The organism is Sphingobium bisphenolivorans, from assembly GCF_000412635.1.
GTDB classification, from domain to species: Bacteria; Pseudomonadota; Alphaproteobacteria; order Sphingomonadales; family Sphingomonadaceae; genus Sphingobium; species Sphingobium bisphenolivorans.
Genome location: NZ_ASTG01000007.1, coordinates 110620 through 168290, shown reverse-complemented (window position 1 = coordinate 168290; position 57671 = coordinate 110620). Strand labels below are relative to the sequence as shown.

The following is a 57671-nucleotide window of genomic DNA, read 5'->3' as shown; positions in this document are numbered from 1 at the left end:
TGCGGCGGAAAATGCCTCACGGAGTATCGATGGAGTAACCTTCTCTTCGGCCATCCAGTTTTTCACATTTTCCTTAGCCAGGATGGCAGGCAATTTTGCTTTCGGACTGACGGACAAAATAGACTTAACAAACTCTTCGGCTGATACCCGTGGAGCAGCAAGAGCTTCGCGGTCAGAAAGCAATTCCCGCGCAATCTCTTCGCCAAATTTCGAGGATTTTGTCACCATTAACTTCCCTTCTGCGTCGAAGCACCATCACTTCGACGAGATTTTGAATAGCGACCTGATCTGAGGCGGTCGTGGGGGACGATACGGCTTTTAATCTCATGTTTAGGTCGAACCGCCAAAAGCGCGACAAGCTGGAGGACGTTGAGAGTGGACGATTTTTTTGGGGGGATTCGCACAGGCAGCGATTTTAGCTCTGATGGCCTTGCGGAGGCTGTCGAAGAAAACATACGCCGAATTTTGTACGGAAACCTATCACGACCTGAATTCGAAGCTCGGGCCCTTTTCGAGGAAAACCTCCCTGACCTGCCTGTCGGTCATCTCATGGATCACCGTGTCCGAATGCCAGAGGATATTGCGCTTGAACTGGCAGGCGATGAGAGCAAGTTAGGCGCCTTTCTCGAACGTCTATTGTGCGCCAGCCCTCACACCGAAGGTCGCGACATGATCGCAAAAGCGCTATCGATTAAACCAACCGTCCTTCGGGAAAATCTCATCGAACTCCGCGACCTTGATCTCGATCTCTTTTCAAGCGTGGTCAGCGGACGCCTGGATCAATCGTTCGCTGCGATGTCCAAGCGGAAGCTTCCGGCCGAATTAATCAAGCTGGCGCAATCCTGTGCAGGAAACATGCTCATCCTCTATTGCGTGTTCGAGATACAGCTGATCGCCGCCCGTGCGGCCAAGCTCAATGCCGGCGGACCGTGGTTACCGAGTTATCATTCACCGGTTCTTGCATCAGATTATCCGGGAGGAATGAGCGCAATCACCCAGGCTGCACAATATCGGTTCTGCGGATTAGACTATTCTCCCCTACCCAAAGGTCGCCCGCCGATCATTGCAAGCCTGACAAATGAAAAATTCGCCAGGGATCGGCTCAGGGCTACGGGTCGGACAGAGGCGGAGATTGCACCGGAGATTGAGAGCCTCCTACCATTGTTACAGGAGAAAATCGGCTTGGCGGAGAAACGGCTCAGCAAGCTGAAATCAGCAAGTGACACCAAGGAGGACCCATCAAAGCGCGAACATGCATCCACGGCAATTGAAGGTGGGATTCGGGCTGGCGTTCAACTGGCCTTTGCCGCGCTGAGGCTCGTCAACCTACTCGAGCGGAAAGAAGCATTGACCGACCTTTCGCTCGCCCATCGCCGATTGGCGTTTCGATCCTGGCGAAAGGCCAAGCTACCCGCAAAGAGGGATTCCGTTGCAGAGGTGGTCCTATTTGTGACACGATGCGCCATCCTAATGGACGCTCAAGCGGGCCAGGCTTTCAAACCAGACGGAAAGCAAACGCAACTGGAACCCCAGATGGATGGCTTCCACGCGGGAGGATCCGTCGCGGGTGAGGATCTATTCAAAACGGCGAAGGAGGACATCCTTTACAAGCAGACGGATGCTCGCCCCATGGCTTCTCTAAATCTTGACCACGAGTTGCGCAAAATCCAGAGGTTCGACATCTTGCCCGACTATAGGCTCGGATTAACTTCCCTATCGTCCCCCACGCCAACATCCACGCCGCAACGTACTATGGGGCATGAGCAACCCAATCGCACCAAGTTCAAAATCATCCCACGCTCGCGCAGCAACCCGGTCAAACCAGGGTACCGCCGATAAACTGAGCAGCCTGATTTCTAGCCTCATCCTGAATTTGGAGGATTTACATCCTGTAGAGCGAAGGAAGATCGTTGATGCGTTGCGTAGAGTGGGCGATTTTCGTCGGGAGGACTCCATCGGAGAACATCCTCCCTACAAATATCTTCGTCTCAAAGACGTATTACTACGCACGGGGTTGAAGCGTTCAACACTTTATAACAAAATTTCGTCTGGTTCGTTTCCTTCTCAAATACGACTTTCTAAGAACTGCGTTGGATGGCGAGAATGCGAAATAGATAAATGGTGCGCTAATCCAATATGAGGTTATTTGGTCTGGATAACTTAAAGTTGTTTAGAAGATATGTCGTCTCGCAACGCATTGCCGGTGATCTTTCTATGCCCTACCCCTAAACCGAGGGGCATTCTAATGGCTCATGATGCAAGAGCATTCGCACGGGGTTTAGAAAAGGCAGCAGGGCCAAGTCCAGCTCACATATCATCCAGCGGGCGCCGGGCTGCCGTTGGTTGACGAGGGCCTAAGCCTCGATCATAACGTTGCGGCGCAGGCGGCGCCGACCGAACCATCGACAAGGTCCAGCGCATGGCAGCCCCTCTGCGGCCGCCCTGCCCCGTGACAGGCTGTGCGCCTACCGAATGACCTTGTCTACGAAACGAAGCGTTACCGCATTCTCCATCAGAGTTCGAACTTTCGATCGATCCAGGCCGCTTGCAACCTCGGCATCAATCTCAAGCTTCAGTGACACCTCACTGCCTGGGATGGTCGTAAGTTGTTCGACGATGGCTTCGATGATTTGATGGATATCGCGCGCCGGTCGATCTGGGGAAATCATGACCGTTCCGATGAAACGCGTCGGGAGTTTTTCTTTCTCGACGGGCTCAGTCTTCGCTGTCTGATCTCCATCGTCCGTGGTGGAGCTACCTTCACCGCCAGGAATGCCAGCCTCCGTTTTCGTCTCGCCGGACTTCGCTGGAACGGGCCGATGAGCCTCCGCAACGTCCGGTTTGATAATGACGCTGTCGCGATCCACGACGATGTGTGGGCCCACAGCCTTATCAATCAGGAGGCCGAGATAGCTCCCAGTGCTTTCGTCCCACTTCTCAGCGTAGGCAAACGGACCAGGGAGCATCCCCGAGACAGCCGCTTGGACGGCTTTGACGAGAACGGATTGGTCCTTGAGCCTTGGAAGGTAGGTGTACCGGTTCAGATACTCCCACAAGTCCCTTAGGGGGAGGTGCGATTTGCCGTTCCAGATATAGCGCTGCAGATCGCGATCGAGCCTTGTAGGACCCAAATCAGGCAAGAGTCCTTCATCGCTCGCGAGTTTCTTGCTGGCTCTGGACAAGAGCCCATCTTGAGCCGGAATCTTGCTCGAAGACCATTCAACGTCCGACTGCGCATCTTGCTGATGTGGGTAGATCAGGTAGCACCAGCATTCGCGAAGCCTGGTCTTCATCGTGTCCTTGACTTCGGAAAGCTTCGCTTCCGCGAGCGCGATGTCGCTCTTTTTTAGGTCGAGGCGTTTGTCGTCCTTGACGATGGACTCCCATGCAAGTGCCGACCGGACTGCGTCCTTAAGCCCGTCGAGTTGCCGCGCTTCCGCACTCAGAAACACTAAGGTGTTACGATAAACGCGCGGTGTCGAACCGCGCTGCATCAAGATGTCCTTGGCTTCTATCTGGGCATCGGACCCTTCGCGCCCGTTGTGAGCATGAGACACACCTAGCACGACTGCCCGAACGCCGCCCGCTTCGTCGGGCACTTCGGCAGATGATGCTGGTGCGACCTGGACAGCATCGAAGTGCCCCCGGTCCGCGATGCCATTGACGTACTTGGTGAGTTCCTGATCGATCGTGACCAAGATCAGCGCGTCTTCCAGCTGGCCGGCGCGATCAGCTGCGAGGCGGTTGAGGCTTGCGGACATCGAATACCAGTAACGACCGAGATCGCTGTGCATGAATTTGGCCTGGTTCGTCAGTCGCCGCAGCGCATCACCGAAGATTGCTGGTCGCTCCCCCGGCTGAACAACGCCGAGGTTGATCTGCTTGTCGTCGAGACCTCGGTTCTCTTCCCGATAAGTAGGCGCAGAGCCCATGAAGACAGCTCGCGCCACGCGCCGAGTTGCCGAGTACCGGTTGAGGTTGGGTGCGGATTGATCGATCTTGTACGGTGTCGAGCTGGCACCATCGACGTCGCCAGCGATGATCGACTGCCAGTTGACGTCGAGGTAGTGCAAAAGCTCGGGTTCGACCCGCGACGAACTTATGGCCACGTTGCCTGGCATGATCATGACCGAAGGATCGCTGCTCATCCAAAGTTCGTGGATGACCTGTGCCATCAGCCGCAGCACGCCGCGCGTGCGTTGGAATTTTTCGAGCGCACCCCAGCTTGTATAAAGTAGGTCGAACAGTTCGGGGTGGATGGGGTAAGCCTTCTCGAGCTTGCGGCGATAGTCCTCATCCGAGCATCCCTGAGGGAAGTCGTTCGAATTCTCCCGATACAGCTTCGCAAATTGCTTGAGGGTGTTGTCCTTGTGATGATGCCTATCGCCGGGGATCTCCTTGAAAAGCCGGCGACGCACAATTTCGTAGCTCTCCTCTTGCGAGGCTGGCCGCCACGAGGATTCGACGCGCGAAAACGTTTGCTTGAGGCGCGCCAGTGCTTCTTGACCGCCTTCGCCCCCAACTTCGATTTGAGATGCGGGAAGCGAAGCCACAAGGAGCGTACCAGGGCTCGCCTTCACCGCTTCTGTCAGAGACTGGACGAAGGAGAGGTTTGCGTCGAATGAACCCGAGGGCAAGCCCTCAACCTTGTATATCTGGCGGAGGTAGGCGACCCATTCATCGATCAGGATCAGACACGGGGCGCATTTCTTGAAGATCGCCTCGAGCAAGTTCGATCCCGGCGCAATGCCGTTCGCGTCGTTGTCGGCGACCATATCGAAAGCTTCGGCACCGCCCAATTGCCAGGCAAGCTCGCCCCAGGTGGTGCGAATTTCACGACCGCCTTCGACCTTCAAAACATCCTGAGGGCCACGAGACGTTCCAACTAGGACCGCACGATTGACCTTCGTAGGTACGGTGAGCTCGCTATTAGACAGAAGCTGATCCAGACCAGGCAAATCTTGAGCAGGGGTTTCGCCGGCCATGTGGTAAAGCGCGAGCATCGAGTGCGTCTTGCCACCGCCGAAGTTCGTCTGCAGTTCGACGACCGGATCGCCACCGTTTTGGGATAGTCGCTTGGCTGCGCCGGCCAAGAGGGTGCTCAATCCTTCCGTCAAATATGTGCGGCTGAAAAATTCCTTCGGATTGCTATATTCCGAAGGTGCACTGCCTGCGTGCACCTTGCCGAGATCGGCGGCGAACTCGGCTTGCAGGAATTCGCCGGTCGCTACGTCCTGGTGGGGTTCGACGACTTCACGCCAAGGGAGCAAGCCTGCGACCGTCTCAACAGAGATATTGAGACGCTGCGTTTTCCGCCGCTCCTCATTGCGCTGCAGCTCGGCATATTTGGTGCGCAGGATTGTCTCCCGCATCTTCGAGATCTCTGCTGCGGTCTCTCCGGCGCTGATCGCTTCCATTAGCCGCCGCATTGTGTCGAGTGCGCGTTCGGCATCGTCGTAAGTAAAGGTCTCGTTATGCGACAGCTTGTTCCGCACATCGAGCAGCTCCGAGACATAAGAACGCTCAGGATGGCCAAGGACTGTGGCGAAAGCGTCCTTCCACATAAACATCATGGTCTTGAGCAAAGAAGCTTGATCCCAGGCCACATCGCCCTTTGAATTCGGCTTCAGACCGTTGACGCGGTCGACGACTTCAAGCTGCCAATGCCCTTTCAGCGAACTTTCGAGGCGCTTTTCAACGAAGGGAATGAGGGCCTCTGGGAGAAGCTCCATGCCTTCAAATACATACTGACGGGTGCTTTTTGCCATTGTCGCTTACCTTAAAGATCGAATGCTGCTTGGCCGTCGCGGCGAGTATCGTGGATTTTCGCGGCTTCGCGACTCAGCTCGGTCCAGTCGGCAATGATCGCGTTGTAAGCGGTCGCCTCTTTGGCATCCTTCCGCTTGTTCGCGCTGATGTCGTAGAGGCAATAGGCGAGGTCCTTCGCCGCCTCTGCTTTTTCGCCAATCATGCGCATAAGGCGAATGGTTTCCCAGGAGAGCCCATCCTTTTCGTGAAAGCGGACGAGGTGCTGGAGACATTCCCAAATGGTGAGATGATCATCGTTGGACGGTTCCCATTCTTCATCCAGTTCCTCGCGCGAAAGCAAACGCACCTTGCCTGCTGCGCTCTCGACGATTCCGGCATGCTTCACGCTATCGACGGATATTCCGCGGGCACGGGCCAAATTGTCTGCAGAGCCGTATTCGCCGGCTTTCATTCCATGTTGCTCAAACCAAGTGATGGCGAATCTAGTGTCAGGATCAAACTCACCCTGGATGCCACCAAGATATTCGTCGAGTTCAGCGTTGATCAGTTGCAGCGCGGTCTTAACAGCCATCGGACTGTCATCTGCCTCGAGCACATTCTTGTAACGGGAAAACACACCCATACCGGGGCCAATAGCAGATTGCGGCATGTCTGCTGGGGCGATATTAACTGCCTGGAGCTCGGCAATTGCAGATGGGAGTTCGCGTTTCAGTGCACGGATAAATTCCGCACGCGTTACGGTTTCAGCAGAGGCTCCCTTTTTTCGGCAAACTAGTACGACAGAATTTGCCAAGGCATTGGTGCCCGAGGCGATCATACGGTTCGCCATTTCCGTACGCATTGGCCAAGTCCCCACAACCGCATAACCGGCCTCAACTACTGCTTGCAGAAATGTAGCCCAACCAGTTGAGCTGATACCTTCCTTGTCAATTTCACTCTGCTTAAACGCATAGTAGATCGTAGCAGGAAAATCGCCGGTGGTTTGACGCGCCATGTTGGCAATGGCTTTTGTCATGCCATTAAGGAAGAAGGTCTCTGCAGCTTCCTTGCCCCCGTGCCGGTATGGTGTGGCAACAAGTTCCTCTGCCTTCGGCGTGGCCAAGACGCCGAATAGATCGGGATAAACTGGGCGAATGGCTGGCTTCATCCAGCAGAAAAAGAAATCTGAGAGATCTGCATATCCGATATTATCATAGTATGGGGGATCACAAGATATCACGGAATTTTCTGGTAGTACCACTGTCTGGGCATCGTGATTAATTTCAAATCCTTCACCTTTAGGGCAAAATCGATCAATTACCTTAACGATACTTCCAAGGCTTGTCCGAAAATCTCCTGCAGCATCTCCGAATACATTATTTTCCCCAAAGTCATACATCATCGGTATTGACTGGCGTCCGAAGAGGTTTCGAACTTGAGTTTTCGAAGATTCCCATCGGCAAAGTGAGTTCTGGATGTCTGAGAGTCTGCTTACTCCAAACCCCAGATAGACGCTTACTGCCTCAGCATAAGCTTTCGCTCCCCTTCCACCGTCGCGTAGGAAAGTGGGCTCGGGAAGAAGGCCTGACGCGAGCGCATCGATCTCAATCTGAGCACGCGCTTCATGCACAAGTTCGCTGAACGTGTTTAGCGCTACGAGCTGTCGGTCAGTAAACAAATCGCCGAAAGTTGTAAGCCCATAGTCCACGGTCCAAAAATTCCGGGGATCATTTGGCAGGCTGGTTTCCGGCTCCCAGTCGGGTGTGACCGAGAGAGCTAGGCGTTCATGTTCAATTGTCGGTGCAATGAACGCCCTAGAGCGCTTACCATCGGCAACGATCGCGATCAGCCTCTGACCCATCTTGCCTTCGCGGCCCATCCGCTTGACATAGTCAGGTGTGATAGCGGTTTGTGAAATCAGACAACGAAAATTCGCGCCGCGACCCGCCTTTGTGCCTTCTTTCGCATCAGCGAGTTCGGCCTTTGTGCCGCCATGGCGGATTACATATCTAATGATCTTAGCTTGTCGATCGATCAGCGGTTCAATCCATGCCTCCTGACCTGCTTTCGAACTAAGCAAGAAACTCGACGCAATCGGAACCTGGACATCAGAGTACGCAGGGTCTGGGCTCGGCACTGTCCGAGACCAAATCCATGCGATTACAGTTGTTTTGCCACCGCCATATTCCTGCGGCAGGTCCACCTGAGGATACAGGTGCCCAATTCGCTGCTGCGCCCTTTCGCGCATCCACTCACCGTAGTATTGCACATCCTCAGCCAGCCCTTCGGCGTTGCGATAAAATTGTCGCTCCTTCGGGCCGGGGTGGATGGGCTGCTTATCCTTAAATCTGGGCGGGATCTCGATCATCGCTTTGCCGATCATCACCGCGACGGGATTTAGGTCGGAGCCATAAGCGGGCAACCCCAGCCTTTGGGCCTCCAGAGGGATGGAACCGCCACCGGAGAAAGGGTCGTAGACGGGGGGAAGTTCGCCACCGCAGCTCTTACGTATCTCTGTCCGTGCTTTTTCGAGGACCTCTTCGTTCGTCGAATTCTCCCACTTCACAAGTTCCTCGATGATGCCGAACAGTCGCTTGCGCTCAGCTTCCTGGGCCTCGTGCGTCGGAAATTCGTCGGGGTTGCTCGACGGATCATCTACCAATTGAGCGAACAAGACAGCTCGACACGCAGCTAACGGGCGGCGCGCCCACCAAAGGTGCAGTGTCGACGGGTGTCCGTGGCGGATCGATTTCTCGCGCACCGAAGCCTCGTTGATAGCCTCGAGCGGGATCGCGACTTCTATGAGCTTCTTTTTATAGGTCTTTGTCATGTTCGATAACCAGTCGGTAGGTGGCGGGATGAAGTGCAAGCACGTCACGCTCCCGGAGTTGAATTAGGTGGTCGCCGGAGACTTCGATTGGGTCTCCGTCAGGATTGTTGAGAACGAGCACATAGTTTTCGCCGCGCTCGAGCATGCCCCAGATAACCGCATCGAGTTCGAGCGGCTCCCGCTCCAGGCAATGATCCTTTGGCCAATAGCGCTTGATTAGGTCGCCATCTTGCGACCTTTGCTCCCAGGGAAAAGAAGCGCCATTGGCTTTTCCGATCATGCAGCCCTTATCATTGAAGAATGAGCCGTCACCGTCCTTGCGGAACCCGTGTGACAGAGCGAAACGCTCCATGATGTGCGGCTTCACATCGCGCGGTTTCCGAGGATGAACGATTGCCGGCTCGACAGTGTTTGAAATTTCACCTGTGTCATCGATCTCGGCAACGTCTTCATTTACCCCTTGAGTATGCGTGTGCTCTGAATTGGCGCCTGGAGGTGTCTTGTCAGTTTCATTCTCGTCAAAGGGCTGATCTGTTTGGATGGAGGGGGAAGGTTCGCGAGCAGGAACTGCTTCGGTGACAGCCTTATCGATGGGCACCGGATTTTGAATCTTGGGCACTTCAGCTTCGGGGAGAAGCTCGAAATTCTCCTCCATGTAGCTGCGCACGAATGCCGCATCCCTATCGAAGCACAGCTTTATGGCATCGACGATGTCAGCGCGCCGGAAAGCCTTGCCAATTTCCTGCGCTACGCTCTTCGCCAGTTTGGCGAGCGGTTTGCGCTCTGCGTAGAGGCACTCACCGATCCACAGAACGTCAGCTCTCCGCGCAGTCCCGGCGGGCTTGCCATCAATGTATGGAAGCGTCTCCAGTTCGGCGCAGCCATACCAGAGCGTCTCACTGAGTTGAGCGGTAAGGGCGCGGAGCTTATCGGTCTCCTCGCCATCGTCTAGCTTGATGCGCATAAGCATGAGCCCGAGCTCTCGCAGCCAAGGTCGTGACTCGCCCTTGCCATTCTCAACCTGATCGAGTTTCAGACGTTCATCGATTTGCGCCGAGAGCGGTGGCAACTGCGAGAACGGCATGGCCTCGACCACTTCCACCGGAAGCAGCCGAAGATCGGCCGTCTGCTTCTTCACCCATGGATGCAAATGGGCGAATGCGGTCAGAGTCTGCATCGAAAGGCTAAACTTCAGATCTGAGACAGGAGCCCATTCGCCAGCAAGATTGAGCCAGTGGGCACACTCGTTCCAAATTCGAACCGGAAACCTTGGGAGCAGTCCGCGCACTCGGCGAACATCTTCCGGAGACAACACCGAGCCCGACTCAAGCTTGCTCAACCACCGCATGATAAGGTCGGCGGTCGGACGATCTCCTACACCGATTTTGCGCCAGAGAGTGAGGTCACGGACGGAAGCCCTGATGACAGGAGCATCGGGGATCTCTTCGTCTCCGGCGTTGAGGAATATGCCTTCAGAGCCTTCCCATTTTCCGGCCTCCGTCAGGATCAGTCGTTCAACCCGGAACGCCGCGCAGATCGATTTGAAGATATCGGTCGAGCACCCATCGATCAGTTGATCCAATCGCCGATACCACTTCTCGACCTCGTGCGCGGGAGCTGTCTTCGAACTTGCGAGCGCGCTCAGGCGCGCCAACAGCTTTTCGGGCCCGGTCGGCTGGTCGGAGACGCCGATCAGCTTGAGCAATGGTTTTGTCGCTTCGCTATCGAGCGACTTGTGGACGAAGGGCTCGACATCCATAAGCGCTTCTGTTTCAGGCGCGCGCATCAGGAGTTCGGTGGGCTTCCTATTGGTGCCATGCGTATCGCGAAGACATGGCTTGTCAGCCAGTCTCATCGCCCAGGCAGGGGTAAGTCCCCGCGTGATGACGCGCCGCGTGTGGCCGTTCGACGCTCGCTCGGTCAGTACGCCGGTCTGATGAGCTGACAGTTGGCGCGGTGCAGCAAGTAGCCGCTCGGCGACCTGCGCCCAAACCGTCGGCATTTCTTCCGAAATCTCTTCCCAATGGCTCCAGACCTCATCCTCGAAATCCCAATCATCAAGGTAAAAGTCCGGATTGGAATATCGGGGTTCGAAACGTCCGGCGAAGCGCCTCGTGTTAAGCGCCGATTTCGCATCGCGTGTAGACCAGAACCACTTCCGCTTCTCATCGAACGGAACAAAGTTGCCGAGCCCAGAGCGGCCATTGGCTACCCAGGTTCGCCATTCCTCAGCGGTGCAAGACGCAAAGGTTTTGGAATAGTCGCCGTGAAGGAGGTGCTCCTCGGCCCATTCTTCGGGCAGCAGCAGATCGAGTGACCCATCCTCGTCGTACAAGACAATATCATCGACCGAACGGAAATGCCGATCCTGGCTGACGAACCTGAAATTGTCGTCGATCTGTGCGCCGAGCTTGGCAGCAATCTGCGCCAGTCGAACGGAGTCGCTGAGCGACACTCCTTTCCGGTTGAAGAAGGAAGCCGCGACGGTGTCGATGACCTTGCCGGTGTCGCTCGGCTCATCGAGATCGATTTCTTCGAAAACGTGCGAGGCTCGTTCGACCTGCCGCTTGAGGGCGTTGTCCTTGTTCGTATCGGCAGCCCGCTTCTGAGTGGTGAGGTAGCGCGGCCAATTCTGGTTCAAGACGGACAGATGGTCACCGAGGAACTGCCAATCATCTTCAGACGGAACGATCTTCTGCTCACCAAGGCGCACGACTTCTGAAGAACTGAAGAGCACCGACTTGCCTTGCGCGGGCACAATCTTGAGGGCCGAGCGATCGGCAAAGTAGCGATAGCTCTGCAGCAGCCCGCCGACATACGCCCACAAAGCGAGAAGGTTCTGCCAAGCTTTTGGCTGAGGAAGATGGCGCTCCTGTAGGCACCTCAGGATGACCTGAGGTTCAATCTCGCCGATCACATTCCAGTGCTTCAGCTTCTCGAGATTATCTGCCGAAACAGCCATCGCTATAGCCGGTCGCGAGCCCTCATCGAAAAAGCCGATGGCCTGCTTCTGCGGCCAGACATCGTAGATTTCGTGCGGAAGAAGCACTGCGTTCTGCGATTCCACACAGCGTCCGTCTTCGGTCAGCGCGATCGCCGCTTCTGCAATTTCGTTTTCGAAGGCTTCCTCGACAAGAGTTCCGCAGGCGCTGTCGAGTGACGACTTCTTGCGATCCACGTCCGGCATCGCGTCATAGGCCCTGGCGCGTTCAGCGAGCGGGAGGTCGGCTCGCTGAAGCCAGTTCTTGAGCACGTCGGCCGCCAGCTTGCCGGCCCTCTCGAGCAACCAGCGATTGGTTGGTGACGTGGACGGGCTCTTGATCTTGAAGCGCGTCGGGTCTTGGATAAACGGAGCGTTGACCGCGAAGGGCAGGTCAGTCTCGACACCTGTCGGCAAGACGACGAACAGGCGGCCCTCGACCCCAATGACGATCTCAATCTGGCAGGGTGGAAACTCCATCTCCTGCTCGGTGCTCAGCAATCGCTCCTGACGAATCTCGTCCAGCGCCTCAGCCGGAAAGTTTTCCGGTTCGGATCGTGCGAGCAGAAACTTCTCATCAAGGTTGTCGTGCTGCGCGAGCCACTGCGATCCTTTGACGGGGCCTTCGCCGCACGAAACCCAATGGATCAATTCGTCGCCTATCCGGATCTTCCGAATGTTCTTGAAGAACAGTAGCGAAACAGGGCTCTTCGTCCAATCTTGGAGGTTCTTCTGAACTTCGTTCTTGCGGTGCCGGTCGAGAATTTCGACACGCACAGTGGTCCCGCTTTTCGTGGCCTTCTTTCGATCGATCCAGAAGGGCTCGGTGAAGCGAGTCCGATCAAAACCCACCGAGAGGGTCGGAGTATAGAGCTCTACCTTGTCGCCTAAGCTGAACGTGCTTTTGAAGCCGATGCCACGGAAGCCGATCGTGTGCAGGGCGCGTTTGTTAGAATAACCGAACCGGCACAGCGAGGCGAAGTGCTCTTCGGTGAAATCCTCGCCATTGTGCTCGAAGACGAAGGCATCGCCATCGATCCGGGCATGCGCTTCCGTCGCCCCGGCATCGTCAGCATTCTGCAGGAGCTCCGAGAGAATATGCCGCGGGCTCTGCACCTGCTTGAAAAGCTGGTGCCAAGGACCGGCAAGCTCGGGATCAGCTTCGAGCTGCTCCCAGCGCTTCTGGGAGCGATGCCTCACGACCTCAAAATAGGCAGGCTGCTTGCTCACCGCGGGGCTTCCGCCTTGCTCAGTAAGTGCCTCAGTTCAAACTGCTGCGCAGTCACTCCAAAAGGCGGTTCCACCTCGAATGGCTGCCAGACATAAGCCGGGTCGCGGGCATCACCATCGGCCACAAGTACGACCGCCAGAATGTAGTTCTCCGGCTTGTTTAGGGAGGTGATGATCTCGTTGCGCGTGACCATCACAGTGGTCGCTCCGTCAACTCGGCCTTTCACTTCAATGAAGCGAAGGTGCTGCGTTTCGGGATCGAGAGAGACGATATCGTAGCCGATCTTTTGGGCAGAGACGTCCGTTGGCTCGTTCCCCAATGCCTTTTCGGTCGCGATGACAGCGTCCATTGCCGCGCGCTCGATCGCGCGGCGGGCTTCGCTGTCCTGGGAAAATGCGGTGCCGGCGCTGTCATCTCCCTGTCCCAAGCTGTTCAGAAGGCCCCGCGGGATCACGACCATTCCGCCGCGAACGCGAGGCGGCTGGGAGCTGATGAACTTTTCCTCTTCCAACTGGTCCTGGCGCCGTTTCAAACGCTCGGCGAGGTCTTCGGCACGGCGCCGCGCATTTTGCCAGCTCAGCCGCGTCTTTTTGCCCGCTTTCTCCTCTTCCTGGAGTTCGAACGCACGGCTGTCCCAGTAGTTGATCTCCTTCTTGAGGCGCAGGTTCACCTCATGCTCGACTTTCGCAATTTCGGGTAGGCGGCGAGCCTTCACCTCGGCGACATGCGATTGAGCGAGTTCGACTGTGGCGAAATTGACCGCCGTCTTCTCGAGTTCCGCAGTCAGCCAGTCGGCATTCAACTGCTCCTTTGTTGCCGCGACTTCTTCGGTTGTGGCAGGGCGTAGGTTGAGATGAGGGGCGATCCCGGCGTTGACCGTGCGACCGGTCTTGTCGATCGCCGCGAACTGCAGCTTCTGCGAAATGATGTGCTGTTTTCCAAGGCTCGTATGGCGCCCATCCTGGACACTATGCTCGAGAAGGAAGATCGCCGAGATCTCCGTGCCATCGTCAGCATCGTCGACCAGAACGGCTCCCTGTTTCATGAGCTGGTCGTACTGCTCACGGATGATGCTGATGACCGCTTCCAGCAACGGATGTCCGGGGTAGACGAAGGTTGCGACCGGCTGCTGGTTGATCTTGCTCTTCTCGAAGCAGATGCGCTCGTACTTCTTTTGAACCGGTGCGCCGGTTCCGATCTGCCGATCCCGTTCGCGGATTCGCACAGGGACGTGCGTGATTTCCCAACGCCCTTCCTCGCGCGGCTTGAGCTTGCCGCCCAGTTCCTGGAAAGCCTCGACGAAGAAACTCTGGATATGGTGCGGCTGGAGACGCTGCGCCTCCGCCTTCTCCATTTCGAGGCGCAGCTCGTGCACCTTGGCTTCCGGCATCGTGTCGTTGGTCAAGGCTCGTCGCTTGAGCAGGTCCAGCAGATGCTGCTGGTCGACGGCACCATCGACCTGCTTGAAAAGACGCTCGCGGACTTCGTCCTGTTCGCCATATTGGATGGCCTCGAACAGCAAGTCCTTGAGCGCGACCCCTTCGAACAGTTCGCCCAGGACATCGTAGACGCGGCCACCGAGCGCTGCCCGTGCGGCTTCAAGTTTTTCCAGCAACCGAGCGTAGACCTCGCCTTCGCGGGTATCGGCTGCGACGATGTTCCAGAGGTGGCAGACTTCCTGCTGGCCGATACGATGAATGCGGCCAAATCGCTGCTCGATCTTGTTCGGATTCCACGGCAGGTCGTAGTTCACCATCAAGTGACCGCGCTGCAGGTTTACGCCTTCGCCGGCCGCGTCATTGGCAATGAGGACTAGCAGGTCCTTGTCCTGCATGAACCGCTCGATGACTTTCCTGCGCTCTTCGCGGGCCACACCCCCGTGAATAACATCGACGGCTTCGGGCTTGCCGAGACGGGCACGAACCTTGTCCGTCAGATAATGCAGGGTGTCCTTGGGCTCGGTGAAGATGATCAGCTTCCGACGGTTGCCGTCCTTGTCGGTCATCAACTCATCGTCGAGAATCCGGTTAAGTTGTGACCACTTTGCGTCCTCTCCTGCCTGGAGGACTTTGAGGGCCATGTCTTCCAAGCCTTTGAGCGTCTCGACTTCGAGCATGAGCTGCTCGACCGTCTCCGCCGTCGTCGCACCCGTAGAAATGAGGTCCTCGAGTTCGTCGATTTCATCCTGACCGAATTCTTCGATGTTGCCCAAGACCTCATCGCTGATGATGGGCTGTTCAAATCCGGCTCGCTTTCCCCGCGCAGCCAACTGCGCTTCTGCCAGCTCATTTTCCAGGCGTTCCCGGCGACGCTTGAGCGACTGATAAATGGCTGCTGGCGAGGATGCGAGGCGCCGCTGCAGGATCTGCAGCGCGAACCCGACATTGTTACGCTTCTTGCCATCGGTTTCAGTGAAGCGCTGAACGCGGTTCATCTCGGAACGCACGTACTCGGTGACAGCGGTATAGAGCGCCGCCTCCTTGGGCGACAAATCGTATTTAACTGTATAGGCACGGCGCTCGGGGAAGAGCGGGCGACCATCGAAACGCAACAGCTCTTCCTTGGTCAGACGCCGCATCATGTCCTCGGTGTCTGCGTAGTGGACCCCGTCGCGGAAGCGTCCCTCAAAGCGATCCCCGTCGAGGAGCGCCATGAAGAGCTGGAAGTCTTCTTCTTTGCCGTTGTGCGGCGTCGCCGACATCAGGAGCAAGTGACGGCAAACCTGACCGAGCTTCTGGCCGACTTGGTAACGCTTGGTATATTTGACGTCCCCGCCGAAGTAGGTTGCGGACATCCTGTGCGCTTCGTCGCAGATGACGAGGTCCCATTCCTGCGACTTCATCAGCTTTTCCTGAAGCTCTTCGTTTCGCGCCAGGACGTCGAGGCGAACGATCAGGCGATTGCGATCGTTGAATGGATTCCCTGATCGCGACGTTTCGATCATGTCCCGGGTGAGAATATCGAATTCGAGATTGAACTTCTCTCCCAGTTCGTCCTGCCATTGCTCGACGAGGCTGCCGGGCGCAACGACCAGGCACCGATCGAGATCACTTCGCGCGATCAGCTCCTTCATCAGCAGGCCGGCCATGATCGTTTTGCCTGCACCCGGATCGTCTGCGAGCAGAAAACGCAGCGGCTGGCGCGGCAGCATCTCGCCATAGACTGCTGAAATCTGATGCGGCAGCGGATCGACGAGGCTCGTGTGGATAGCGAGATACGGATCGAAATAGTGGGCCAGCTTGATCCTGTTGGCTTCGGTGACGAGCCGCAGCAAGGCACCATCGGCGTCGAACGACCACGGTCGCCCACTTGCCTCGACTTCCAGCCGGTATTCATCGTCGCGGTAGAGCGTCCGCTCGGCGACCGCTCCGTTCTGGTCCCGGAACACGACATTCACCGCCTGATCGCCGATCCAATCGACACTGACGACCTGAACGGCCTGATTGGGAGCAATGCCGCGAAGAATGGCCCCACTCTTGATGTCTTCGAGTGTACTCATTTGCCCCCCGCCGCGTTCGAAGTCGTATCACCCAAGACTAGGCCCTGCGAAGCATTTGATTTGTCGAGAGCTTCTTGCACGTCCCGCTTATTCAGAGCAATGATATGCTGTCGGTGAGGGTCCTCTTTTTCGGGATTTCCGAGGAGACCGAGCTTCTTTAGAACATAAAAGAGCATTGCGTAGCGCACGCTGACGGCACCCTTGCCGTCGGGCAGCCCATAGTCCTTGGCGACCACCAATTGTTGGCTGGGGGTCAAACCGGGGTGCGGCGCAATGATGATGTCGAAATAGTGGTTCCAGAGCCAGTCGGCCTTGCCCGATTCTCCGGGAGCAGCGAGCTCCCCGACCTCGAGAATTCGCGGCAACAGGAAGTCTTTGAATCCATGTTCAAGATGGCAATAGGCCCGGACATGCCAGCGAAAACCGTCATACCCAAATGCATGCGGCGTGATCCGCCGCCAGGTCGGATCGGGGCGAACCTTGTTCATCGATTGGTAGAGAACGTCGATTGATCGATCTTCCCGTATCGCCCTGAGAACCGCGCGAAGAACCTTTATGTCGACATCTCGGCGAGGCGTTACAGCCACGTCCGCTCTCGGAAGGACGCCAAACCAGGATTCCTCCAGCGAAACCACGCCTTCAGTGACTGTGCGCAGCCGTGACAGGTAAACGTACGGATCGGGGTCGAGGAAGCGGAGCATGAACTCCGGCTCAGCAAAATAACGCTTCGCTCGCGTGTCGTAGCGCATGTTTTCCGGAGCGCGCTCCTGATAAAGGCTGAGGTCCTTCGAGGCCTGCGGCACCGAAACACCGAATTGTTCAACCAGGTCGCCCCGGTTGATCGCCCCCTCCCAGAAGAGCCGAAACTCAATGAACTCGAGCCGTTGCTCGACGCCCCAGCGCATCGCCATATTAGTCCGTATAGTTTCTATATTGACAAAACTGTATCATAGGTATAGTTTATATACACATTCAATGAGCCGAGTCAACGAGTGCGGAGGATACGATGGCGGACCGATATGTCACCAAACACGATAAGGGCTGGGCCGTGAAAGCGCCCGGAGCCAAGCGGGCCAGCAGCGTGCATGACACGCAGAAAGAGGCTGAAAAGGCGGCCAAAAAGACCGTCGGCAATCTCGGCGGCGGCGAAGTCCGCATTCAGGGGCGCGATGGCCGCTGGCGAGACTCCGATACGGTAGCGCCGGGCAATGATCCCAACCCGCCTCGCGACACGAAGCATTGATCGGCATTTTCGAAAGGCTGTCACGGTGAAGGCATTCATTTCCTATTCGCACAAGGACGCAGGCGCACTCGACCGACTGCACACCCACCTAGCAATGCTTCGCCGTGAAGGGGCGATCGAAGCGTGGTTCGACCGCGAGATTCTGGCGGGCGGGGAACTTGATGCCGAAATCACTGCGCAGCTCGAAAGCTGCGAGCTGTTCCTGCTGCTTGTCAGTCCTGACTTTCTCGCATCTGACTACTGTGTCGAGCGGGAGATGGAGCGGGCACTGGAGCGTCACGCTGCGGGGGATGCCCGTGTCGTTCCAATCATCATCGAGCCTTGCGATTGGACGGCATCGCCGCTGCGGCAGCTGAAGGCGCTCCCGCGCGATGCCAAGCCGGTCAGCGAATGGACGAACGAGAACAATGCCTATCTCGATGTTGTGAATGAAATCCGCCGTATCGTGCGCTCCGATCGCCGACTGGAAATGGAGGATGGCCCCAAGGCTGCGGCCGCGGCCGCTGTCACCGAAGCAGGCAACGCAGCGCGGCGTTACCGCGTCAAACGGGATTTTGATGAAATCGATCGGAGCGACTTTCGCACCGCGGCTTTCCGGTCGCTGCGATCTTACTTCGAGCGCGCCATCGCCGAAATCGATTCAATCGACGATTTGCGCGGGCGCTTCGTGCCGCTGACGGAAACCTCCTTCACCTGCACCTTGGTCAATAAGGCGCGCGACCGAAGCGTGGCTCACATCACGGTTCATTGCCGCGGGTCCAGTCACGGCTTCAGCGACATCTTCTATTCGTTCTCCGAGAATGCGGCAGACAACACGGCCAATGGCGGCTTCAGCATCAAGGCTGACGAATACGAGCTTTATCTCGCGCCGATGATGTTCGGCTACGGACGCGGGGACGAGCATCTGACCCCTGAGGGTGCGGCGGAAACGCTATGGACCGAATTCCTGCAGCAAGCAGGAGTGACATATGACTGACACGGTTCGCTTCCGCTGCCAGAACTGCGGCCATCGCTTCGAAACCGAAGTGCTTGATGAGCACGAGCGGCGCGAGGCTCGACGCCTCGATCGACCCACTTCGTCAGTTTATTGCCCAATATGCCACCGTACCGACATTCGGCGAGGATGGGAATGACGAGGGCAGATGATGAAACCAGAGAAAATTGAGGGCGTGGCAAGCCCACCGAATAGGTGAGTGAAGGGGCTCCAGCCGAGGGAAGTATCATCCCTGACAGTCCCCTGACGATCGTGCACGATTAAGGGCAAAAGACCGATTAACAATCAGCGCGTATTAGACCTCGACCGCCGCGCACCCTTCAATAGGGCTGCGGCAGGAAGCTGATTTACCATGATTAAATCCGCCCATTTCTGCACCAACTCCCGCCTCCGTTCCATATAGCCGGCCCGATTGTAGATGAGTTCGCTACCCGACATCCCTGCCGGAATATGTGCCAGCATAAGGTCGATGATGAGCCGATCGATCAGGAGACGATCTAAACCTGGGTGCGATCGCTCCACCAGACCATTCATCGTTGTGGAAAAGGAAGAACGCCATCCATGTGGAACATGACGTCCCTTATACCCGATCCGATTGTACAAATATCCGACGGCATTTTCACTCAACGGTTCCAAGCCGCTGCGCGCGCCAGGAAATGCCAAAGGGCCGCGACCCGAAAGGAGACGGGCGACACGCAGAACCTCCACAGCTTGGTGCGAAAGCGGGACAATATGCTCGAACACCTCATCTTCACGGAGTGCCAGCATAAGCTTGATGCGGGCAGCTGGGATACGCCACAGCGGCCTGTCCGCAAGCTCATTTGGCTTATCCCAATCGATGCCTTCGAACTCGCTCCACGGCGCGGTTCGAATCATCCCTGGCCGCTGAGCGGTCAGCGCCATCATTCTTGATGCGAGACGGGTAATCGGATGGGAGGCCGAGCAATCAACGGCACGAATCAATGCCTGAATCTCATCCATATCAGTCAGCGCGGGCCACCTGCGTGCAGGGGGAACGGCCTTTAGGCTGACCTTCATATCAGCGGCAGGGTTCTCGCGGCACGCACCGAGACCCTTGCCATATTTGAATATCGCTGAACACCGCTGTAGCAAGCGATGAGAGGTCTCTATGGACCCTCGCGCTTCAACTTTTTTAAGTGTGGCGAGGAGTAGAGGCTCATCGATGTCGGTTATCGGAAGCCCACCGATGGCAGGAAATACATCTCGCTCTAGGCTCGTGATGACATCCGCGGCGTGGACCGGCTTCCAGCGGGCCACTTGATCGGCATACCATTGCCTGCCCACCTTCTCGAACGTGTTCTCCATCTGAGCTACGTTGGCGAGCTTGCGCTTCTTCGCCTCGATCACCGGATCGCGGCCGTCCCGTAACATCCGTTTGGCGTCATCCCGCATGTCCCTAGCCTCGACCAAGGACAGATCGGGGTAGCTTCCCAACACGAGGCGCTTCTCTTTATCTGCGAACCGGTATTTGAGCCGCCAGCTGCGGTGGCCGGCTTTCGTTACGAACAGATACAGCCCCCCAGAATCGGCAAGCTTGTAGTCCTTGTCCCTAGGCTTCGCCTTGCGAATTGCAGCGTCAGTCAGCATGCCCCCAAATCCTCAATTCGATGCCCCCAGAATGCCCCCAAATGCCGCTGGCTTGGGCTGGATATCGTTGGATGCGCTTGGACACGCGAATCGCCTAAAATCCCGTTAATACGGGATTTTTTGGATGCCCTTGGATCCGGTCGGATGCTTAAGTGGCGGAGAGGGAGGGATTCGAACCCTCGGTACCGTTGCCGGCACGCCGCATTTCGAGTGCGGTGCATTCGACCACTCTGCCACCTCTCCGCAGAAGGGTCGGCGCGCGGCCACCCGGTCGAGGGGCGGCCATTAGCGAATGATGACCGGCTTGCCAAGCGGGCCGGCAGTATTTTTCTTGTGTCGCCGCCTCAGCTTCCTAAATTGGAAGCATGAATGAGATGAATCAGATTTTCGGGTCGGACGTCAGCGCACCGTCGGTGGTGCATGCCAGCTTCAGCATCGGCGACGTGGTCAAGCATCGGCGCTTCGGCTTTCGGGGCGTGGTGTTCGATATCGATCCGGTGTTCGCCAATAGCGAGGAATGGTATCAGGCCATTCCGGAAGAATCCCGCCCCGACAAGCATCAGCCCTTTTATCACCTGCTCGCCGAAAATGGCGAAACCAGCTATGTCGCCTATGTCAGCCAGCAAAATCTGCTTGCGGACGACAGCGGCGAGCCGGTCGAGCATCCCGCGATTGCCGGCATGTTCGGCACCTATGCCAATGGCAAATATCAGCTGCGCCCGCTTCACCGCCATTGAGCAGCCCAGCGGGCGGCGGTGGCGCATCCTTGCGCCCGCAGCGCCACTGCTGCTGCTCTGCATTGCCCCCGCGGCGGCTCAGACCACGCCGGCCAGCCCCGCCCGCGTCAATGCCGACCCGAGCTTCCCCTTCTCGACCGAGATCGAGGCATTCGCCAAGGCCAATGAGTCCGGCCTGCCTATAAGCGAAGCGACGCTGTTCATCGGCAGCTCGTCAATCCGCCTTTGGGATATCAGGGGCAGCTTCCCCGACATCGGCACCGTCAATCGCGGCTTTGGTGGCGCCACGACGCCTGACGTTCTGCACTATTACAAGCGCCTGCTGCCCCGCTCCAAACCGCGCTCCATCCTCGTCTATGTGGGAGAGAATGATCTGGCGGGGGGCGCGGACCCGGGTGCGGTCGCCCGCAATGTTCTCACCCTGCTGAAGCGGCTGCGCGCCGACTATCCCAGGGCGAAGATCGCCTATCTGTCGCTGAAGCCCAGCCCCATTCGCTGGACGCTCTGGCCCAAGATGGCGGCGGTCAACATGACGGTCGCGGCGCGTTCCCATGTCTCGGGCTTCGATTATCTCGACGTCGGGCGCGTTCTGCTCGCGCCCGACGGCCTGCCCGACGCCTCGCTGTTCCGGCCCGACGGGCTGCATATGAACGCACGAGGCTATACGCGGTGGACGCGCATGGTCGAGAACTATCTGGACCAACCCAGCCCCGCTTCCTGAGCCGACCGCTTGCTTGGCACAGTTTACGATTGATCCAACGCCAAGCAACATTATTACCGGACATTCGTACAACGCGTGAAGGCAAAGGGGAGCGCGAGTGACCACCGATCCGGCCAAGGCCATGCCCGTGGCAGAACTGACCCTGCGCGGCGTCATCCTGGGGGCGCTCATCACCCTCCTGTTCACGGCTGCGAACGTCTATCTTGGCCTCAAGATCGGCCTGACCTTCGCCACCTCCATCCCGGCGGCGGTGATCTCCATGGCGGTGCTGCGCCTGTTCGCAACGGGCACGATCCTGGAAAACAACATCGTCCAGACCATCGCCTCGGCCGCCGGCACATTGTCCGCGATCATCTTCGTGCTTCCGGGCCTGGTCATCATCGGCTGGTGGCAGGGTTTTCCCTATTGGCTGAGCGCCTTCACCATCGCGCTCGGCGGCATATTGGGCGTCATGTATTCGGTGCCGCTACGCCGGGCGCTGGTGACGGGCTCCGACCTCCCCTATCCTGAAGGCGTCGCCGCCGCCGAAGTGCTCAAGGTCGGTGCCGGGTCGCGGGAGGGTCTGGAGGAAAATAAGCGCGGGCTTGCCGCGATCGTCACCAGTTCGCTCGCCGCCGCTGCCTTCTCGATCATCGCGAAGACTAGGCTGATTGCGGAGGAAGCTGCGACCTTCTTCAAGATCGGCGCGGGCGCCTCCAGCGTTTCGACCAGCTTTTCCATGGCGCTGATCGGCGTCGGCCACCTGGTGGGCCTGTCGGTGGGCGTCGCGATGTTCGTCGGCCTGCTGATCAGCTGGGCCGGCCTCGTCCCCTATCTCACCGCTCCCTTGCCGACCGGCGCCGATCTGGCGGAAGTGGTGGGCACCACCTTCCGCATGAAGGCGCGCTTCATCGGCGCGGGCACGATCGGCGTGGCGGCGATCTGGACCCTCCTCAAGATTTTGGGACCGATCATCGGCGGCATCCGTTCGGCCATCGCGGCGGCAAAGCTGCGCAAGTCCGGCAATGCCGGCCTGCTGGACCTGACCGAGCGGGACCTGCCCATCGGCATCGTCGGCGGCACCATCATTGCCTCGCTGATCCCGATCGCCATCCTGCTCTGGGTGTTCGCGCAGGGAGGGCCGATCGCGCTCAACCCCGTGCCGATCATCGGCCTGACGCTGGCCTATATATTGGTCGCCGGCATCGTGATCGCGTCGGTCTGCGGCTATATGGCCGGCCTGATCGGCGCGTCGAACAGCCCGATTTCTGGCGTCGGCATCCTCGCGGTGCTGGGCGCCTCGCTGATCCTCGCCGCGATCTACGGCTCAGGCGGCGACCCCAAGCAGAGCCAGGCATTGATCGCCTATGCGCTGTTCGTGACGGCGATCGTCTTTGGCGTGGCGACCATCTCCAACGACAATCTGCAGGACCTCAAGACCGGACAACTGGTGGGCGCGACACCATGGAAACAGCAGGTCGCGCTGGTCCTTGGCGTCATCTTCGGCGCGCTCGTGATACCGCCGGTGCTTGACCTGCTCAACAGCGCCTTCGGCTTCGCCGGCGCTTCGGGAGCAAAGGCAACGGCGCTGCCCGCCCCGCAGGCCGCGCTGATCTCCGCGCTTGCCAAGGGCGTGCTGGGCGGCGACCTCGATTGGAACCTCATCGGCATAGGGGCGGGGATCGGCGTCGTGGTCGTGGTCATCGATGAGGCGCTGGGCAAGGCCGGCAAGCTGCGCCTCCCGCCCTCCCGCCGCTGGCGGTCGGCATGGGCATTTACCTCCCGATGGCGCTTACCCTGCTTATCCCCGTGGGCGCGGTGATCGGCCATCTTTACAATCGCTGGGCGCTGCGCCAGTCCAATCCGGAATTCGCCGAGCGCATGGGCGTGCTGATGGCGACCGGGTTCATCGTGGGCGAAAGCCTGTTCGGCGTTGCCTTCGCCGGTATCGTGGCAGCAACGGACAGCGATGCTCCGCTGGCTGTGATAACGGAAAATCCGTGGGGCGTTGTCCTGTCGGTGGTCGCCTTCTTCGGCGTGATCGCAGCACTCTATGCCCGGCTGCGTCATTGGGCGAGCGCGCCTTTGGGCTGACCGCGCAGGAAAGGGGGCCGCCCCAAAGGCAGCCCCCCCCTCTTGTCCGGAAGGAGCGCGGATCAGAAGTTGAAGCGGATACCGCCCGAATATCGGCGGCCGAAGCGCTCCCACTCGATCGTCTGGTTGCTGGTGTTGGGTGCCTGCGCCCCGCTTGCGCGGAGCAGGCTGCCCGGATCGGAGAAGCGGCGGCCCGGATGGTTGAGCAGGTTCGAGGCGTCGAAATAGATCTCGAAATTCTTCGTGACCGCATAGCGCGCCGAGAAGTCGAGTTCGTCGTCCGAGCCCCAATAAGTGTCGCCGCCGTCGGTCAGTGTGCCCACCGTGTCGAGCCATTTGCTGCGGTTCTGATATTGCAGGCGCAGCGACAGGCCATATTTCTCATAATAGCCACCGATATTGTAAACGAAGTCCGACGTGCCGGGCAGGCGCAGCTTGCGGCCGCCAATATCCACCTTGCTGTTGTTCAGCGTCAGGTTGGCCGAGACGCCGAAGCCGCCCAGGAATTCGGGTAGGCCGAGGTCCTGCGTCCAGGGCTCCAGCTGGAGCTGCGCGGCAGCTTCCATGCCGTAGATGCGGCCGGCTCCGCCGTTGACGAGGCCACTGAACGTGTAGTCGGACCGGTCGATGCCGTTGCTGTTAAGCGCGGTCGAATTGAAGGTGCGCTCAGACGTATAGAGGAAATCTTCGATCTTCTTATAGAACGCACCCATCATCAGGTAACCCTGCGGCCGCACATACCATTCGAAATAGGCGTCGACGCCGTAGGCACGCTCGGGCTTGATCGCCGGATTGCCCCCGGAGATACGGTTGGTGCTGTCATTGACGACGACGTTAGGACGCAGCTGGTCGTAGTCTGCCCGCGCTGCGCCGCTGTTGAACGACAGGCGCAGCTTCTTCGTGTCGTCCAGATCATAGTTGATGTGCATGCTCGGAAAGGCGAGCGTCTGGCTCGCCTGCGCCACGACCACGGCGGGGGTCGCGCCGATGGTGCCGACCGCGCGGCCCTCATTCTTGATATGCTCGACGCGCACGCCCGCAATCACGCTGCCCCAGTCGTAGCGGAAGGTGCCCATCAGATAGCCGGCGAACACTTCCTCGCGGACGTTATAATTGTTGCCGGAATTGGGTGTGAATGCAAAGGCACCCCGCGCCGCTGCGGAGGCCGCCCGCATCTTGTCCCGGTCGAAATAGCGGAAGCTGTAGCCCATCGGGATTTCGCCGAGGAACTTCTGGTCGAGCGAGAACTGGTTGTAATCGGTCGGCATGATCGTCGCTGCCTGCGCGGCGTTCAGCGTGATCTGTTCCTCGTCGGCGATCTTGTTGCGCCGGTCATATTGCAGGCCGGCCTTCAGCGTCGCATTATCCAACTCGCGTGCCAGCACCAGGCGGCCGGTATAGGCCTTGGTCGTGTCCACCGCGTCCAGCACGGTAAAGCCGCTGAGGGGCTTGCCGAAGGCATCGACCGCCGCCACCTGCTCGCCTGCCGTATAGCGGGTCGCGGCGCCCGTGCCCGTCACGAGCGTGCGATAGAGTGTGAGCTTCGAGATGTTGGGATTGGTGAAGTCATAGGCGACGGTCGGACGCAGGTTGCGCGTGCTGGGGCTTTCCCAGCTTGCCTCGCCTATTACCGAGCGATCATCCTTGGATTCGGTATAATTGCCGACCCAGCTCAGCTTCCAGCCATCGGCGAATTCGTGGCTGCCTTCCAGTGTGTTGGTGAAGACCGACTGGCGGAACGCGCGCAGGGTCGAACGCTGGCGAATGTCGATGCCGTAGATCGTGCCCTGTGCCGGCGTGTTGCCTGCGCAAATGTCGGCATAGCCCGACGTGGTGTTGGCGGTGCTGGCGCCGCATGCTGCGCTGCTGTTCGACAGGTCGCCCTCGCGGTCGTCCAGGTCGAACCGGTAATTGTCGCGTGCCTCGTCGTCAGTGAAGATGGTGTAGATTGACCGCGCCGAGATGACGTTCCGATCATCCGGCTTCCAGTCGATCCGACCCGAAACCGACCAATTCTTGCGGGTCAGGCGGTAAAGCTTGTTCTCCGTCTCATGCACCCAGAAGCGCGTGGCATTACCCGGCCGCGCATCGCGGCTCACCCGCTCATAGTCATTCTCGAAATTGTCGGTGACCATGTTGCGCTCATAATAACTGCCCGACAGCAATATGCCGATCTCTCCGATACCGGTGTTGAAGCGGTTTGAGACGACCAGATTGCCTTCATATTCCTTTTTGTCGCCCAGTTCGGCGAAGCCCAGGCCGCCCTTGCCGGCAAGGTGGAAGCCGTCATAGTCGAAGGCTGAGCGGGTGATGACGTTGACATTGCCGGCCACTGTTTCGCCAGGCATGTCGGGGGTGACCGCCTTGGACACGATGATCTTGCCGGCGATGGCGGACGGGATGGAATCGAAGCGGGCGTCGCGGCCCTCCGGGCTTACCACATTGATGCCGTCGAACGACAGGGTGGTCCAGGTCTTGGGCGCGCCGCGCAGGTTGATGTAGCGGGCCTGGCCCTGGTCGCGCTCGACGCTGATGCCGGGCAGGCGGCTGGCTGCCTGGGCGATATTCTGGTCAGGCAGGCGACCGACCGAGTCAGACGCGGCAACGGTGACCAGCGAGTCCGACGCCTTCTGGATCTCCAGCGCGGCTGCTTCGGATTCCGCGATCGGGCGGGTGCCGGTGACAACGATCGAGCCTATATCGTCTTCAGCGGCGGGTGCCTGCGCCATGGCTTCCGACGATGCCAGAGCCCAGCCGGCGATGCCGCAGGCCAAAGCGAGACGAACAATTTTGGCGCCGGCGCGCGGCCGGACGGTCTTGTGCTGCATGATGTCCCCCTGTTGGAAACGCCTTTTGGAAAGGCTTGGCGGGGCACGTAGAGCGGCTGGAATACAATGGCGTGAAATTACAGTGACAGATCAGTGACATAGAAGATGTTTTTGGCGCATCCGCCGTCACATAGCCATCATGAAGCGCATCCAAGAGGCGCCGCGACAGAGGGGAAATCCATGACCAGACATTCTTTGGCCGGCCTCGGCGCCGCGCTTCTGCTCGCCGCATGCTCCACCACACCGGCCGAGCCGCCGCTCGCGTTCCGCATCGCTCATGCAGCGCCCGCCGCTTCCGTCACGGCGCGCGGAGAAACGACGCCGGTCGGCACGCCCAATGCCGATGCGGCGGACGATCCCGCGATCTGGCGCAATGCCGCTGATCCAGCCCGAAGCCTGATCGTCGGGACCGACAAGAAGGCCGGCCTCTACGTCTATGGCCTTGACGGGAAGACGCGCGACTTTCTGGATGCGGGCCGGGTCAATAATGTGGACTTGCGCGACGGTGTGACCATCAACGGCGAGAGCGGCATGTTGGTCGCCGCCAGCGACCGCAACGATATCGCCAATGCGAAGCTGGCGCTCTTCCGGCTCGACGCGCAGACGGCAAAGCTCAGCGCCCTCGGTAAGGTCGATGCCGGGCGGGGGGAGGCCTATGGCATCTGCCTCTATCGGGACGCCGCCGCGACTTACGCCTTCATCGTATTGAAGGACGGCACGATCAATCAGGTGGTGCTGGACGTGGCGGGCGAAGCGCCGACCGGCAAGATCGTCCGCACCCTGAAGCTTGGCACCCAGTCGGAAGGCTGCGCCGTCGATGACCGCACCGGCATCCTCTATGTGGCGGAGGAGGATGTCGCCCTCTGGCGCTTCGATGCACGCGCGAACGGCGCGACCACCCCGACAAAGATCGCCGCCGCCGACGGCAGGAATATCGTCATGGATGCCGAGGGCGTCGCCATCGCTCCCATCGGGGAGAAGGACGGCTATGTCCTCGTCTCCAGTCAGGGCGACAATGCCTATGCGCTCTATCGCCTGAGCGACGACGGCTATGCCGGCCGCTTCCGCGTGGTCGACGGCGCGATTGGCGGGTCGGAAGAGACGGACGGGATCGAATTGATGCTGGGGGATTTCGGCCCGCGCTATCCCGGCGGCCTGTTCATTGTGCAGGACGGCCACAACGCCGCAGCTGCCCAGAATTTCAAGCTGGTGGCATGGGACGACATCGTGCGAGCGCTGGAATTGCCCCGCTGATCAAAAATTCCCCTCCCTGAAAGGGAGGGGAGCTATGCGCCTTATTTCTTGGCAAACCACTGAATGAGTGCCGGCTTCAATCGCGCTCGCGTCTCGATCCGCGTCTTGATCGCGGCAATGGAGCGATCCACCACCTTGCGCGATTCGGGCGTCAGATATTGGCTCGCATAGGCGTCCAGCTTCGTCGCCATAATAGGATCGGCTGAATTGCCGCCCAGCCGCGCGATCGCCTGGCTCCGCGCCGACACGTCGATCAGCGCCTCATATTGCTGCCGATGGGCCAGCACATAGTCGACCGCCAGCATCGAATGTTCCGACGCAACGGCCGAAATGATCGCCGCGCTCGTGGTCTTGCCCGGCTCCTCCGTCATGGCGAGGTCGAGCGCCTTCCTCGCCAGCGCCTCATTCCTCGCCGCGCCGAGCAGCGCGAAGGTCGTGCTCTTTTCAAGGTCGGACTTCGCGCCGTTCGCCATGGCCCGCAGCTTTTCCCATGTCGCAGCATCCGCATTTTCCGCGATGATCCGCAGCCAGACATTGCGCAGCGGCCCGTCCAGCAAGGAGGGCTCGGCAAAGCGCCGGTTCGCCTCAGCCACCACGGCCTTGTCGCCCATGCCGCCCAGCGTCGACACCAGCGCCGCCCGCAACACCGGTACCTGCGGCCCTTCGCCTCCCTTGGTGTCATAGCCGACGCTCGCCAGCACCGGGCTCAGCTTTTCCGAGGCATAGGCCGCGACCCGCCCCTGACCTGCCTTGTCGCCCTCCAGCATGGTATAGGCGCTGTCGAGATAATCGGGCACTTCCGCCAGCACGGCGGGGCTGGCCGACGCAGGCACCGCATTCACCAGATCGAGCGCAAGGCCGATCGGCTGATATCCGCCAAGGCCAAGCTGGAAATTATCGGCCATCAAGCCGATCTGGTCCATCGACGAAAGGCTGGTGAAGCCTTTCGCCAGCGCCTTCACATTCGCTTCCGGATAGAGCGAACGGTAATAGCCCGTCTGCCCCGCATTGATCACATAGGCGCCGCAGCCGGGCAGCGTCACCTGCGCCGATCCGTTCAGGATCAGCCGCTGCTCCGCTCCGCCGACGGTCTGCGCCGTCACCGGCACATTCCATTTGAGCGGCACCTTGTCCTTGCGATCGCGGCTGAACTCGCCCTGGCTCAGCGCCAGCAGGGTCGATCCGCCCCGACACTGCGCGCTTTCCACCTTCACCAGCGGAATGCCCGGCTGGCTGGTAAAGTCATGCGCGATGCCGACGACGCCCTTGGCCCCGGCCCCCTCGACCGCCCTCCACAGATCGTCGGTTACAGTATTCCCGTAGGCGTGGTTCTTCATATAAGCGCGGATGCCGGACCGCCACGCATCCTCCCCGGCGAAGCCCTCCAGCATCGTGATGACCGCCTCACCCTTTTCATAGGTGATGTCATCGAACGCCTGATTCACCTCTTCGACGGTATGGATTTTCTGGAGAATGGGATGGGTCGTCGCCAGCGCGTCGAGCGCCATCGCCCGCTCCCGCCCGCCAACGCGGCTCAGCAGCATCTCCCATTCGGGGTTCAGCTTGTCGGTGACCTTGGTCGCCATCCAGCTGGCGAAGCCCTCGTTCAGCCAAAGGTCGTCCCACCAAGCCATGGTGACCAGATCGCCGAACCATTGATGCGCCATTTCATGCGCCACGATGGAGTAGATGGTGCGCCGCATGCTTTCGGAGGTGAAGCGCGGATCGACCAGCAGCGCGCGTTCGAAGGTGAAGATCGCGCCCCAATTCTCCATTGCGGAGAAGAACTGGCTTTGCCCCGGCCCTGCGACATTATCCAGCTTCGGCAGCGGGAAGGGCACGCCGAAATAGTCATTATACCAGGGCAGGATCGCCGCCGAGGCGTCGAGCGCCAGCTGCGCCTTGCCGGTGTTGCCCTTGCCGGTGATCACGCCCACTTCGGTCGCGCCCGCCATCTTGGTTGCGCGGTCGAGTTCGCCGAGGCCGAAGAACAGCAGGTAGGAGGACATTTTGGGGGAGGTGCTGAAGGTCACCAGCTTCTTGCCCGCGCCTGCGGCCGCGCTGCTCCTGACCGGCATGTTGCTGACCGCGAGTTGGTCGGCGGGAATGACGGCGGACAGATCGAAGGTCGCCTTGTAGCTGGGCTCATCGAAGCTCGGCACGAAGCGGCGGGCGTCCGGCGCCTCGAACTGGGTGAAGAGCGCGCGCTTCGCCTTCCCCGCATTGTCCGTATAGTCGAGCGCGAACAGCCCGTTCGCCTGGGTGTTGATGACCCCGGCATAGTCGATCGAGAGCTTGTAGCTGCCCGGCTCGACCGGCCTGCCGAAATCGAAGGCCACGGTTTGGGCGGCGGCATCGATCCGGGCGGTTCCCTTCACCGCTTTGCCCTTGGCGGGCGTCAGGGTCACGCTGCTCACGGTGAGGTCCGCGGCGTTCAGCACCAGCGCCGGCATGGCTTGCGTCACGGCCACATCGATCGTCACCTTGCCGCTGAACTTCAGGTTCGCCGCATCGGGGGTCACCTGGATGGCATAATGGCTCGGCGCCGCGCCGCGCGGCAGCTGGGTGGTGACGCCGGCAGCAGGACCAGCGGGCGCCTGCGCCAAGGCGGGGGCGGCCAGGCCAAGAGGCGCGGCCGCCAACATCAGCGGGAGGATTTTGGAAAAGGGCATGAGGTTCGCAACTCCGACACGTTGGAACGGCGCAAGGACAATGTCTTACGCCTTGAGGACAGGGGATCGGCTGTTTCGGCCCACCGGTCAAGCCGCCCGCCCTGTCGCTGATGCCGTTAGTTGAAGCTTATTGTGCGATTGTCAAACAATAGCCTTGCTAACCATCCATACCACCGTCATCCCAGCGGAAGCTGGGATCTCAAGCGGCTATATGATGAGCGTAAACAAATCCCGCCAATCCGGATTGTTCTCCTCGATCAGCTGGATTTTCCAGTTCCGCTTCCACGCCTTGAGCGCCTTTTCACGAGCGATCGCATCCTCAATCCGGCCATGCTCTTCCGCCAGCACCAGCCGATGCAAATTATATTTTCGGCAGAAGTCCGAACCTACGCCCCGCCGATGTCGATCAACCCGTGCGGTAAGGCTGCTGGTGATGCCTACATACAACACGCCACGAGGCTTGTTGGTCATGATGTAGGTCCAGCTGCGCCGTACGGTCACGCGTTACCTCCTGAGATGCCAGCGTTCGCTGGCATGACGTGTTGGCTAGTTCACCCCCGGCCCCGATACCCCGGTACGTCCTGCGCCGGCAGCCAGAGTCCCGCCGGCGGTTCGCCCGACTGCCAGAACACGTCGATCGGTATGCCCCCGCGCGGATACCAGTAGCCGCCGATCCGCAGCCAGATCGGGTTCATCTCCGCAAAGAGCCGCTCGCCGATCCCGACGGTGCAATCCTCGTGAAAGGCCGCGTGATTGCGGAATGCGCCGAGAAACAGCTTCAGCGACTTGGACTCGACGATTGTCGCGGCGGGCGCATAGTCGATCACCAGATGGGCGAAGTCCGGCTGCCCGGTCACCGGGCACAGCGAGGTGAATTCCGGCGCGGTGAAGCGCACCAGATAGGGCTTGCCCGGACGGGGATTGGGGACATAGTCCAAAACGGCCTCTTCCGGGCGCGCGGGCAGGGCACTGGTCTGTCCCAGGTGAAGTGGAATCGGAATGTCAGTCATGGACAGGCCATCTACGCGATTGCACGGCATATGTCATCGTCGGGCGGCTCTTGCCTTTCGTTCATGGGGAGTTAACTAGGCGCCATGCCTTGGCTGCCATCCATGGGTCCCCGTTTCTCGCTTCTCCTTGCCGCGCCGCTGTTGCTGGCGGCGCCTGCTCTTGCGCAGCAGGAAAATGACGCGGAGCCGGTCTTCAACCTGCCCCGCACGCAGCCGCCAGCCAATCCCACTCAGCAGGGCCCGGAGCTCGACGTGTTTCGCGGCGCGCCCACCACGGTCACGCCGCCGCCTGTCGTCGCCCCGACCGTCCAGCCGCCGCCACCCGTAACCCCCGCGCCCCAACCAGCTTCCGAACAAGCGCAGCGCCGCCCCGCGACACCTTCGGCACCGGTGCAGCCTGCGCCCCGTGTGGAGAGCTCGCCGCCGGCCGCGAGCACGCCGCCACAGCAAGCCGTGCAGCCCGGACCCGCGCCTGTCGCACCTCCGGCGATCGAGACTCAGTCCGCTCCGCCCCGCCCCAATCCTCCACCGCCTGTTCCGGTGACGCCGCTGGCGCCCGCGGAAGAGTCTGGCTCAAGCTGGCCGTGGATCGCGGCAGCCGTGGGGCTAGCGATACTCGCCGGCGCCTTCCTGTGGCTGCGCCGCCGCAAACCGCAAGAGGTGGATCGGGCCTTCGACGAGGCGCAAGCCGCATCGGCTCCAACCACTCGTCCCATGCAACCCGAACCGGCACCCGCTCCACCATCGCCGGCCAAACCTGCTGCCCCGCCAGTCAGCACCGACCGCCCTTGGCTCAACCTCGCGATGGAGGTTCAGGCCGCGCGCCTGACGCTTATGGGCGCGACGATCGCCTACACTGTGACGGTCCACAATCGCGGCACTCGCGCGGCGGAGGACATCCTCATCCGCAGCCTCATCGCCAATGCCGGCGCGCAGCAGCAGGCACAATTTCAACAATTCTTCGCAGGCGAAAACGGACTGCCGGTCCATTCCGCCGTCTCCATCGCCCCGGGCGAGACGCAGAAGCTGACAGGTGAAATGCGCCTCAATGCGCAGGAGATTGCGGCGATCCCCGTTGGTCAGCGCGCCCTGCTGGTGCCCCTGATCGCCTTCGACGCGCAATATCGCTGGACTGATGAGGCGGGGGAAACGCAGCGCACCGGCCGCACCGGCCGCGCCTTTATCGTGGGACAGGAGCAGTCGCCGCCAGTCGAGCGCCTGGCGCCCTTTCGCCTCGACCTTGGCCCCCGTCAATATCGCACGCCAGGCAGCCGGGCGACCGCGCTCGCGCTGGAGAGCTAAACGCCCTTCCCACCCCTGCCGCACCGCCCTAGAACGGCTGCAAGCACAAGGGGAACGCCGCGCATGAACATATTGGTTTCGACCGACTGGCTCGCCGGGGAGCTGGGCAAGGACGACATCAGGATCGTGGATGCGAGCCTCTTCCTGCCGGGAACGCCCCGCGACGCGCAGGCCGAATTCGAATCCGCGCATATCCCCGGCGCAGCGTTCCTCGACCTCCCGACCCTCGCCGATCCTGACGATCCTCGCCCCGGCATGCTCCCGACCAAGGACTTCATGACGGAGCGCTGCCAGCAGTTGGGCCTCGATGCCGAGAGCCGCATCATCGTTTATGACAACAGCCCGACCCACAGCGCCGCACGCGGCTGGTGGATGATGCGCCTCTATGGCATCGGCAAAAGCGTTGCGATCCTGGACGGCGGGCTGATCAAGTGGCTGGCGGAAGGGCGTCCGACCGAAAGCGGCATGCCTTCGCCCAAGCGCGGCAACGCCGTCGCCCGCTACACGCCTGCGCAGGTGCGGACCAAGGAGGATTTGCTCGCAAATCTCGACACGCGCGCCGAACAGATACTCGATGCTCGCAGCGCCGCGCGCTTCTCAGGCGAGGAGCAGGAGCCGCGCCCTGGCATGGCGTCGGGCCACATCCCCGGCTCGCGCAACATTCCCTCCGCCAGCTTCTACAGGGCTGACAACAGCATGAAGCAGGGGGAAGAACTGCGCCGTCTCTTCCTGGACGCCGGCACCGATTTCTCCCGCCCGATCATCACCAGCTGCGGCAGCGGCGTGACGGCGGCGATCCTGCTCGCGGGTCTTGAGCTGCTCGGCAAGACCGACGTCACTCTCTACGATGGCAGCTGGTCGGAATGGGGCCTCGATCCTGCGACGCCCAAGGCGACCGGTGCCGCGGAATGAGCAAAGACAGGAAGCCGCTCACCCAACTCGCGCAGGCGGGCCGCAGGCCCGAATGGACCGGCATGCCCGGCCAGCCCGGCGCCATCGTCAGCCCGCCCGTGTGGCGCGCCTCCACCATCCTCTACGACGATGTGGCGCATCTGCGCAGCGCAGCGGGGCGCAGCACGCATGAGCGGCTCTTCTACGGACGGAAGGGCACGCCGACCAGTTGGAGCCTCGCCGACGCGCTCACCGAACTGGAGCCGGGCGCCGAGGGCACGATGCTCTACCCTTCGGGCGTCGCCGCTATCGCCTGCGCGCTGATGGCGGTGCTGAATCCGGGCGACCAGCTGCTGATGGTGGACAGCGCCTATGATCCGACGCGCAATTTCTGCGAACAGATGCTGCGGCCGCTCGGCATCGACACGATTTATTATGACCCGACCGTCGGTGCCGGCATAGCCGGCCTCATCACCGATGCGACCCGCGCCATCTTCATGGAAAGCCCCGGCAGCCTGACCTTCGAGGTTCAGGACGTTCCCGCGATCGCCGCCATCGCGCGGGAAAAGGGCATTGCGACGCTGATCGATAACACTTGGGCCACGCCTTTCTTCTTTCCGGCCCTATCGCACGGCGTCGACATATCCATTCTCGCCTGCACCAAATATATTGTCGGACATAGCGACGTCATGATGGGGTCGGTGACCGCCACCCCGGACGTCTTCCCGCGCATCCAGAAGGCGGCCTATCTCTTCGGCCAGATGACCAGCCCCGACGATGCATGGCTGGCCGCGCGCGGGCTCCGCACGCTGGGCGTCCGCCTGAACCAGCATCAGGCGAGCGCCTTGCGTGTTGCCGAGTGGCTGGCGCAGCAGCCCGATGTCGCCCGCGTCCTGCACCCCGCTCTCCCGTCCTGCCCCGGCCATGATCTGTGGCGGCGCGACTTCAGCGGATCGAGCGGCCTCTTCAGCTTCATTCTGGACGGCGGCGATGAACGGGCGCGCGCGGCGCTGATCGATGGCCTCGCGCATTTCGGCATCGGCTATAGCTGGGGCGGGTTCGAAAGCCTCGCCCTGCCGGTCGATCCCGCCCGCTACCGCACCGCCAAGCCATGGCAGGCAGAGGGGCCGCTCGTCCGCTTACAGATCGGCCTGGAAGATCCTGACGACCTGATCGCCGATCTGGACGCGGGCTTGGCCCGGTTCCGCGCCGCCCGCGCATGATGCAGGGCATTCCCGCGCTGCTTGCCCCGCTGCCCGGCGATCCGGCGATCGTTCATCCCCTGATCGCACTGGTGCTGGCGGCCACGGCCTATCTGATCGCCGGCGCGCTCGCCCGCTTCGTCTCGCCCCGCCTGCGCCGCCGCATGCGCGCGCTGGGCGACGCGCTCGCCGGCCACCTGCGCCCGATCCTCAAGCATCTCTTTGCCGCCGGCCTGCTGGCGCTCCCGGTCGCGCTATGGCCGATCGGCGACTTTGCGCATCTGATCCTCGGCGCGGCCATTGCCTTCTCGATCTCGGCCCTTGCCGTCCACATCCTTCGCAGCCTCGCCATTCCGCGTCTTGCCGTCATTCCGCTGGCGCTCCTGCTCTTCGTCACGGTGCTGTCCAGCAGCAGCGGCGGCTTCGCCCCGGTGGCCGACATGCTGGACAGGGTAGGCATCAGCCTCGGCAAGCGCCGTGTGACGCTGCTCGGCCTGGTCAGCATGGCTGCGACCGGTGTCGCGCTCTTCGCCCTGGTCCGCCTCGCCAACAGGATCATCGAACGCAGCATCAGCCGCGCCCACGGCCTTGACGCCACGCAAAAGCTGCTGGGACAGAAGCTCGCCGCCATCGCCGTCGTGGTCGCCGCCTTCTTCATCGGCGTCGACCTGCTCGCCATCGACCTCACCGCCTTCGCCGTCTTCTCCGGCGCGCTCGGCTTGGCCGTCGGCTTCGGCCTGCAAAAGACGTTCGGCAACCTGATCGCCGGCATCATCCTGCTGATGGACCGGTCGATCAAGCCGGGCGACGTGATCGTCGTCGGCGACAGTTTCGGCTGGGTCAACAAGATCGGTGTGCGCGCCGTCTCCGTCATCACTCGCGACGGAAAGGAGCATTTGATCCCGAACGAAAATCTGATGACGCAGGAGGTGGAGAACTGGTCCTACTCCGACCGCAATGTCCGCGTTCGCATTCCCGTTGGCATCAGCTTCGACTGCGACCTGAAGCTCGCCCAGGACCTCATGCTCCGCGCCGCGCAGGAGAGCCCGCGCGTCTTGCGCAACCCCAAACCCAATGTGTGGCTGACAGGCTTTGGCGAGAGCCGCGTCGAGCACGACATTCTGGTGTGGATCAGCGATCCGGAAAGCGGCATCGGCAGCGTCAGGTCGGATGTGCTCGGCCGCCTCTGGCTACTCTTCCGGGAACATGGCATTACGATCCCCTATCCGCAGCGGGTCCTTCACACCCCCAGCGGCCAGCGGACAGCAAGATAGCCGCTCGCCTCAGCCCGTGCGGCTGCCTATAATGCCGCCATGCCTTCGATGTCCCTGCTGCTCCTCTTCCTCCTCACCATCGCCGCCATGGAAGGCTTTGCCTATGTGATGCATCGCTGGGTGATGCACGGTCCGGGCTGGTTCCTGCACGCCAGCCATCACCGCCCGCGCTCCGGCATGTGGGAGGCGAACGACCTGTATTTCGTGATCTTCGCGCTACCCTCCATCCTGCTGCTACTGGGCGGCGTGCAATGGGGCTGGGGCAGCTGGGCTACCGCCGTCGGCGCGGGCATCGCAGCCTATGGCGCCATCTATCTCGGCTTTCACGACATCATCGTCCACCGCCGCGTCGGTCACCGCTATGTGCCCCGCTCCGCCTATATGAAGCGGATCGTCCAGGCGCACCGGCTCCACCATGTCGTGGGAACCAAGCAGGGCTGCGTCAGCTTCGGCTTCCTGATCGCACCGTCCGCCGGGCAGTTGAAGCGCGAACTGGCAAAGAGCGAAACCGCAGGACTTCGCGCGCCTGCGCAGCGGCGTTAGCGCCGCCAGCGCGCCCAGATGGCGGTCGGAAGCTCAAGCCCGCGCGCTTCCTCGCGGACCGTCAGTTCGCCAGCCTCCACGACGCCGGGCAGATCGGCAAAGGCCTGGCGCAGCAATTCCCCGATCGCCAGCGCCGACATGCGGACCGCATAGACGGTCAGGAACAGGAAGCGGCTGTCGGCGTCCAGCAATTGGCGGCAATCGGCGATCAGGCCCGGCAGATCCTCTTCCAGCCGCCACACTTCTCCATCAGGGCCGCGTCCATATTTAGGCGGATCGAGCAGGATGCCGTCATAGCGCCGCCCACGCCGCACTTCCCGCGCGACGAACTTCGCGGCGTCATCCACGATCCAACGCACCGGCCGATCGTCCAGCCGCGACAGCGCCGCATTGGCGCGCGCCTGGGCGACGGATTTCTTCGAGGCATCGACATGCACCATCTGCGCCCCCGCTGCCGCCATGGCGAGCGTGCCGACGCCGGTATAGCCGAACAGGTTCATCACCTGCGCCCCATCCTTGTCCGCGACCTGCTCCCGCATCCAGCTCCAGACCGGGGCCATGTCGGGGAAGAAGCCAAGGTGGCGGAAAGGCGTGCAGCTCGCCTGAAACGTCACTTCGTTCCAGCCAAGCGGCCAGCCGTCGGCCGGCACCGGACGTTCATAAAACCAGCGCCCGCCACCCTCCTCATCGGAGCCGGGGACGAATTCGCCATCCGCCTGCCAATCGGCGCTGGCAGCGGCCCACATCGCCTGCGGTTCGGGACGGATGAAGCGGAAATTGCCATAGCGCTCCAGCTTGCGGCCGGCGCCGGAGTCGATCAGGCCATAATCGGCCCATGGCTCGCCCGTCAGCGTCTTCAGCTCCACGCTGTCCTCCGTCCCATGTGCGCCACCAGCTCAGGGTCGGGGCGTGGCGCGCTCGGCAATATAGGCGGTGATCGCCTCAAAGGTCGCGGGCAGCTTGGCATAGGCCTCCTCGCGCGCGAACAGGTCGCCGACGCGCCCCGGGACGCCGGGACGCACGCCTGTCGCCCGCTCCACCGCAGTGGGGAATTTCGCGGGATGCGCCGTCGCCAGCGTTACCACAGGAACGGACGGATCGACCTTCGCCTCGCGCGCCGCCGCGAGGCCGATCGCGCTATGCGGATCGATCACTTGCCCCGCCGCGTCGAATGCCCAGCGCATCGCCATCGTCATCCCGTCGGCGTCGATCCGCGCCGAGCTCAATATCTTGGCGGCGCCGTCGCGCTGCGCGTTGGTGAGGCGCATCGCCTTGCTGCCCTCAAAGCCCTTCATCTGCGCCGCCAGCGCGACACCGTCGCGACCGCCCGCATCGAACAGCAGCCGCTCGAAGTTGGAACTGACCTGAATGTCCATGCTGGGGGTCGCGGTCGCCACGACCTGACCCTGGCTGTAGTCGCCATCGGACAGCGCGCGATGGAGAATGTCGTTGACGTTGGTCGCGACGATCAGCTGGGCGACCGGCAAGCCCATCTGTGCCGCCACATAGCCGGCGAACACATCTCCGAAATTGCCCGTGGGGACGGAAAAGGCGACTGGCCGCTCCGGCGCGCCCAGCCGGACTGCGGCGTAGAAATAATAGACCACCTGTGCCATCAGGCGCGCCCAGTTGATGCTGTTGACGGCCGACAGGTTGAAGCGGCGCGCGAAGTCGGCGTCGTTGAACATCGCCTTTACCAGCGCCTGCGCATCGTCGAAGCTGCCGTCGATCGCGATATTATAGACGTTGGGCGCCAGCACGGTCGTCATCTGCCGCCGCTGCACGTCGGACACACGCCCCTCGGGATGCAGCATGAAGATGTCGATCTTCGACCGACCCGCAACCGCATCGATGGCGGCCGATCCGGTGTCGCCCGACGTCGCGCCCACGATCGTCAGATGATCGTCGCGCCGCGACAGGAAACGTTCGAACAGCTGGCCCAGCAGCTGCAGCGCCACATCCTTGAATGCCAGGGTGGGGCCGTGGAACAATTCAAGCAGCCATTGCTGATGATCCAGCTGGACCAGCGGCGTTACCGCCTGATGGCTGAAGCGCCCGTAGGCCGCAGTGCAAAGCTCCCGCAGTTCGTCTTCGCTCAATGAGCCAGCGACGAAGGGCGTCATCACACGCACCGCCGTTTCGACATAGGAGAGGCCAGACAGCGCGCGAATCTGGTCGGCTGAAAAGCTTGGCCATTGCTCCGGCAGATACAGCCCGCCGTCGGACGCGAGGCCGGCCAGCGTCACATCCTCGAACCCGAGCGCGGGAGCGCTCCCTCTGGTGCTCACATATTGCATGATGGGGTAGGCCGGTAGCGCTGCTCGCCCCAAGGAGCAAGCTTTTACGTGGGATCGCTTGGCGGACGGGGGCGCTTGGCGACCGCCAGGAGGTAGATGATCACCGCCACGGCGGCGAAGAAGAACCACTGAACCGCATACGCGAGATGATTGTTGGGCACGTCCGCGGCGCTGGGCCGGGCGGCGGGCTTCATGCCAGCGGGCGCCTGTGCGGCGATCAGCATGGGGCGCAGCGGCATGGCCTTGCCCGTCATGCGCGTGAGCAGCGAGCGATGATCCGGCTCCTCGGCGATCCAGCCACGAACTTGGCCGCCGGTCCAGGCCGGCTTCGCGTCCGGCTTCTGCACGACACCCACGGTCACGAGCGCGCCCGGCCCCTCTGCCCCGGTCGCACATTCGGCGATTTGGCGATAGCCGGTCGATCCGTCCGCCGCCCGTCCGGCTTCGGTGCGCCAGCCCACGACTCGCAGGCAATGGAGCGACGAAGGGCGGAACAGCAGGTCGGGCGGAACCGGAGCCATCGCCGGATAGCTCACCGCCGGCTTGCCGCTATTCGCCGCCGCCAGCGCGAGCATCGCTTCCTTCTCGCTGCGGCGCTGCAGCTGCCAGCAGCCGAGCGCGATCATCACCGCCACGGCCGCAAGCACGATCAGCGTCGGTATCAAGGGCAGGCGGCGCATGATGTACTCACTTTCAAACATGCCCGGGGTCCAGAACCGCGACGAGGTGGGGCGCGGCGAGGACCGCCAATGGCTGGGCGTTGGTCCGAGCATAAAGCCGCCCGCTCAAAAGGAAACGGCCGGAACATGTCCGGCCGTCTTCATGAGGATGAAATGCTGGCGATCAGCCGCCGTGGACCGGCGCGCCCCAGCCGCCCCAGACATAGATGGCGACGAAGAGGAAGAGCCACACGACGTCCACGAAATGCCAGTACCATGCGGCCGCTTCGAAACCGAAATGCTGGCGCGGGGTGAAGTGGCCCTTATACACGCGCACCAGATTAACGATCAGGAAGATGGTGCCGATCAGAACGTGGAAGCCGTGGAAGCCGGTCGCCATGTAGAAGGCCGAGCTGTAGGGGCTGCCGCCGAACGGGAAGGGCGCGTGCGCATATTCATAGGCCTGGATGGACGAGAAGAGCAGGCCGAGGATGACGGTGATCCAAAGCCCCTTCTTCAGACCTTCCCGATCGCCGTGGATCAGCGAGTGGTGCGCCCAGGTGACCGTGGTGCCCGAGCAAAGCAGGATGAGCGTGTTGAGCAGCGGCAGCTCGAACGCGTTCATCACCTCGACGCCCTTCGAGGGGAAGAGGCCTTCGATCGGCGCCAACTGGCTGGGGAACAGGGAGAAGTCGAAGAAGGACCAGAACCAGCCGACGAAGAACATGACTTCGGAGGCGATGAACAGGATCATGCCGTAGCGCAGGTGCAGCTGCACCACCGGCGTATGATCGCCGGCATGGGCTTCGGAAATTACGTTGGCCCACCAGCTGTACATGGTGAACAGCACGCCTGCGACCCCGATCAGGAAGACCCAGCCGCCGCCGGCCGGCATTGCGTCGGGGTGCATCCACATGATCGCGCCGAACGCCATCACCAGCGCCGACATGGAGCCGAACATCGGCCAAATGCTGGGCGGAAGAATATGATAATCGTGGTTCTTGGCGCCTGCCATGACGTTCTCTTCCCTGTTCCTTATCGTTGCTTGCCTTAGCTTGGCTTCTTGTCCTGCTCAACAGGATAGAAGGTGTAGCTGAGCGTAATTTGCTGCGTATCCCTGTTGTCGGAATCCTCAAGAATCTGGGGATCGACATAGTAGATCACCGGCATCCGGACCTGCTCGCCCGGCTGCAGCGTCTGCTGGGTGAAGCAGAAACACTGGATTTTGGTAAAATGGGCGCCCGCCTGAGTCGGGGTGACGTTGAAGCTGGCGGTGCCCGTTACCGGCTTGTCGGACATGTTCTTCGCAACGAAGATCGCCATGCTGCGCGCGCCGATCGTCACGGTGGCGGTCGGACGCTCCGGGTGGAATTGCCAGGGCATTCCGGGCGCCACATTGGAATCAAAACGGATCGACATCTTGTGTCCGACCGCTTCGCGCACCTGGACGTCGGCGGCGGCCCGGCGCGTCGTACCGCCAAAACCGGTCTGCTCGCAGAAAATCCGGTACAGCGGCACGGAGGCAAAACCCAGACCGAGCATCGCAAGGCCGATGCCGGCCATGCCGATCATGGTGCGCCGATTACGACGGTCCCGATCGAATGGCGAGGGGGGCAGAGACACGATCACTGGCCGCCCCCGATCTTCGCGATGGTGATCGCGTAGAAAAGGATCACCAGCGCACCCAGCAGCAGGCCCGTCACGATCGCCCGCGACTTCTGCCGGGCGCGGATCTTCTTGTCCTCTTCCGGGGTCATGCCATCAGCCAACGGTCGACGACGACGGCGCCGAACAGCAGGAAGAGATAGAGGATCGAATATTTGAACAGCCGCTTTTCCGGACCCATGCTGGCGGGGTCGGACTCTCGGCGGCGAAATACCTGAAAAGCGAAGAAGGCGAACAGCGCAGTCGCGAGCAGCGCCACCGTGCCGTAGATCGGTCCGGTCAGGTTGAGCAGCACCGGCGCCATCGCCGCGACGGCCATGATCGCGGTGTAGAACCAGATCTGCCGACGCGTGGCAACCTCGCCCGCCACCACCGGCAGCATCGGGATGCCAGCGGCCGCATAATCGATCTTCACGAACAGCGCAAGCGCCCAGAAATGGGGAGGCGTCCAGAAGAAGATCAGCATGAACAGAGCGACGGGCAGCGCACTGATGTCCCCGGTCACGGCAGCCCAGCCGATTACGGGTGGAAAGGCGCCGGCGGCGCCGCCGATCACGATATTTTGCGCGGTCCGCGGCTTCAGCCAGATCGTGTAGATGAAAACATAAAAAAGGATCGAGACGGCGAGCACCGCAGCGGCGAGCCAGTTGGTCGCCATCCCCATCAGCAGAACCGAGAAGAAGGAGAGGCCGACGCCGAAATGAAGCGCCGTCTGCCGGTCCATCCGCCCGCCGGGAAGCGGCCGATTGGCGGTCCGCTTCATCTTCGCGTCGATATCGGCCTCATACCATTGGTTGAGCGCCGCAGCCGCGCCCGCTCCGAGCGCGATGCAGAGGATCGCGGTAAAGGCGAGCACGGGATGGACATGGCCGGGAGCCGCGAGCAGGCCGCAAAGTCCCGTGAAAACGACAAGGGTCATGACGCGCGGCTTGGTTAGCGCGACGAAATCACGCCAATCCGCTGTCATGATGGACATGCTGTTTCCAGCCGATAGCGGCGAACTTGCCATATTCTCCTCATGCGACAGCCCGGCGCCATGGTTCGCGCCGGGGCTGTTCCTATCAGGGATTTCGCCTTCCATTCGGCTCATCCCGGCACTCCCATCGAATGCCTTAGACGGTGCCGGTCAGTCGACGACCGGCAGGGTTTCGAACTGGTGGAAGGGCGGCGGGCTGGTCAGCGTCCATTCCAGCGTCGTGGCGCCTTCGCCCCAGGGGTTCCCCTCCGCCTTCCGGCCGGCAGCAAGCGACCAGATCAGATTTACGAAGAAGATCAACATGCCGGCGGCCATGATCTCATAGCCGTGGCTGGCGACCTTGTTCCAATAGGCGAAGGCTTCCGGATAGTCGGGGTAGCGGCGCGGCATACCCGACAGGCCCAGGAAGTGCATGGGGAAGAACAGCATGTTCACGCCCACGAAGAACACCCAGAAATGCAGGTGGCCGAGGAACTCGTTATACATGCGGCCCGACATCTTCGGGAACCAGTAGTAGAAGCCGGCGAACAGGCCGAACACGGCGCCCAGCGAGAGCACATAGTGGAAGTGTGCCACCACATAATAAGTGTCGTGCAGCACGTCATCGACGCCGCCATTGGCGAGCACAACGCCGGTCACGCCGCCTACGGTGAACAGGAAGATGAAGCCCAGCGCCCAGACCATCGGGGTCTTGAAGCTGATCGACCCGCCCCAGATCGTCGCGATCCAGGAGAAGATCTTGATGCCGGTCGGCACCGCGATAACCATGGTGGCGGCGGTGAAGTACATCTTCACATTGACCGACATGCCGGTGGTGAACATGTGGTGCGCCCAGACGACGAAGCCGACGACGCCGATCGCGACCATGGCATAGGCCATGCCGAGATACCCGAAGACGGGCTTGCGGCTGAAGGTCGAGACGATCTGGCTGATGATGCCGAAGCCCGGCAGGATCATGATGTACACTTCGGGGTGGCCGAAGAACCAGAAGAGATGCTGGTAAAGCTCCGGATCGCCACCGCCGGCGGCATCATAGAAGGTGGTGCCGAAATTGCGGTCGGTCAGCAGCATGGTGATCGCCGCGGCCAGAACCGGGAGCGCGAGCAGCAGCAGGAAGGCGGTAACCAGCACCGACCAGACGAACAGCGGCATCTTGTGCAGGGTCATGCCCGGCGCGCGCATGTTCAAGATGGTGGTGATGAAGTTGATCGCACCCAGGATCGAGCTGGCACCCGCAATGTGGAGCGACAGGATCGCCATGTCGACCGCCGGCCCAGCCGAGCCGCTGGTCGAGAGCGGCGCATAGACGGTCCAGCCGGTGCCCGCGCCATTGCCAGTGCCGCCAGGCACGAAGGTCGAGCCGAGCAGCAGCACGAACGCCGGGATGAGCAGCCAGAAGCTGATATTGTTCATCCGCGGGAAGGCCATGTCCGGCGCGCCAATCATGATCGGCACGAACCAGTTGCCGAAACCGCCGATCATCGCGGGCATCACCATGAAGAAAACCATGATGAGGCCGTGGGCGGTGATCAGCACGTTCCACAGGTGATAGGCCTGGTCCAGCGTGGCGTTGGGGCCGTCGCTGAACTGCGCCCAGGTCTGGAGATATTGAATGCCCGGCTGAGCCAGCTCGGCGCGCATCAGGCCTGAGATTCCGCCGCCGATGATGCCGGCGATGATCGCGAAGATCAGGTAGAGGGTGCCGATGTCCTTGTGGTTGGTCGACATGAACCAGCGCTGGAAGAAGGCTGGCTTGTGATCGGCGTCATGATGCTCATGAGCATATTCGCCGTGATGATCTGCAGTGATGGTGGTCATGGCCTATGCCCTTACATCAAATCTTGGCGGCGGGAGCAGCGGCAGGCGCGGAAGCCTGCGCGGCCGCATCGGCAGCGCCCTTGGGCTTGCCGCCCTGCGAAAGGATCCACTGGTCGAACTGGGCCGGCGGTAGCGCTTCGATCGCGATCGGCATGAAGCCGTGGCGCGCGCCGCACAGTTCCGAACATTGACCGTAATAGACGCCCGGCTTCTCGATGGTGAAGGTCTTTTCATTGAGACGGCCAGGCACCGCGTCCATCTTCACCCAGAGCGAGGGAATGGCGAAGGCGTGGATCACGTCGGCGCCGGTGATGATCAGCTTGATCGGACGGCCGACCGGCAAGACCAGGCGGTTGTCGGGCGCCAGCAGATAGGGCTCGCCATTCGCCTCGGCCTTGTCCTTGGGCAACAGATTCGACACGAATTCGGGGATGCCGTTGTCCGGATATTCATAGCCCCAATACCATTGATAGCCGGTTACCTTCACGGTCACCGCATCCTTGGGCGCGGGCTTATACTGGTCGGCGAGCAGCCCGATCGAGGGCACCGCGATCACGAGCAGGATCACGACCGGCACCACGGTCCAGAGCACTTCGATCAGCGTGTTGTGCGAGGTCTTCGACGGCACCGGATTCGCGCTGCGACGGAAGCGCACCATCACATAGAGCATCAGGACCAGAACGAAGACCGAAATGATGGTGATGATCGGCAGCAGCATGACGTCGTGCAGCCAGCGGCCGGTGCGGCCGGTCGGCGAAAACTGCTCCTGAAGAGTGATCTCGCCCGGGCGCGGCATGCCAATGCCTTCGGTGGGCTTCATGCGCGTCGGCGCGGCGACCTTGGCCGCCGGCGCGGCTTCTGCCGCAGGCGCCGCAGCATTGGCGCCCGAATCGGCAGCAGCGGATTCATTCCCGGCGGCTGGAGCCGCGACGGCGGCATTGTCCTGGGCCAGCGCCGGACCGTTCAGCGCCAGTGCCGGCGCGAACGCCAGCAATCCAGCGAGAACGAGCGATTTCACCTTTTTCATAAGCGTCTTCTTACCCCGTAACCCCTTGGCGCCGCTGCAACGAAGACACACGCATACACGTCCCCCCCGCCCGATCGGTCTGCCGCGGCTTATAAGCGGCGTTTTTCCATGCCTCAAGCGTCCCCAAACAGATTTTCTTCGCTGTTGCAACGCCTAGTTGGTGAGCCTATCTCGCTCACCGCGCACAGGGGCGCGATCATGGGGCATACCCGTGGCTGGGAAGGCATGCCGCTGACGCGATGCGGGCGGCATGGGCTGGATGGATCGAAGATAGAGATGACCGACGAGGAAGTTTTAGCGGAATTCAGGGCGGCAGGCGCACTGCTGGAGGGGCATTTCATTCTGTCCTCCGGCCGTCGCAGCGCCAATTATCTGCAGTGCGCGCGCGTTCTGATGAATGCCGAGCGCGCCGGCCGGCTCGCCCGCGCGACCGTGCAGAAGCTGCCGCGCGAATTGCGGCAGGAAATCGATCTGGTGGTGTCCCCGGCCATGGGCGGCCTCATCATCGGCCATGAAGTCGGCCGCGCGCTGGACAAGGACGCCATCTTCCTCGAACGGCCGGAGGGCACGTTCGAGCTGCGCCGCGGCTTCGCGATCACGCCCGGACAGAAGGTTCTGATGGTCGAGGATGTCGTGACCACCGGCCTGTCCTCGCGGCAGGCGATCGAAGCGGTGGAAGCCGAGGGCGGCATCGTCGTCGCCGAAGCCGCACTGGTCGACCGGTCGGCTGGAGAGGTGGAACTGGGCGTTCCCTTCTACCCGCTCGTCAGCATCAATTTCCCGGTCTATGAAGCCGACCAGATCCCGCCCGAACTGGCGGCGGTCCCCGCGATCAAGCCGGGCAGCCGGAAATAAGCACGGCCATGCCGAACTCCCCCGCTCCTCTCCGCCTGGGCGTCAATATCGACCATGTGGCGACCATCCGGAACGCGCGCGGGGGCACGCATCCCGATCCCGTGAAGGCCGCGCTGTTGGCGGTCAAGGCGGGCGCCGATGGCATCACCGCGCATCTCCGGGAAGATCGACGCCATATTCGCGACGAGGATATCGCGACGCTGATGGCGGCGCTGACCGTGCCGCTCAACCTCGAAATGGCGGCGACAGAGGAAATGTTGGAGATTGCGCTCAAGCATCGACCGCATGCCGCTTGCATCGTGCCGGAGAAGCGGGAGGAGAGGACGACCGAGGGAGGCCTCGACGCCGCCGGCCAGTTGGAGACGCTGCGTCCGATCGTCAGCGCGTTGGGCGGTGCCGGCATACGCGTCAGCCTGTTCATCGAACCCGATCCCGCGCAGATCGATGCGGCGATCCGCCTCGGCGCACCCGTCGTGGAGTTCCACACCGGCCGTTATGCCCATCTCGACGGCGCTGTCCGCGCGGAGGAACTGCGCCGCGTCTCCGACGCCGCAGCGTTGGCCGCCAAGAACGGCATCGAGCCCCATGCTGGCCATGGCCTGACCTTCGACAATGTCGGCCCGATCGCCGCCATTCCGCAGGTTGTGGAACTCAATATCGGCCATTTCCTGATCGGCGAGGCGATCTTCGGCGGCCTGGAAGGAAGCATCCGCGAGATGCGCCGGCAAATGGATCTGGTGCGTTGATCATCGGGCTCGGCTCCGATCTCTGCAACATCGAGCGTATACAAAATTCGCTCGACCGCTTCGGCGAGCGCTTCGAACAGCGGGTCTTCACCGAGTTCGAGCGGGCCAAGGCCAATCGCCGCCCCTTCACCAAGGCCGGGACACTCGCCAAACGCTTCGCCGCCAAGGAGGCTTTTTCCAAGGCGGTCGGCACCGGCTTTCGGATGGGCGTCTTCATGAAGGATATCGGCGTAGTCAACAGCCGCAGCGGCGCGCCCACGCTGGAACTCACCGGCGGCGCGCTCCGCCGCCTGCAATCCCTGATCCCGGCGGGGCACCGGCCCGTCATTCACCTGACGCTAACCGATGATCATCCATGGGCGCAGGCCTTCGTGATCATCGAGGCTCTGCCGCAATGAAGGCAGGGATCGCACTTCAGCGGGATGGACATCCATGACGGCCGCCGACATGACAGACAAGGACCCCTCCCCCACTGAAGAGCCCACCGCGCCGCCGGAGAAGGGCACCATAAATTGGTGGCATGAGGTAAAGAGCATCGCGCTGCTGATCCTGGCCGTGCTCGCTTTCCACAGCTTCGTCGCCAAGCCCTTCTACATTCCCAGCGAATCGATGATGCCGGTGCTGCTCAAGGGCGACCGGCTGGTGGTGAGCAAATTCCCCTATGGCTGGTCCTATGTGTCGCCCAGCTTCCATCCGCTGCCTTTCTTGAAAGGGCGGCTTTTCGGGCGGCTGCCCGAACGCGGTGATATCGTCATCGTCAGTCCGCACAATCGGCGCGAGGATTATATCAAGCGGGTCATCGGCTTGCCTGGCGACATACTGGAAGTGCGCGGCGGACAGGTGATCCTGAATGGCGTCCCGGTGGCGCAGAAGGTGGTGAAGCCGATCCGCATCCCCGTCGACGGCAATGCACCCTGCCCCGCGAGCCAGTTTCCCGGTGCCCGCCTGCCCGGACGGGACGGCAAGGATGTCTGTGAACTGCCGGCCCGCCAGGAGGTGCTGCCGAACGGCAAGACCTATGTGACGATCGACATGGGGCCGAGCACATTGGACTGGTACGGGCCGGTGCGAATCCCTGCGCACCATGTCTTCCTGATGGGCGACAATCGCGACAATAGCGCCGACAGCCGCGCCTCTCTGGAAGAGAACGGCCTGGGCGGCCCGGTGCCCTGGGAAGCGATCGGCGGCCGCGCGGAGTTCATCACCTTCTCCCTTGACGGCAACTCCTCCTGGAACCCGCTGAGCTGGTTCCGCAGCTTCCGCAGCGGACGCGCCGGGAACAGCCTCCGCCCGGCGAGCGTTACCCCCCCGAAATAAACGGTGCGAAGGGGCATGGGTTGAGCGACGGACAAGTCCATATCGAGAAACCCGGCCCCAGCGAGATGCGCAGCCCGCTGGTGCAGCTTGAAACCAAGCGCGCGGGCGTATGGTTCGGGATCGGCATCGCCGTCGCGCTGGTCGTCCTGCTGGCCCAGCCGATCATGCTGATCCTCGGTGCGCTGGTGTTGGCCACGATGATGGACGGCGGGGCGCGTTTGCTGCGCCGGCTACTGCCGGTCGGAAGAGGCTGGCGGCTGACGATCGTGCTGCTCGCCGCGCTCATCTTTCTCCTCTATACCTTCTATCTCACCGGATCGAGCCTGGCCGCGCAGGCGCAGGCGATGCGCGTCATCGTGGAAACGCAGATCAACCGCCTTGGCGCATGGCTGCAGCAGCTTGGCGTCACCACCACGCCGCAGGATTTCAAGAGCCTGGCGCAGCAGGCGTTGGGATCGGTCGGGCGAGTCACCGCCGCGGTAGGAACCATGGTCGGCGCGATCACCAGCGGCGTCATGATGCTGGTGCTAGCAATCTTCATTGCGGTCGAGCCCAAGCTGTACGAGCGCGGCGTCGCCTGGATGCTGCCGATGGACAAGCGCAAGCATTTCTACCGCATCGCCGACAAGATGGGCTGGACGCTACGGCGGCTGATGTTTGGCAGGCTGATCGGCATGGCGGTAGAAGGCGTCGGCACATGGCTGCTGCTATGGGCCGGCGGCGTGCCGATGGCGGGGCTGCTCGGCATCTTGACCGGCCTGTTCGCGTTCCTGCCCAATATCGGTTCGATCATCTCGGGCGTGCTGATCGTGCTGGTCGGCTTTTCGGCGGGCCCGGATACGGCGCTGTTCGCCTTCGGCGTCTACCTGGTGGTGCAGATCGTCGATGGCTATCTGATCGTGCCGATGGTGGCGAAGCGGGCCACCGACCTGGCGCCGGCCCTGGTCCTGTCGGCGCAGATCCTGTTCGGAGCGTTGTTCGGCATATTGGGCCTGTTCCTGGCCGATCCCATCGTCGCAATGCTCAAAGTCTATCTGGAGGAACGATCCAAGGCGCTGGACGATGAGATGGAGGCACCTGCGACCGTGCCGGTCGGCGCGTAAGAAAAAGGCCCGGGAAGCCCCGAGCCTTTCGCACTCTCAACAAAGCAGGATTTCAGTGCCCGGCGGGCGGGACCGCACCCTGCTGCATCATTTGCTGCATGCGCATAATGTCCGCCTTGGATTTGAAATCATGCAGTTGGACGTCGAAGACCAACACCGAATTGGCCGGGATCGGACCAGCGGCCTGATCGCCATAGCCGAGCTGCGGCGGGATCCACAGGCGGTACTTGCCGCCCTTCTTCATCTTCTGCAGACCTTCGGAAAAGCCCGGGACAACGCCATCGACAGGCATCGCGGTCTGCGGGTTCTCATCGAACACCGTGCCATCGAGCAGCGTGCCCTTGTAGCCGACCAGCGCGACGTCACCGGCAGTCGGATTCGGCCCCGCGCCTTCCGACAGAACCTTATATTGCAAGCCCGAGTCGGTCGTCACCACGCCATCCTCGCCCGCATTCTGGGCAAGGAAGCTGGCCGGCGACGCTTCCACGCTGCGCTGCCCAGCCCAAGCGAGGCCGGCAGCGGCAAGCGCCACGGCAGCGACACCGATCCAGAGGCGCGTCAGCGACCCCTTGGCGATAGGACGAAGGGGAACAGCCGTCGTGGACATGCATATGCCTCGCAGATTGGTGCGGGTGATCTGGTAGTAAGCGGGACGATCGGCAGACCGTCCCGAAAAAGGATGTTCTTAACGAACGCCGTCGCGCTCGGCGCGCTTGCGCTCCAGCTTGCGCGCGCGGCGAACGGCGGCAGCCTTTTCACGAGCGCGCTTTTCCGACGGCTTCTCATAGTGGCGGCGCAGCTTCATCTCGCGATACACGCCCTCACGCTGCAGCTTCTTCTTGAGCGCGCGCAGGGCCTGGTCGACATTGTTGTCGCGAACGATGATTTGCATAAGCCAGTCAAACTCCAGTCGAAACCGGACGGTTCGCCAGGAAACAACACCCTTCCCGACGGGCCACCCGAACATAATAGCGGTGAGTCGTCGCAGGTCGCCCTGCGCCGTGTGGGGCGCGCCCTACCAGCAGAGTCGCGACAGTTCAACCCTGAAGCCGCCCGGCTCGACAAAAGGACATTCAGGGCGGATAGTCGCTTCTGGAAAAAAGGAGAAGGATCGCGATGGCAGCCCCCGCTCCCCACGACCGCATGTCGGCGGATGAATGGCAGGCCCGGCAGCAGTTGGCCGCCTGCTACCGCATATTCGACCATATGGGCTGGTCCGAGCTGATATACAACCACGTCACCCTGCGCGTGCCGGATGAAGAAAATGCCTTTCTGATCAACCCTTTCGGGCTGCTCTACAGCGAGGTGACGGCATCCAATCTGGTGAAGATCGACATCGACGGCCAGATACTGGACGACAGCCGATATCCGGTGAACCGCGCGGGCTTTACCCAGCACAGCGTCTTCCACCGCCATCTGCCCGACGCCCACTGCGTCATCCACACGCACACAACGGCCGGCATGGCCGTCAGCGCCACGCGGGAGGGGCTGCAGCCGACGAACTTCTACGCCGCCGCCTTCATCGGGCGGGTCGCCTACCATGATTTTGAAGGCGTCACGATTCGGGCCGACGAGGGCGAAAGGCTGATCGCGAATCTCGGCGAGCATCGCGTCATGTTCCTGCGCAATCATGGCACGCTGGTGATGGCCGAGACTCTTCCGCAGGCCTTCCTAACCCATTGGATGTTACAGCGGGCCTGCGAGATTCAGGTCATGACCGGCGCTGCCGGTACGCCCGTCGAAGTTCCGCCGGAGGTCATCGCCGTCCATCAGCGTGACCTTAGCGGCGTGCAGCTGCCCACCGGCCCCGGCGTGCCGGATTTTGACGCGATGGTGCGGCTGATTGACCGCACCGATCCGAGCTGGCGCGAATGAAAGCACTGGACGCGGGCCCGCTAAGAACATATCATGAACGATTATGGCTGTTCTTTCCGTTCGTCAGAAGCTCGAAATCCTCGCCGACGCCGCTAAATATGATGCAAGCTGTGCGTCATCCGGAACCTCGAAGCGCGATAGCGCCTCGGGCAAGAAGGGCGGGATTGGTTCGACCGAGGGCATGGGCATTTGCCACGCCTACGCCCCCGATGGCCGCTGCATCTCGCTGCTCAAGATCCTGCTAACCAACAGCTGCATCTTCGACTGCCATTATTGCATCAACCGCCGGTCAAGCGATGTGCGGCGGGCGCGCTTCACGGTTCGTGAAGTGGTCGATCTGACGCTGAGCTTCTACCGCCGCAACTATATCGAGGGCCTGTTTCTTTCGTCCGGTATCATCCGATCGTCCGACTATACGATGGAACAGCTGGTGGAGGTCGCCCGCAGCCTGCGCGAGGATCATGATTTCCGCGGCTATATTCATTTGAAGACTATCCCGGATGCCGATCCGGAACTGGCACGGCAGGCGGGCCTCTATGCCGACCGGCTGTCGATCAATGTCGAACTGCCGACTGAGCAGGGCCTGAAGCGGCTGGCCCCGGAGAAACATGGAGGCCGCATCGAAACGGCGATGGCGGACATGCGCAGTGCGATCGAGGACGGCAGCGATGCGCGGCGCCGCTATCGTCATGCGCCCCGCTTCGCGCCCGCCGGACAGTCAACGCAGATGATCGTTGGAGCCGATGGCGCGGATGACCGGGCGATCATCGGACGGGCGAGCCGGCTCTATGACCGGCACCGGCTGCGGCGCGTCTATTACAGCGCCTTTTCCCCAATCCCATCGCCGAGCAGCGTACTGCCGCTGAAGCGCCCGCCGCTGATGCGCGAACACCGGCTCTATCAATCTGACTGGATGATGCGCTTTTACGGCTATTCGGCAAACGAACTGGACAGCGCCACCGATCCGGACACCGGCTGCCTGCCGCTCGACATCGATCCCAAGCTCGCCTGGGCGCTGCGGCATCGGGAGGGGTTCCCGGTCGACGTCAACCGCGCGCCGCGCGAAATGTTGCTGCGCGTGCCGGGGCTTGGCGTCAAGGCGGTCGACCGCATCGTCGCCAGTCGCCGCCATCGCCGGCTGCGGCTCGATGATGTGGGCCGGCTCACCAGTTCGATTGCAAAGCTGCGCCCCTTCCTCGTCGCGAGTGACTGGCGGCCCGGCCAATTGACCGATCGAGTCGATCTGCGCCGCCTGCTGACACCACCCCCGGCGCAGCTTGAACTTTTTCAATGATCGCCCCGCATTTTGCCGTTGAACGAACCATCGGTTCATGTTTTCCTCCTATCGCGGTGCGACAGGCGGGACTTTTGGCGGCAACGGTGAATAATAGCGCTTTGAAGGGCGGCCAGATGGCCCATGCCAAGCGGATGAGTTCGCATCTTGCCGCCGCCCTGGTCGTGTTCTGCCTGCTCCAGATCGTGATCGTCGCGAAAACCGGCGGATCGCTGGTGCTGCACTTGGGCGTGATCGTCGCGATCGGCGGCTTTGCCGTAGCGGCACGGGGCCTTGAGCGACGCTGGGAGATGCTCGATCACAGCGGCTTGTCGGCCCAGGGTCTGGCGCTGCGCTTCCGCCGCGATCTTTTCCAGCTTTGGGCCTGGACGATTATCGGCGGAATGCTCTGGCTTCCGCTTGCGATCATCTTTCGCGCCCTGTTCGGCTGAACGCCAGGGACACAAATCAGCCCTGCTGTCGTTTCCTGTCTCCGACAAGGAGGAAGACGACTATGGCCGATGCGACGATTTTCGACCGCCTCAAACAGGATCATGATCTGCACCGACGGCTTTTCGCCCAAATGGCTGAAGCCGAAGGCGACGCCGAGCAGTTGCAAAAGCTGTTCGAGCAGTTCCGGATCGAGGTAACGGCCCACGCCGCCGCGGAGGAGGAAACCCTCTACGCGACGATGCTCGCGCGCCCGGACCTGCGCGAGGATGCGCAGCACAGCGTATCCGAGCATAAGGAAATCGACGATTATTTCGAGGAAATGGCCGATCTCCCCTTCAACAGCGATAAATGGCGCGAAACCTTTGCGAATTTGAAGAAGCGCTACCTCCATCATATCGATGAAGAGGAGGAGGAAATGTTCCCCGACGCGGCCGAGGAGCTGTCGGACGAGGAGGAGCAGAAGCTGGCCGCGCTCTTCGCCAAGCGCAAGCCCGCCGAGATCCAGCGCGCCGAAGCGGCGGAATAGGCAGCATGTATCGCGGGCGATTAAGCGCCCCGGACGATTTCGAGGGGTGGCGCGAGGTGGCTCGCGCCTTTGCCCTCGCCGGTGTCGATCCCGCGGACATCATGTGGACGGCAGGACCGGACGAGAGCGATCTGTTCGCCACCGATCTGCCGCCGCCGCCTCCTTCGGGCAGCGGCGGCTTTTCGGTGCCCCGCCCCTTTCTTAACCTCGCGGAAAGCGCGATCCTGCACCGCGATCCTGAACGCTTCGCCTTGCTCTACGCCCTGCTGCTGCGGGTGCGGGAACGCCCGGGCAGGTTGGAGGACAAGGCCGATCCGCTACTGCGGCGGGTGGAGATGCTCGCCAGTGCGGTTCGCCGCGACATTCACAAGATGCGCGCCTTCGTCCGCTTCCGCGAACTGGAGGATGAAACAGGCCCCCGCTACGTCGCCTGGTTCGAGCCGGATCATCATATCGTCCGCGTCAATGCGAGCTTCTTCATGCGCCGCTTCGCCTCGATGCACTGGTCGATCTTGACGCCGGAACTCAGCATCCATTGGGACGGAGAGACGTTGACGGAGGGGCCGGGCGCCAGCGCGCAGGACGCACCTGCGGACGATCCGGTCGAGCAGATCTGGAAAAGCTATTATGCATCCATCTTCAATCCCGCGCGGCTCAAGATCGGCGCCATGCTCTCGGAGATGCCGCGCAAATATTGGCGCAACCTGCCCGAAGCCGCGCTTATCCCCGAACTGGTCGCGGGCGCGCAGGCACGGGAGGCTGCCATGATCGCCGCGCCCGCCAAGCCGCCTGCCCGCCCAAGCAACGCAACTGCCACATGGGCGGCGCTGCGCGAGGAGGCGATGGGCTGCACGCGCTGTCCGCTCTACCGGGACACGACGCAGACGGTGTTCGGCGAAGGGCCGATCGATGCGCCTTTGCTCTTCATCGGCGAGCAGCCCGGTGATCAGGAGGATTTGGCCGGCCGTCCCTTCGTCGGTCCCGCAGGTCAGCTGTTCGACCGGGCGCTGGAGGAGGCGGGCATCGATCGGCGGCAGACCTATGTCACCAATGCGGTCAAGCATTTCAAGCATGAGCGGCGCGGCAAGCGGCGCATCCATCAAACACCGGAAACGCCGGAAATTCAGGCCTGTCGTTGGTGGCTCACGCAAGAGCTGGACCTGCTACAGCCGCGCATCATCGTCGCGCTGGGAGCGACCGCCGCTCGCTCGCTGCTGGGCAAAACGGTGACGATCGGCCGTACGCGCGGCACTCCGATCGCGCTGGAGAGCGGCGCTCAGGGGTGGGTGACAGTGCATCCCAGCTTCCTGCTCCGGATGCCGGATGAAGCTCGGAAAGCAAAGGAGCGCCAACGCTTCGTTAGCGAACTAAAGGAAATTGGCGAACGGATGAGGAATCTAGCATAAGCGCAGGGGGGCCCAGGCGCGACGAGGCATCCTCAAATCAACCCCAGCCGGGAAAGCTCGCCCAACAGAGCGGTCGGCATCGCCGCCAGATCATCCACCTCCCCGGCGCCAAGGTCCGGCGGCGCGTCGGCCTCCTCCAGATAGCGCCAGCCCTGATGCGCCCGCTTGGGGCTCCCGCGCACGGCGATCAGCCGCGGCTCCAACCTGATCCAGTAGCGCCCCTGCCCCGTCTCCTGAAAGCCCAGCAGCGGACTGCGCCCGACCAGCTGATGCCCGTGGATCCAGTAAAGCGATCCGCCCGCCATCTCCTCCACCCGCTTCGGCAGATAGCGCGTCGTGAGCCGCGCCTCGTCCGCATGGCTTTCGAGCCACGCCTTCAGACTTGCAGGGCTTTCGCTCTGGAAAGCGATCTTGGTGATATGGAGCGGCATGCCGTTTAGATGGGCGTGCCCCTCAGCCAGTCAATCCCGTCAGCGTCGCCAGCCCGAGGAAAGCGAAGAAGCCCATCGAGTCGGTGATCATCGTCACGAAGATCGAAGAAGCGACCGCCGGGTCCAGGTTCATGCGGTCGAAGGCCAGCGGCACCGCAGCGCCGGCCAGCCCCGCCGTCACGATATTTGTCATCATCGCCGCCGCGATCACGCCGCCCAGTTGCACATTGTGGAAGACAAGCCCCACCCCGATCCCCAGCACCACGGCGACGGTACAGCCGTTGAGCAGCGCCACCCGTATCTCGCGCAGGATGCTGCGGCGGGCGTTGGTCCCGGTAATCTGGTTGGTGGCGAGCGCGCGCACGGTCACCGCCATCGTCTGGCTCCCCGCATTGCCGCCGACGCCCGCGACGATCGGCATCAGGGTGGCGAGCGCCACCATCTTCTCGATCGTGCCTTCGAAAATGCCGATGATGGTGGAGGCGACCAGCGCCGTCAGCAAATTGGTGAGCAGCCAGCGCACCCGCGCGCGATAGCTGTCGATCACCGGCTCGTTGATGTCGCCTTCACCCGCACCCGACAGGCGCAATATATCCTCGCCCGCTTCCTCGGAGATGATGTGGACGATATCGTCGACCGTGATCATGCCGACCAGCCGGCCGGTGCCGTCCACGACGGCCGCCGAGATCAGCGCATATTTCTGGAAGCGCAGCGCCACCTCCTCCTGGTCCATGTCGACCGGGATCAGCGTCTGTTCGCGCTTCATCAGGTCCGCCATCGCAACCGCGCGCGGGCAGGTCAGGATCCAGCTGAGCTGGCAGGTCCCGATCGGCTTATGCGCCTCATCGACGACGAAGATTTCCCAGAAATCGGTGGTAAGGTCGCGATTGTCGCGCAGATAGTCGATCACCTGCCCGACCGTCATATGTTCCGGCACCGCGACCAGATCGCGCTGCATCAGGCGGCCGGCGGACTCCTCGGGGTAGGACAGCGCGCTTTCGATCGCGGCGCGGTCCTCCGGCTCCATAGCGTCGAGGACTGCCTGCTGATCGGCCTCCTCCATATCCTCGATAATGGCGACCGCATCGTCGGTGTCGAGTTCCGCCGCGAACTCCGCCACCTGCTCGGGCGCCAGGGCATCGAGCAGGTCGTCGCGCACATAGTCGTTTAGTTCCGACAGCACCTCAGCGCCGACAAGATCGCCGAGTGCGGCCGCGACCGCGCCGCGCCTGTCAGAAGGCGTCAGTTCCAGCAGGTCCGCAATGTCCGCCGGATGGAGCGGGGATACCAGCTCGCGCGCGCGGTCGCGCTCATCTGCTTCGACAGCGTCGAGCACGGCATCGACAAATTCGGGCTTCAGCCGGTCATCCTCGTCATGGCGGGATTCGGCCTCTACGACAGCGGCGTCGTCAATATCCAGATCGTCCGGCCGGGGTTCGGCCGCATCGGCTCGTTCGCTCATCGCGTCCCCTACTGTCCGGTTCCTGTAACATTTGGCTGCTTTTGCCGATCGAAGGGATAAATGCAATGCCCCGTCGGTTGACGAGGCGCTTCCATCCCTGCCCCAACGCTCTATATGAGCGGTCTTTCCCCTGCGTTCTTCGAAAGAGAGGATTCCCATGGCCGACGAAACCCTGACACTCAGCCTCGACAGCGGCGGCGATGTCGTCATCAAGCTGCGCCCCGACCTGGCGCCCGGCCATGTCGAGCGCATCGTCGAAAATGCGAAAGAAGGCTTTTATGACGGCGTCGTGTTCCACCGCGTCATCCCCGGCTTCATGGCGCAGGGTGGCGACCCGACCGGTACCGGCATGGGCGGCCATCCGAACAAGCCTGACCTGAAGGCGGAATTCAGCCGCGAACCGCATGTCCGCGGCGTCTGCTCGATGGCGCGCGCGGCGAACCCGAACAGCGCGAACAGCCAGTTCTTCATCTGCTTCGACGACGCCACCTTCCTCGACGGCCAATATACCGTTTGGGGCGAAGTGACGTCGGGCATGGAACATGTCGATGCCCTGCCGAAGGGTGAGCCGCCCAAGACCCCCGGCAAGATCCTGAAGGCTACGGTTTCCTGATCATACCGTCGGTGGCGGAGATGGCATTGGCCGTCTCCGTCGCCTCGACTTCCGGCGCCACATAGGGGCCGATGCTCTCGATATGCCAGCGGCGGTCCGCCTCGCTGGAGCCGGGCACGTCATTAGCCCGCCGCAGCGTCACCTGCCGCAGCCGGTACCAGGGCTTTCCATCGGCGGCGATCCGGCCATAGACCTGCACCGGCACGGTCACGAACAACGATCCCGCAGCACCCTCTATCTCGCCGGGCGCGCCGACATTGGCGTGGATTTCCTTGAAGCCCCGGAAACGGGCGGCGAAGCGGACATCCTCCTCTGCCCCCACCGCGCTATTGTCGTTCCAGAGGTCCTGCGCGTCATTGAAGCGTTTTTCCTCCAGCAAGCCATAATAGCCCTGCACGACCTCGGCTGCGCCCTGCGCGGTTTTGGGATCGATCTGCTCCTCGCTGACCGCCGGCACAGGCTGCACCGGCAGACCGCCCGGCGTGCCGGGCGCAGGCGGGTTCAGCGGCTCCAGCGCCGCCGTTGCCTC

48 protein-coding genes, 1 tRNA gene and 1 pseudogene (2 of these 50 only partly in view) are annotated in these 57671 nt (G+C 61.7%); 24 read left to right on the top strand and 26 right to left on the bottom strand.

The genetic code is table 11. The features are described 5' to 3' along the window. Positions 1-228, bottom strand: the 5' portion of a protein-coding gene (locus L858_RS21630; RefSeq protein ID WP_152639785.1) for a hypothetical protein. It extends 174 nt beyond the left edge of the window; the window shows 228 of its 402 coding nt (coding positions 1-228); its start codon is at positions 226-228; the stop codon falls past the left edge of the window. 147 nt (positions 229-375) lie between these two features. Between L858_RS21630 and L858_RS0107590 the strand changes: the two genes are divergently transcribed. Both L858_RS0107590 and L858_RS22485 read left to right on the top strand, forming a co-directional pair. After that, on the top strand, positions 376-1839 hold the full coding sequence (locus L858_RS0107590) for a hypothetical protein (protein WP_022682554.1): 1464 nt from the start codon (positions 376-378) through the stop codon (positions 1837-1839). Next, entirely contained in the window at positions 1760-2140 is a 381-nt protein-coding gene (locus L858_RS22485) for an AlpA family phage regulatory protein (protein ID WP_081643317.1), read from the top strand. The genes L858_RS0107590 and L858_RS22485 overlap by 80 nt, the downstream gene beginning before the upstream one ends. Before the next feature lie 325 nt (positions 2141-2465). On the opposite strand, the gene L858_RS0107580 is transcribed toward L858_RS22485, so the two are convergent. From L858_RS0107580 to L858_RS19825, 5 genes are read right to left on the bottom strand one after another with little or no spacing between them, the layout of a single operon-like run. Further along, entirely contained in the window at positions 2466-5768 is a 3303-nt protein-coding gene (locus tag L858_RS0107580; RefSeq protein ID WP_028055914.1) for a DUF499 domain-containing protein, read from the bottom strand. An 11-nt stretch (positions 5769-5779) separates the two neighbouring features. Then, on the bottom strand, positions 5780-8578 hold the full coding sequence (locus L858_RS19830) for a DUF1156 domain-containing protein (protein WP_037504451.1): 2799 nt from the start codon (positions 8576-8578) through the stop codon (positions 5780-5782). After that, positions 8562-12788, bottom strand: a complete 4227-nt coding sequence (locus L858_RS0107570; RefSeq protein WP_022682549.1) for a sacsin N-terminal ATP-binding-like domain-containing protein — start codon at positions 12786-12788, stop codon at positions 8562-8564. Before L858_RS0107570 ends, L858_RS19830 begins: the two co-directional genes overlap by 17 nt. Next, a complete protein-coding gene (locus tag L858_RS0107565; protein ID WP_022682548.1) occupies positions 12785-16288 on the bottom strand; it encodes a protein NO VEIN domain-containing protein in 3504 nt (1167 codons plus the stop codon). Before L858_RS0107565 ends, L858_RS0107570 begins: the two co-directional genes overlap by 4 nt. Beyond that, positions 16285-17199, bottom strand: coding sequence for a BrxR family helix-turn-helix transcriptional regulator (locus tag L858_RS19825; RefSeq protein ID WP_022682547.1), 915 nt, complete (start codon positions 17197-17199; stop codon positions 16285-16287). Before L858_RS19825 ends, L858_RS0107565 begins: the two co-directional genes overlap by 4 nt. A gap of 95 nt (positions 17200-17294) precedes the next feature. On the opposite strand from L858_RS19825, the gene L858_RS0107555 reads away from it, so the two are divergent. Both L858_RS0107555 and L858_RS0107550 read left to right on the top strand, forming a co-directional pair. Further along, positions 17295-17531 carry a DUF2188 domain-containing protein gene (locus L858_RS0107555; protein ID WP_022682546.1) on the top strand — a complete coding sequence of 79 codons (237 nt, stop codon included), beginning with the start codon at positions 17295-17297 and terminating at the stop codon, positions 17529-17531. A gap of 25 nt (positions 17532-17556) precedes the next feature. Beyond that, positions 17557-18507, top strand: a complete 951-nt coding sequence (locus tag L858_RS0107550; RefSeq protein ID WP_022682545.1) for a toll/interleukin-1 receptor domain-containing protein — start codon at positions 17557-17559, stop codon at positions 18505-18507. A 303-nt stretch (positions 18508-18810) separates the two neighbouring features. On the opposite strand, the gene L858_RS0107545 is transcribed toward L858_RS0107550, so the two are convergent. Both L858_RS0107545 and L858_RS0107540 read right to left on the bottom strand, forming a co-directional pair. Continuing rightward, positions 18811-20133 (bottom strand): tyrosine-type recombinase/integrase, encoded by a 1323-nt coding sequence (locus L858_RS0107545; RefSeq protein WP_022682544.1) that lies wholly within the window; start codon positions 20131-20133, stop codon positions 18811-18813. Between the two features lie 153 nt (positions 20134-20286). Next, a tRNA-Ser gene (locus L858_RS0107540) sits at positions 20287-20376 on the bottom strand. 122 nt (positions 20377-20498) lie between these two features. Here L858_RS0107540 and hspQ point away from each other — a divergent pair. From hspQ to L858_RS19820, 3 genes and pseudogenes are all read left to right on the top strand, one after another. Beyond that, positions 20499-20870 (top strand): heat shock protein HspQ, encoded by a 372-nt coding sequence (gene hspQ, locus L858_RS0107535; RefSeq protein ID WP_028055912.1) that lies wholly within the window; start codon positions 20499-20501, stop codon positions 20868-20870. Beyond that, positions 20827-21591, top strand: a complete 765-nt coding sequence (locus L858_RS0107530; RefSeq protein ID WP_028055911.1) for a GDSL-type esterase/lipase family protein — start codon at positions 20827-20829, stop codon at positions 21589-21591. Before hspQ ends, L858_RS0107530 begins: the two co-directional genes overlap by 44 nt. Before the next feature lie 97 nt (positions 21592-21688). Beyond that, positions 21689-23664: pseudogene (locus L858_RS19820) on the top strand (OPT family oligopeptide transporter). 62 nt (positions 23665-23726) lie between these two features. Here the strand turns inward: L858_RS19820 and L858_RS0107520 are convergent. After that, positions 23727-26492 carry a TonB-dependent receptor gene (locus L858_RS0107520; RefSeq protein ID WP_022682541.1) on the bottom strand — a complete coding sequence of 922 codons (2766 nt, stop codon included), beginning with the start codon at positions 26490-26492 and terminating at the stop codon, positions 23727-23729. A 180-nt stretch (positions 26493-26672) separates the two neighbouring features. Here L858_RS0107520 and L858_RS0107515 point away from each other — a divergent pair, with 180 nt between their 5' ends. Next, positions 26673-27746, top strand: a complete 1074-nt coding sequence (locus L858_RS0107515) for a phytase (protein WP_037504449.1) — start codon at positions 26673-26675, stop codon at positions 27744-27746. Between the two features lie 41 nt (positions 27747-27787). On the opposite strand, the gene L858_RS0107510 is transcribed toward L858_RS0107515, so the two are convergent. From L858_RS0107510 to queF, 3 genes are all read right to left on the bottom strand, one after another. Further along, a complete protein-coding gene (locus tag L858_RS0107510; RefSeq protein ID WP_022682539.1) occupies positions 27788-30418 on the bottom strand; it encodes a M1 family metallopeptidase in 2631 nt (876 codons plus the stop codon). 207 nt (positions 30419-30625) lie between these two features. Then, positions 30626-30919: a GIY-YIG nuclease family protein gene (locus L858_RS0107505; RefSeq protein ID WP_022682538.1), complete on the bottom strand. Its 294-nt coding sequence runs from the start codon at positions 30917-30919 to the stop codon at positions 30626-30628. 50 nt (positions 30920-30969) lie between these two features. Beyond that, positions 30970-31428, bottom strand: a complete 459-nt coding sequence (gene queF / locus L858_RS0107500; protein ID WP_028055909.1) for a preQ(1) synthase — start codon at positions 31426-31428, stop codon at positions 30970-30972. Between the two features lie 102 nt (positions 31429-31530). Between queF and L858_RS0107495 the strand changes: the two genes are divergently transcribed. From L858_RS0107495 to L858_RS0107475, 5 genes are all read left to right on the top strand, one after another. Then, positions 31531-32730, top strand: a complete 1200-nt coding sequence (locus L858_RS0107495) for a hypothetical protein (RefSeq protein ID WP_028055908.1) — start codon at positions 31531-31533, stop codon at positions 32728-32730. A gap of 63 nt (positions 32731-32793) precedes the next feature. Continuing rightward, positions 32794-33642 carry a 3-mercaptopyruvate sulfurtransferase gene (sseA, locus tag L858_RS0107490; RefSeq protein ID WP_022682535.1) on the top strand — a complete coding sequence of 283 codons (849 nt, stop codon included), beginning with the start codon at positions 32794-32796 and terminating at the stop codon, positions 33640-33642. Next, the gene (metC, locus tag L858_RS0107485) at positions 33639-34844 is read left to right on the top strand and encodes a cystathionine beta-lyase (RefSeq protein ID WP_022682534.1); all 1206 of its coding nucleotides are present in this window, start codon (positions 33639-33641) and stop codon (positions 34842-34844) included. The genes sseA and metC overlap by 4 nt, the downstream gene beginning before the upstream one ends. Continuing rightward, a complete protein-coding gene (locus tag L858_RS0107480) occupies positions 34841-36097 on the top strand; it encodes a mechanosensitive ion channel domain-containing protein (RefSeq protein WP_022682533.1) in 1257 nt (418 codons plus the stop codon). Before metC ends, L858_RS0107480 begins: the two co-directional genes overlap by 4 nt. 39 nt (positions 36098-36136) lie before the next feature. Further along, positions 36137-36640 carry a sterol desaturase family protein gene (locus tag L858_RS0107475; RefSeq protein ID WP_022682532.1) on the top strand — a complete coding sequence of 168 codons (504 nt, stop codon included), beginning with the start codon at positions 36137-36139 and terminating at the stop codon, positions 36638-36640. On the opposite strand, the gene L858_RS0107470 is transcribed toward L858_RS0107475, so the two are convergent. From L858_RS0107470 to coxB, 9 genes are all read right to left on the bottom strand, one after another. Then, the gene (locus L858_RS0107470) at positions 36637-37506 is read right to left on the bottom strand and encodes a class I SAM-dependent methyltransferase (RefSeq protein WP_022682531.1); all 870 of its coding nucleotides are present in this window, start codon (positions 37504-37506) and stop codon (positions 36637-36639) included. The two genes, L858_RS0107475 and L858_RS0107470, sit on opposite strands and share 4 nt — an antisense overlap. A gap of 30 nt (positions 37507-37536) precedes the next feature. Then, on the bottom strand, positions 37537-38937 hold the full coding sequence (thrC, locus tag L858_RS0107465) for a threonine synthase (protein ID WP_022682530.1): 1401 nt from the start codon (positions 38935-38937) through the stop codon (positions 37537-37539). A gap of 44 nt (positions 38938-38981) precedes the next feature. Continuing rightward, positions 38982-39638: an SURF1 family protein gene (locus L858_RS0107460; RefSeq protein WP_022682529.1), complete on the bottom strand. Its 657-nt coding sequence runs from the start codon at positions 39636-39638 to the stop codon at positions 38982-38984. Positions 39639-39780: 142 nt separating this feature from the next. Next, positions 39781-40611, bottom strand: a complete 831-nt coding sequence (locus tag L858_RS0107455) for a cytochrome c oxidase subunit 3 (protein ID WP_022682528.1) — start codon at positions 40609-40611, stop codon at positions 39781-39783. 35 nt (positions 40612-40646) lie between these two features. Continuing rightward, positions 40647-41222, bottom strand: a complete 576-nt coding sequence (locus tag L858_RS0107450) for a cytochrome c oxidase assembly protein (RefSeq protein WP_028055906.1) — start codon at positions 41220-41222, stop codon at positions 40647-40649. Next, a complete protein-coding gene (locus tag L858_RS22410; protein ID WP_022682526.1) occupies positions 41222-41353 on the bottom strand; it encodes a hypothetical protein in 132 nt (43 codons plus the stop codon). Before L858_RS22410 ends, L858_RS0107450 begins: the two co-directional genes overlap by 1 nt. After that, positions 41350-42270, bottom strand: coding sequence for a heme o synthase (locus tag L858_RS0107440; RefSeq protein ID WP_028055905.1), 921 nt, complete (start codon positions 42268-42270; stop codon positions 41350-41352). Before L858_RS0107440 ends, L858_RS22410 begins: the two co-directional genes overlap by 4 nt. Positions 42271-42387: 117 nt before the next feature. Further along, on the bottom strand, positions 42388-44055 hold the full coding sequence (gene ctaD, locus L858_RS0107435; RefSeq protein WP_022682524.1) for a cytochrome c oxidase subunit I: 1668 nt from the start codon (positions 44053-44055) through the stop codon (positions 42388-42390). Positions 44056-44071: 16 nt separating this feature from the next. Continuing rightward, the gene (coxB, locus tag L858_RS0107430) at positions 44072-45082 is read right to left on the bottom strand and encodes a cytochrome c oxidase subunit II (protein WP_022682523.1); all 1011 of its coding nucleotides are present in this window, start codon (positions 45080-45082) and stop codon (positions 44072-44074) included. 276 nt (positions 45083-45358) lie between these two features. On the opposite strand from coxB, the gene pyrE reads away from it, so the two are divergent. From pyrE to L858_RS0107405, 5 genes are read left to right on the top strand one after another with little or no spacing between them, the layout of a single operon-like run. Continuing rightward, entirely contained in the window at positions 45359-45937 is a 579-nt protein-coding gene (gene pyrE, locus L858_RS0107425; RefSeq protein ID WP_028055904.1) for an orotate phosphoribosyltransferase, read from the top strand. Positions 45938-45945: 8 nt separating this feature from the next. After that, positions 45946-46683 (top strand): pyridoxine 5'-phosphate synthase, encoded by a 738-nt coding sequence (locus L858_RS0107420; RefSeq protein ID WP_022682521.1) that lies wholly within the window; start codon positions 45946-45948, stop codon positions 46681-46683. Next, positions 46680-47081, top strand: a complete 402-nt coding sequence (acpS, locus tag L858_RS0107415; protein WP_022682520.1) for a holo-ACP synthase — start codon at positions 46680-46682, stop codon at positions 47079-47081. The genes L858_RS0107420 and acpS overlap by 4 nt, the downstream gene beginning before the upstream one ends. 34 nt (positions 47082-47115) lie before the next feature. Beyond that, positions 47116-48000: a signal peptidase I gene (gene lepB, locus L858_RS0107410; protein ID WP_022682519.1), complete on the top strand. Its 885-nt coding sequence runs from the start codon at positions 47116-47118 to the stop codon at positions 47998-48000. A gap of 20 nt (positions 48001-48020) precedes the next feature. After that, positions 48021-49103 (top strand): AI-2E family transporter, encoded by a 1083-nt coding sequence (locus tag L858_RS0107405; protein WP_022682518.1) that lies wholly within the window; start codon positions 48021-48023, stop codon positions 49101-49103. Between the two features lie 52 nt (positions 49104-49155). On the opposite strand, the gene L858_RS0107400 is transcribed toward L858_RS0107405, so the two are convergent. Both L858_RS0107400 and rpsU read right to left on the bottom strand, forming a co-directional pair. After that, positions 49156-49710 carry an FKBP-type peptidyl-prolyl cis-trans isomerase gene (locus tag L858_RS0107400; protein WP_022682517.1) on the bottom strand — a complete coding sequence of 185 codons (555 nt, stop codon included), beginning with the start codon at positions 49708-49710 and terminating at the stop codon, positions 49156-49158. 78 nt (positions 49711-49788) lie between these two features. Continuing rightward, positions 49789-49995: a 30S ribosomal protein S21 gene (gene rpsU / locus L858_RS0107395; RefSeq protein ID WP_004208618.1), complete on the bottom strand. Its 207-nt coding sequence runs from the start codon at positions 49993-49995 to the stop codon at positions 49789-49791. A gap of 224 nt (positions 49996-50219) precedes the next feature. Here rpsU and L858_RS0107390 point away from each other — a divergent pair, with 224 nt between their 5' ends. The 5 genes from L858_RS0107390 (at position 50220) to L858_RS0107370 (ending at position 54636) form a co-directional block, all read left to right on the top strand. After that, entirely contained in the window at positions 50220-50978 is a 759-nt protein-coding gene (locus tag L858_RS0107390) for a class II aldolase/adducin family protein (RefSeq protein WP_028055903.1), read from the top strand. Positions 50979-51021: 43 nt separating this feature from the next. Further along, positions 51022-52272, top strand: a complete 1251-nt coding sequence (locus L858_RS0107385; protein WP_022682515.1) for a putative DNA modification/repair radical SAM protein — start codon at positions 51022-51024, stop codon at positions 52270-52272. 116 nt (positions 52273-52388) lie between these two features. Then, entirely contained in the window at positions 52389-52703 is a 315-nt protein-coding gene (locus tag L858_RS0107380) for a hypothetical protein (RefSeq protein WP_051132615.1), read from the top strand. 62 nt (positions 52704-52765) lie between these two features. After that, on the top strand, positions 52766-53230 hold the full coding sequence (locus L858_RS0107375; protein ID WP_022682513.1) for a hemerythrin domain-containing protein: 465 nt from the start codon (positions 52766-52768) through the stop codon (positions 53228-53230). 5 nt (positions 53231-53235) lie between these two features. Next, the gene (locus L858_RS0107370) at positions 53236-54636 is read left to right on the top strand and encodes a UdgX family uracil-DNA binding protein (RefSeq protein WP_022682512.1); all 1401 of its coding nucleotides are present in this window, start codon (positions 53236-53238) and stop codon (positions 54634-54636) included. Positions 54637-54668: 32 nt separating this feature from the next. Here L858_RS0107370 and L858_RS0107365 read toward each other — a convergent pair whose 3' ends face one another. Both L858_RS0107365 and mgtE read right to left on the bottom strand, forming a co-directional pair. Beyond that, positions 54669-55067, bottom strand: coding sequence for a DUF1489 family protein (locus tag L858_RS0107365; protein WP_022682511.1), 399 nt, complete (start codon positions 55065-55067; stop codon positions 54669-54671). Positions 55068-55089: 22 nt separating this feature from the next. Continuing rightward, positions 55090-56529 carry a magnesium transporter gene (gene mgtE / locus L858_RS0107360; RefSeq protein ID WP_022682510.1) on the bottom strand — a complete coding sequence of 480 codons (1440 nt, stop codon included), beginning with the start codon at positions 56527-56529 and terminating at the stop codon, positions 55090-55092. Positions 56530-56686: 157 nt separating this feature from the next. Between mgtE and L858_RS0107355 the strand changes: the two genes are divergently transcribed. Further along, a complete protein-coding gene (locus L858_RS0107355) occupies positions 56687-57142 on the top strand; it encodes a peptidylprolyl isomerase (protein ID WP_022682509.1) in 456 nt (151 codons plus the stop codon). Here the strand turns inward: L858_RS0107355 and L858_RS0107350 are convergent. Further along, a protein-coding gene (locus L858_RS0107350) for a hypothetical protein (protein ID WP_022682508.1) crosses the window boundary here: on the bottom strand, positions 57129-57671 show its 3' portion. It continues 129 nt past the right edge of the window; 543 of the gene's 672 nt are visible here — the last part of the coding sequence; its start codon lies off the right edge, out of view; the stop codon is at positions 57129-57131. The genes L858_RS0107355 and L858_RS0107350 overlap by 14 nt on opposite strands.

Coding starts and splice junctions, on each gene's coding strand:
- L858_RS22485 (WP_081643317.1), top strand. CDS start 1,760: ATGAGCAACCCAATCGCACCAAGTTCAAAATCATCCCACGCTCGCGCA.
- L858_RS0107580 (WP_028055914.1), bottom strand. CDS start 5,768: ATGGCAAAAAGCACCCGTCAGTATGTATTTGAAGGCATGGAGCTTCTC.
- L858_RS19830 (WP_037504451.1), bottom strand. CDS start 8,578: ATGACAAAGACCTATAAAAAGAAGCTCATAGAAGTCGCGATCCCGCTC.
- L858_RS0107565 (WP_022682548.1), bottom strand. CDS start 16,288: ATGAGTACACTCGAAGACATCAAGAGTGGGGCCATTCTTCGCGGCATT.
- L858_RS19825 (WP_022682547.1), bottom strand. CDS start 17,199: ATGGCGATGCGCTGGGGCGTCGAGCAACGGCTCGAGTTCATTGAGTTT.
- L858_RS0107555 (WP_022682546.1), top strand. CDS start 17,295: ATGGCGGACCGATATGTCACCAAACACGATAAGGGCTGGGCCGTGAAA.
- L858_RS0107545 (WP_022682544.1), bottom strand. CDS start 20,133: ATGCTGACTGACGCTGCAATTCGCAAGGCGAAGCCTAGGGACAAGGAC.
- hspQ (WP_028055912.1), top strand. CDS start 20,499: ATGAATGAGATGAATCAGATTTTCGGGTCGGACGTCAGCGCACCGTCG.
- L858_RS0107530 (WP_028055911.1), top strand. CDS start 20,827: ATGCCAATGGCAAATATCAGCTGCGCCCGCTTCACCGCCATTGAGCAG.
- L858_RS0107520 (WP_022682541.1), bottom strand. CDS start 26,492: ATGCAGCACAAGACCGTCCGGCCGCGCGCCGGCGCCAAAATTGTTCGT.
- L858_RS0107515 (WP_037504449.1), top strand. CDS start 26,673: ATGACCAGACATTCTTTGGCCGGCCTCGGCGCCGCGCTTCTGCTCGCC.
- L858_RS0107510 (WP_022682539.1), bottom strand. CDS start 30,418: ATGCCCTTTTCCAAAATCCTCCCGCTGATGTTGGCGGCCGCGCCTCTT.
- queF (WP_028055909.1), bottom strand. CDS start 31,428: ATGACTGACATTCCGATTCCACTTCACCTGGGACAGACCAGTGCCCTG.
- L858_RS0107495 (WP_028055908.1), top strand. CDS start 31,531: ATGGGTCCCCGTTTCTCGCTTCTCCTTGCCGCGCCGCTGTTGCTGGCG.
- sseA (WP_022682535.1), top strand. CDS start 32,794: ATGAACATATTGGTTTCGACCGACTGGCTCGCCGGGGAGCTGGGCAAG.
- metC (WP_022682534.1), top strand. CDS start 33,639: ATGAGCAAAGACAGGAAGCCGCTCACCCAACTCGCGCAGGCGGGCCGC.
- L858_RS0107480 (WP_022682533.1), top strand. CDS start 34,841: ATGATGCAGGGCATTCCCGCGCTGCTTGCCCCGCTGCCCGGCGATCCG.
- L858_RS0107475 (WP_022682532.1), top strand. CDS start 36,137: ATGCCTTCGATGTCCCTGCTGCTCCTCTTCCTCCTCACCATCGCCGCC.
- thrC (WP_022682530.1), bottom strand. CDS start 38,937: ATGCAATATGTGAGCACCAGAGGGAGCGCTCCCGCGCTCGGGTTCGAG.
- L858_RS0107460 (WP_022682529.1), bottom strand. CDS start 39,638: ATGTTTGAAAGTGAGTACATCATGCGCCGCCTGCCCTTGATACCGACG.
- L858_RS0107455 (WP_022682528.1), bottom strand. CDS start 40,611: ATGGCAGGCGCCAAGAACCACGATTATCATATTCTTCCGCCCAGCATT.
- L858_RS22410 (WP_022682526.1), bottom strand. CDS start 41,353: ATGACCCCGGAAGAGGACAAGAAGATCCGCGCCCGGCAGAAGTCGCGG.
- L858_RS0107440 (WP_028055905.1), bottom strand. CDS start 42,270: ATGGCAAGTTCGCCGCTATCGGCTGGAAACAGCATGTCCATCATGACA.
- ctaD (WP_022682524.1), bottom strand. CDS start 44,055: ATGACCACCATCACTGCAGATCATCACGGCGAATATGCTCATGAGCAT.
- coxB (WP_022682523.1), bottom strand. CDS start 45,082: ATGAAAAAGGTGAAATCGCTCGTTCTCGCTGGATTGCTGGCGTTCGCG.
- pyrE (WP_028055904.1), top strand. CDS start 45,359: ATGACCGACGAGGAAGTTTTAGCGGAATTCAGGGCGGCAGGCGCACTG.
- L858_RS0107420 (WP_022682521.1), top strand. CDS start 45,946: ATGCCGAACTCCCCCGCTCCTCTCCGCCTGGGCGTCAATATCGACCAT.
- lepB (WP_022682519.1), top strand. CDS start 47,116: ATGACGGCCGCCGACATGACAGACAAGGACCCCTCCCCCACTGAAGAG.
- L858_RS0107400 (WP_022682517.1), bottom strand. CDS start 49,710: ATGTCCACGACGGCTGTTCCCCTTCGTCCTATCGCCAAGGGGTCGCTG.
- rpsU (WP_004208618.1), bottom strand. CDS start 49,995: ATGCAAATCATCGTTCGCGACAACAATGTCGACCAGGCCCTGCGCGCG.
- L858_RS0107390 (WP_028055903.1), top strand. CDS start 50,220: ATGGCAGCCCCCGCTCCCCACGACCGCATGTCGGCGGATGAATGGCAG.
- L858_RS0107385 (WP_022682515.1), top strand. CDS start 51,022: ATGGCTGTTCTTTCCGTTCGTCAGAAGCTCGAAATCCTCGCCGACGCC.
- L858_RS0107380 (WP_051132615.1), top strand. CDS start 52,389: ATGGCCCATGCCAAGCGGATGAGTTCGCATCTTGCCGCCGCCCTGGTC.
- L858_RS0107375 (WP_022682513.1), top strand. CDS start 52,766: ATGGCCGATGCGACGATTTTCGACCGCCTCAAACAGGATCATGATCTG.
- L858_RS0107370 (WP_022682512.1), top strand. CDS start 53,236: ATGTATCGCGGGCGATTAAGCGCCCCGGACGATTTCGAGGGGTGGCGC.
- L858_RS0107365 (WP_022682511.1), bottom strand. CDS start 55,067: ATGCCGCTCCATATCACCAAGATCGCTTTCCAGAGCGAAAGCCCTGCA.
- mgtE (WP_022682510.1), bottom strand. CDS start 56,529: ATGAGCGAACGAGCCGATGCGGCCGAACCCCGGCCGGACGATCTGGAT.
- L858_RS0107355 (WP_022682509.1), top strand. CDS start 56,687: ATGGCCGACGAAACCCTGACACTCAGCCTCGACAGCGGCGGCGATGTC.